This window comes from Paenibacillus nitricinens, assembly GCF_052056485.1.
In the GTDB taxonomy this organism is placed as follows: Bacteria; Bacillota; Bacilli; order Paenibacillales; family Paenibacillaceae; genus Paenibacillus_AQ; species Paenibacillus_AQ nitricinens.
On sequence record NZ_CP183948.1, the window covers coordinates 6,343,242 to 6,400,912 of the forward strand.

51 protein-coding genes and 1 riboswitch (2 of these 52 cut by a window edge) are annotated in these 57,671 nt (G+C 45.4%); of the genes, 4 read left to right on the forward strand and 47 right to left on the reverse strand.

The window, feature by feature from the left end:
* The 42 genes from ACN6KS_RS28290 to fni form a co-directional block, all read right to left on the reverse strand.
* On the reverse strand, positions 1-1,480 hold the 5' portion of the coding sequence (locus tag ACN6KS_RS28290) for an S-layer homology domain-containing protein (RefSeq protein ID WP_440960951.1). It extends 2,483 nt beyond the left edge of the window; 1,480 of the gene's 3,963 nt are visible here — the first part of the coding sequence; its start codon is at positions 1,478-1,480; the stop codon falls past the left edge of the window.
* 159 nt (positions 1,481-1,639) lie between these two features.
* Positions 1,640-2,767 (reverse strand): glycosyltransferase family 4 protein, encoded by a 1,128-nt coding sequence (locus ACN6KS_RS28295; RefSeq protein ID WP_042131352.1) that lies wholly within the window; start codon positions 2,765-2,767, stop codon positions 1,640-1,642.
* A 116-nt stretch (positions 2,768-2,883) separates the two neighbouring features.
* Positions 2,884-3,639, reverse strand: a complete 756-nt coding sequence (locus ACN6KS_RS28300) for a WecB/TagA/CpsF family glycosyltransferase (protein ID WP_440960952.1) — start codon at positions 3,637-3,639, stop codon at positions 2,884-2,886.
* Between the two features lie 6 nt (positions 3,640-3,645).
* Entirely contained in the window at positions 3,646-4,785 is a 1,140-nt protein-coding gene (csaB, locus tag ACN6KS_RS28305; RefSeq protein WP_341136133.1) for a polysaccharide pyruvyl transferase CsaB, read from the reverse strand.
* Entirely contained in the window at positions 4,761-6,797 is a 2,037-nt protein-coding gene (locus ACN6KS_RS28310; protein WP_440960953.1) for a DUF5693 family protein, read from the reverse strand. Before ACN6KS_RS28310 ends, csaB begins: the two co-directional genes overlap by 25 nt.
* A 133-nt stretch (positions 6,798-6,930) precedes the next feature.
* Positions 6,931-8,652 (reverse strand): phospho-sugar mutase, encoded by a 1,722-nt coding sequence (locus ACN6KS_RS28315; protein ID WP_440960954.1) that lies wholly within the window; start codon positions 8,650-8,652, stop codon positions 6,931-6,933.
* A 46-nt stretch (positions 8,653-8,698) separates the two neighbouring features.
* Positions 8,699-9,121, reverse strand: a complete 423-nt coding sequence (gene fabZ / locus ACN6KS_RS28320) for a 3-hydroxyacyl-ACP dehydratase FabZ (RefSeq protein ID WP_042192447.1) — start codon at positions 9,119-9,121, stop codon at positions 8,699-8,701.
* Positions 9,122-9,378: 257 nt separating this feature from the next.
* Positions 9,379-9,615, reverse strand: a complete 237-nt coding sequence (locus ACN6KS_RS28325; protein WP_094871153.1) for a DNA-directed RNA polymerase subunit beta — start codon at positions 9,613-9,615, stop codon at positions 9,379-9,381.
* 10 nt (positions 9,616-9,625) lie between these two features.
* Positions 9,626-10,447: a flagellar hook-basal body protein gene (locus ACN6KS_RS28330; RefSeq protein WP_094871151.1), complete on the reverse strand. Its 822-nt coding sequence runs from the start codon at positions 10,445-10,447 to the stop codon at positions 9,626-9,628.
* 52 nt (positions 10,448-10,499) lie between these two features.
* Positions 10,500-11,378, reverse strand: coding sequence for a flagellar hook-basal body protein (locus ACN6KS_RS28335; protein WP_440960955.1), 879 nt, complete (start codon positions 11,376-11,378; stop codon positions 10,500-10,502).
* A 47-nt stretch (positions 11,379-11,425) separates the two neighbouring features.
* The gene (locus ACN6KS_RS28340; RefSeq protein ID WP_094871147.1) at positions 11,426-12,424 is read right to left on the reverse strand and encodes a rod shape-determining protein; all 999 of its coding nucleotides are present in this window, start codon (positions 12,422-12,424) and stop codon (positions 11,426-11,428) included.
* A 128-nt stretch (positions 12,425-12,552) separates the two neighbouring features.
* On the reverse strand, positions 12,553-12,840 hold the full coding sequence (spoIIID, locus tag ACN6KS_RS28345; protein WP_019915029.1) for a sporulation transcriptional regulator SpoIIID: 288 nt from the start codon (positions 12,838-12,840) through the stop codon (positions 12,553-12,555).
* Positions 12,841-13,113: 273 nt separating this feature from the next.
* Complete coding sequence (locus ACN6KS_RS28350) at positions 13,114-13,854, reverse strand: M23 family metallopeptidase (protein WP_094871146.1); 741 nt, start codon at positions 13,852-13,854, stop codon at positions 13,114-13,116.
* Positions 13,855-13,915: 61 nt separating this feature from the next.
* The gene (gene spoIID / locus ACN6KS_RS28355; RefSeq protein WP_440960956.1) at positions 13,916-15,067 is read right to left on the reverse strand and encodes a stage II sporulation protein D; all 1,152 of its coding nucleotides are present in this window, start codon (positions 15,065-15,067) and stop codon (positions 13,916-13,918) included.
* A gap of 235 nt (positions 15,068-15,302) precedes the next feature.
* The gene (murA, locus tag ACN6KS_RS28360) at positions 15,303-16,679 is read right to left on the reverse strand and encodes a UDP-N-acetylglucosamine 1-carboxyvinyltransferase (protein WP_094871177.1); all 1,377 of its coding nucleotides are present in this window, start codon (positions 16,677-16,679) and stop codon (positions 15,303-15,305) included.
* Between the two features lie 200 nt (positions 16,680-16,879).
* Positions 16,880-17,137 (reverse strand): DUF1146 family protein, encoded by a 258-nt coding sequence (locus tag ACN6KS_RS28365; protein WP_076285651.1) that lies wholly within the window; start codon positions 17,135-17,137, stop codon positions 16,880-16,882.
* Between the two features lie 196 nt (positions 17,138-17,333).
* On the reverse strand, positions 17,334-17,750 hold the full coding sequence (locus ACN6KS_RS28370; RefSeq protein WP_042131365.1) for a F0F1 ATP synthase subunit epsilon: 417 nt from the start codon (positions 17,748-17,750) through the stop codon (positions 17,334-17,336).
* Between the two features lie 103 nt (positions 17,751-17,853).
* On the reverse strand, positions 17,854-19,254 hold the full coding sequence (gene atpD, locus ACN6KS_RS28375; RefSeq protein WP_042192466.1) for a F0F1 ATP synthase subunit beta: 1,401 nt from the start codon (positions 19,252-19,254) through the stop codon (positions 17,854-17,856).
* Between the two features lie 135 nt (positions 19,255-19,389).
* Positions 19,390-20,259 carry an ATP synthase F1 subunit gamma gene (gene atpG / locus ACN6KS_RS28380; RefSeq protein ID WP_094871140.1) on the reverse strand — a complete coding sequence of 290 codons (870 nt, stop codon included), beginning with the start codon at positions 20,257-20,259 and terminating at the stop codon, positions 19,390-19,392.
* A gap of 153 nt (positions 20,260-20,412) precedes the next feature.
* Positions 20,413-21,924 (reverse strand): F0F1 ATP synthase subunit alpha, encoded by a 1,512-nt coding sequence (gene atpA, locus ACN6KS_RS28385; RefSeq protein WP_042131369.1) that lies wholly within the window; start codon positions 21,922-21,924, stop codon positions 20,413-20,415.
* An 11-nt stretch (positions 21,925-21,935) separates the two neighbouring features.
* Complete coding sequence (locus ACN6KS_RS28390; RefSeq protein ID WP_094871138.1) at positions 21,936-22,487, reverse strand: F0F1 ATP synthase subunit delta; 552 nt, start codon at positions 22,485-22,487, stop codon at positions 21,936-21,938.
* A complete protein-coding gene (gene atpF, locus ACN6KS_RS28395) occupies positions 22,484-22,972 on the reverse strand; it encodes a F0F1 ATP synthase subunit B (RefSeq protein ID WP_094871136.1) in 489 nt (162 codons plus the stop codon). The genes ACN6KS_RS28390 and atpF overlap by 4 nt, the downstream gene beginning before the upstream one ends.
* Before the next feature lie 97 nt (positions 22,973-23,069).
* Entirely contained in the window at positions 23,070-23,282 is a 213-nt protein-coding gene (atpE, locus tag ACN6KS_RS28400) for a F0F1 ATP synthase subunit C (RefSeq protein WP_039877624.1), read from the reverse strand.
* 104 nt (positions 23,283-23,386) lie between these two features.
* Entirely contained in the window at positions 23,387-24,154 is a 768-nt protein-coding gene (atpB, locus tag ACN6KS_RS28405; RefSeq protein ID WP_042131372.1) for a F0F1 ATP synthase subunit A, read from the reverse strand.
* A gap of 29 nt (positions 24,155-24,183) precedes the next feature.
* Positions 24,184-24,561 carry an ATP synthase subunit I gene (locus ACN6KS_RS28410; protein ID WP_094871134.1) on the reverse strand — a complete coding sequence of 126 codons (378 nt, stop codon included), beginning with the start codon at positions 24,559-24,561 and terminating at the stop codon, positions 24,184-24,186.
* Positions 24,554-24,787 (reverse strand): AtpZ/AtpI family protein, encoded by a 234-nt coding sequence (locus ACN6KS_RS28415; RefSeq protein WP_042192476.1) that lies wholly within the window; start codon positions 24,785-24,787, stop codon positions 24,554-24,556. The genes ACN6KS_RS28410 and ACN6KS_RS28415 overlap by 8 nt, the downstream gene beginning before the upstream one ends.
* A gap of 178 nt (positions 24,788-24,965) precedes the next feature.
* Positions 24,966-26,126 (reverse strand): non-hydrolyzing UDP-N-acetylglucosamine 2-epimerase, encoded by a 1,161-nt coding sequence (wecB, locus tag ACN6KS_RS28420; protein WP_094871132.1) that lies wholly within the window; start codon positions 26,124-26,126, stop codon positions 24,966-24,968.
* 59 nt (positions 26,127-26,185) lie between these two features.
* Positions 26,186-26,815, reverse strand: a complete 630-nt coding sequence (gene upp / locus ACN6KS_RS28425) for a uracil phosphoribosyltransferase (protein WP_094871130.1) — start codon at positions 26,813-26,815, stop codon at positions 26,186-26,188.
* Between the two features lie 423 nt (positions 26,816-27,238).
* Positions 27,239-28,486 (reverse strand): serine hydroxymethyltransferase, encoded by a 1,248-nt coding sequence (glyA, locus tag ACN6KS_RS28430; protein WP_094877959.1) that lies wholly within the window; start codon positions 28,484-28,486, stop codon positions 27,239-27,241.
* Between the two features lie 114 nt (positions 28,487-28,600).
* Positions 28,601-29,185, reverse strand: coding sequence for a TIGR01440 family protein (locus tag ACN6KS_RS28435; RefSeq protein ID WP_094877958.1), 585 nt, complete (start codon positions 29,183-29,185; stop codon positions 28,601-28,603).
* A gap of 74 nt (positions 29,186-29,259) precedes the next feature.
* Positions 29,260-29,342, reverse strand: a riboswitch (ZMP/ZTP riboswitch).
* Positions 29,343-29,390: 48 nt separating this feature from the next.
* Positions 29,391-29,978 (reverse strand): low molecular weight protein arginine phosphatase, encoded by a 588-nt coding sequence (locus ACN6KS_RS28440; protein WP_094871124.1) that lies wholly within the window; start codon positions 29,976-29,978, stop codon positions 29,391-29,393.
* 47 nt (positions 29,979-30,025) lie between these two features.
* On the reverse strand, positions 30,026-30,598 hold the full coding sequence (locus ACN6KS_RS28445; RefSeq protein WP_440960957.1) for a manganese efflux pump MntP: 573 nt from the start codon (positions 30,596-30,598) through the stop codon (positions 30,026-30,028).
* A 127-nt stretch (positions 30,599-30,725) separates the two neighbouring features.
* Entirely contained in the window at positions 30,726-31,967 is a 1,242-nt protein-coding gene (locus ACN6KS_RS28450) for an L-threonylcarbamoyladenylate synthase (RefSeq protein ID WP_440962457.1), read from the reverse strand.
* Between the two features lie 215 nt (positions 31,968-32,182).
* Positions 32,183-32,938 (reverse strand): stage II sporulation protein R, encoded by a 756-nt coding sequence (gene spoIIR, locus ACN6KS_RS28455; RefSeq protein ID WP_256989867.1) that lies wholly within the window; start codon positions 32,936-32,938, stop codon positions 32,183-32,185.
* Positions 32,939-33,021: 83 nt separating this feature from the next.
* Entirely contained in the window at positions 33,022-34,206 is a 1,185-nt protein-coding gene (locus tag ACN6KS_RS28460; RefSeq protein ID WP_094877957.1) for an FtsW/RodA/SpoVE family cell cycle protein, read from the reverse strand.
* Between the two features lie 199 nt (positions 34,207-34,405).
* Positions 34,406-35,590: an FtsW/RodA/SpoVE family cell cycle protein gene (locus ACN6KS_RS28465; protein ID WP_042192492.1), complete on the reverse strand. Its 1,185-nt coding sequence runs from the start codon at positions 35,588-35,590 to the stop codon at positions 34,406-34,408.
* Between the two features lie 140 nt (positions 35,591-35,730).
* The gene (gene prmC / locus ACN6KS_RS28470) at positions 35,731-36,729 is read right to left on the reverse strand and encodes a peptide chain release factor N(5)-glutamine methyltransferase (RefSeq protein WP_440960958.1); all 999 of its coding nucleotides are present in this window, start codon (positions 36,727-36,729) and stop codon (positions 35,731-35,733) included.
* The gene (prfA, locus tag ACN6KS_RS28475) at positions 36,722-37,795 is read right to left on the reverse strand and encodes a peptide chain release factor 1 (RefSeq protein ID WP_094871115.1); all 1,074 of its coding nucleotides are present in this window, start codon (positions 37,793-37,795) and stop codon (positions 36,722-36,724) included. The genes prmC and prfA overlap by 8 nt, the downstream gene beginning before the upstream one ends.
* Before the next feature lie 233 nt (positions 37,796-38,028).
* Complete coding sequence (gene ychF / locus ACN6KS_RS28480; RefSeq protein WP_042131387.1) at positions 38,029-39,129, reverse strand: redox-regulated ATPase YchF; 1,101 nt, start codon at positions 39,127-39,129, stop codon at positions 38,029-38,031.
* A gap of 143 nt (positions 39,130-39,272) precedes the next feature.
* Positions 39,273-40,625, reverse strand: coding sequence for a S41 family peptidase (locus ACN6KS_RS28485; protein ID WP_440960959.1), 1,353 nt, complete (start codon positions 40,623-40,625; stop codon positions 39,273-39,275).
* Positions 40,626-40,793: 168 nt separating this feature from the next.
* On the reverse strand, positions 40,794-41,264 hold the full coding sequence (locus ACN6KS_RS28490) for a GNAT family N-acetyltransferase (protein ID WP_256989866.1): 471 nt from the start codon (positions 41,262-41,264) through the stop codon (positions 40,794-40,796).
* Positions 41,265-41,306: 42 nt separating this feature from the next.
* Entirely contained in the window at positions 41,307-42,446 is a 1,140-nt protein-coding gene (gene fni / locus ACN6KS_RS28495) for a type 2 isopentenyl-diphosphate Delta-isomerase (RefSeq protein ID WP_440960960.1), read from the reverse strand.
* A gap of 189 nt (positions 42,447-42,635) precedes the next feature.
* Between fni and ACN6KS_RS28500 the strand changes: the two genes are divergently transcribed.
* Entirely contained in the window at positions 42,636-44,165 is a 1,530-nt protein-coding gene (locus ACN6KS_RS28500) for a phospholipase D family protein (RefSeq protein WP_341135899.1), read from the forward strand.
* Between the two features lie 111 nt (positions 44,166-44,276).
* Here ACN6KS_RS28500 and cls read toward each other — a convergent pair whose 3' ends face one another.
* Positions 44,277-45,785, reverse strand: coding sequence for a cardiolipin synthase (cls, locus tag ACN6KS_RS28505; protein ID WP_094871105.1), 1,509 nt, complete (start codon positions 45,783-45,785; stop codon positions 44,277-44,279).
* 225 nt (positions 45,786-46,010) lie between these two features.
* Between cls and ACN6KS_RS28510 the strand changes: the two genes are divergently transcribed.
* Both ACN6KS_RS28510 and ACN6KS_RS28515 read left to right on the forward strand, forming a co-directional pair.
* The gene (locus ACN6KS_RS28510; protein WP_440960961.1) at positions 46,011-46,928 is read left to right on the forward strand and encodes a TetR/AcrR family transcriptional regulator; all 918 of its coding nucleotides are present in this window, start codon (positions 46,011-46,013) and stop codon (positions 46,926-46,928) included.
* Positions 46,929-47,042: 114 nt separating this feature from the next.
* On the forward strand, positions 47,043-50,180 hold the full coding sequence (locus ACN6KS_RS28515) for an efflux RND transporter permease subunit (RefSeq protein WP_094871101.1): 3,138 nt from the start codon (positions 47,043-47,045) through the stop codon (positions 50,178-50,180).
* A 177-nt stretch (positions 50,181-50,357) separates the two neighbouring features.
* Here ACN6KS_RS28515 and ACN6KS_RS28520 read toward each other — a convergent pair whose 3' ends face one another.
* Positions 50,358-51,050, reverse strand: coding sequence for a TorD/DmsD family molecular chaperone (locus ACN6KS_RS28520; RefSeq protein WP_094871099.1), 693 nt, complete (start codon positions 51,048-51,050; stop codon positions 50,358-50,360).
* Positions 51,051-51,465: 415 nt separating this feature from the next.
* On the opposite strand from ACN6KS_RS28520, the gene moaA reads away from it, so the two are divergent.
* Positions 51,466-52,467, forward strand: a complete 1,002-nt coding sequence (gene moaA, locus ACN6KS_RS28525; protein ID WP_440960962.1) for a GTP 3',8-cyclase MoaA — start codon at positions 51,466-51,468, stop codon at positions 52,465-52,467.
* A gap of 91 nt (positions 52,468-52,558) precedes the next feature.
* Here the strand turns inward: moaA and ACN6KS_RS28530 are convergent, their stop codons facing one another.
* The 3 genes from ACN6KS_RS28530 to ACN6KS_RS28540 form a co-directional block, all read right to left on the reverse strand.
* A complete protein-coding gene (locus ACN6KS_RS28530; protein ID WP_440960963.1) occupies positions 52,559-55,978 on the reverse strand; it encodes an S-layer homology domain-containing protein in 3,420 nt (1,139 codons plus the stop codon).
* 105 nt (positions 55,979-56,083) lie between these two features.
* The gene (locus ACN6KS_RS28535) at positions 56,084-57,136 is read right to left on the reverse strand and encodes a HAMP domain-containing sensor histidine kinase (RefSeq protein ID WP_341135902.1); all 1,053 of its coding nucleotides are present in this window, start codon (positions 57,134-57,136) and stop codon (positions 56,084-56,086) included.
* Positions 57,123-57,671 carry the 3' portion of a response regulator transcription factor gene (locus tag ACN6KS_RS28540; RefSeq protein WP_094874785.1) on the reverse strand. Its footprint extends 138 nt past the window's final position, so the window shows 549 of its 687 coding nt (coding positions 139-687); its start codon lies off the right edge, out of view — the gene reads right to left on this strand; its stop codon occupies positions 57,123-57,125. Before ACN6KS_RS28540 ends, ACN6KS_RS28535 begins: the two co-directional genes overlap by 14 nt.

Consider the following 57,671-nt stretch of genomic DNA (forward strand, 5'->3'; position numbering starts at 1 on the left):
TTGCATTTAATCCATTGACGTTAGGCTGCTCAGTCAAGACTAGCGAAGCGCCCAAAGGCAGATAAGAGCCCTGCAATATCGCTCCTGCTTTTGGAGCAACATTAGTTTTCACCAGAATGAAGAAATCCGGCTTTTCAACCTGAGAACCATTTAACGCCAGTTTGGATACTGATGAAATCTCTACTTTTCCCGAAGGATTTTCTGTATATCCTGAAAGATAAAACATATCTGTAATCACAGTCTCATCTTTCAAATATTTATAACTTTCCTTGGTTGAAGTTTCGTAAGATCCATATTTAATGGACAATACCACATTGCCAGAACCGGTAGTAAGGTTAAACGGCGTTGTGGTCTCGAATGAAACCAATCGATATTGAGGCGTTACACCATCTGGACCAGGAATTACAATTTCTTTTTGACCAGCACTAGTATCTGGCGTATAAACACCATCAGTAGAAACCGTGTATGATTTTAATACTTTAACTGTAACGACCTGATCATTTATTTTGACTGTATGATCATCTTCGAAGGATTTATCACTTGCACTATAAGGTAAAAGTACTTGTCCTATGATATTTGCTGTAGTATCTGAAGCTGTTAATGTAGGAACATTCCCCAGAATGTTATGAGCTTTAAAGTTTGTTCCATCACCATGATAAATCTGTAAGTCAGTAAATGGTCGATTAGTATCAAAGTAATAGACCGAACGCTTAATCGTAATCGAATCTGCTGCGTTCTGTACTACGATTTCTAAGGTATTCTCCCCTGATTTCAGTGTTAATGCTGGAGTGAAGAATGTACCATCCTCAAGCAGTGAGGTTTGTAGTGAAGATCCTCCATTCAAGGAAACCCCAACTCTGGTAGCATTGGTAACATTACCTTGTAGCGTGATCTGCTGGTTAGGAACAACAACCTTAGTTCCCTCGTTCAGATTAATAGCAGAAGGTCCGCCACCAAGTATTTGCAGAGAAGAGATATAAGGAACCTTATCATAAAGAACATAAAATGATTCTGAGCGCTCTAAAGTACCTTGCATCCCAGAAAAAGTAATCTTATTGTATCCTGTAAACAATGTGAGCCCACTAGCAATAAAACGGTTAGTAGGATTTGTTGTATCAGTGGTTACTGCGCCCGTAGTCGAATGGGTAGCATCTGTAACCCATTTACTACCACTTTGAGTCAATTGCTGTACAGTGACCTTCATTGTAGAAGTTGTCACCTGTGCATACGTACCGGTAATCGAAAAATTCGGATTGCTTGTCTTATAAACGGTTTGTCTTGAAATATTATATTTGGCATTCGGATCGTTATCCGGAACAATCTCCTGTTTCAGCTCAATTGTATTTCGCAGCGTGAGATCATCCGGACTGAAGTATGTCGTGGTAGCCGCTGCCGCTATCGGCGTGTATTTACCTGGGAACATAGAAACGATCAAAGCCGCCAGCATCAGCCAAACGAACGGTCTCTTAAAGCGTTGCATGTGTTATATCTCTCCTTTGAGTATAAGTTCTCGTAAACCTTCACTTTGTTCTTTATCGGTCATAAGTAGCGATATTTTTAGGGAAAATAACAAAAAACTCATCCGAAATCGGATGAGTTTTGTTAAGTTTAGAAAATTTTAGAATAATTGCTTAGTCGCTTAAGACTTAGAGCCTCTTTCCGGATCAGCCTTCATGCGCATTCTTAAAAAGAAATCAATCAGTGGACGTTTAGTCTTACCAATCAAACCTGTGATTTCAGCACCGATCTGCAAGAAGAAGAGCATGATGCAGATAACCACGAATGTAACCCAGTTTGCTTCATAAAGAGCTGCGGATGATTGAATAACAGCTAAAATACCGAAAAATGCAGCAATACCATAAATAATGAGTACAGTCTGGCGGTGGCTAAAGCCAAGCTCGCGTAGACAGTGATGCAAGTGACCTTTATCTGGTGCAAAGATTGGTTTCTTCTGCAGCTTACGGCGCACGATCGCAAAGAACGTGTCCGACAAAGGTACACCGATAATAAGCAAAGGTGTAATAAACGAAACTACAGCGATCTGTTTAAATCCTAACAAAGCAAGTAATGCCAAGCAAAAGCCTAAGAACAGCGAACCCGTATCTCCCATGAAAATCTTAGCAGGATGGAAGTTAAAGAACAGGAACCCGATGATGCTACCCAGAAGCAACAGACACAGCATTGCTACCATGGTGTTTCCCATCACAAAAGCCATTGCCGCAATCGTAGCAATTGCAATTCCTGATACACCAGCCGCAAGCCCGTCCAGCCCGTCGATCAGATTAACGGCATTGGTAACACCGACAATCCAGAAAATCGTAAGCGGGATAGCAATCCAACTCTCCAGTGAGGAATACGTATTGTTAAATGGAATATTCACAAAATCTACAGTAATACCAAAGCCGAAAACAACGATACAGGCTGCGATAATTTGGCCCAGTAGCTTCACTTTTGCTGATAATTCGAATCGGTCATCAAGTGCCCCGATAAGTACAATCAGTCCGCCACCACATAGCAGCGCTTTGATGAAGTTGACCTCCCGCGGAGTGAACTCGTATGGAATAATCGGCAATACGGCAAGCAGGCCTAACACAAACGCTAGAAAAATAGCTAATCCGCCAAGGCGGGGCATAATTTTCGTGTGCACTTTACGAGCATTCGGCACATCTGTTGCACCAATCTTGATGGCGAATTTCTTCACCAAAGGTGTGAGGCCAAGTGCGAGTCCCATGCATACGATAAATCCAGCGATGTATATGATTAACATTTGATCAGTCGACCCCCATTTCTCTACCGCATTGAATTATACGCTGTTACAAAAACAAATTCCAATCCTTTATTTAGGCTATTTATCTCATTTTCTAGGTGAATATCGGCATTTTGCTAGACTTTTGTTACTTTATCTTTCTCACGCACCACTTTTAATGCGAATTTCGGCAGTGCAAGCATTCGTTTGTACCGTGTAGGTTCTTTTAGGAGACGGTACAACCATTCAATTCTCATTTTTTGGAACGCTATTGGCGCTCTTTTGCTCTTCCCAGAGATCACGTCAAAGCTGCCGCCGACCCCCATCATGATCGGAACGCCAAGTTTGGACTTATATTTAGCAATCCAAGGTTCCTGACTATCTGCACCTCTGGCCACAAATAATAAGTCAGGGTTAGTATTAACAATTTCAGCGATAACCTCTTCGTCCGCATCCGAACCAAAATAACCGTCATGATATCCTGCAATGATAACACCCGGATATTGCAATTGTAACCTTTCAGCGGTTTCCCGAATCACCTCAGGCGTAGAACCTAGAAGATATACCTTCCAGCTATATCTTTCACCCTGTCGCATCAATTCATGTAACAGATCATAACCTGCTACCCGTTCGGTTACCGGTTCATTACAATAATTAGAAGCCCAGACAACTCCTGTCCCATCGGGGACAACCAATTCAGCCGATTTCATAATACCCATATAAGCTGGATCTTCCAGTGCAGCCATAACCATAATTGGATTGGCCGTAATCACTTGATGCGGGATACGGGTCTGAACAGCCTCCGTCAAATAAGCAACTGTAGCTGCCATATCCACTTTCGAGACTCTAATCCCAAAAATAGGAACTGTAGGTACCGCGCTGTCTGCTTTCACTTTAGATCATCCTTTATGGTGAAAATATTCTACAATTTGCCGAGCTGGTGCCTCTGCTGCTTGAATCAACTTGGTGATGACCTCATCCCGTTCGGTTCTCCATTCCTTTGCGGTGTTCAAAAGATGGACAATCTCGTTAGCAACATGTTCAGCATCTAGTGTGTTTGTCGCTCCAACAGGATGGCACTGGATTCTCTTCAGAAAATGATCGATCTTCGGATCATAAGAAATACCTATCAGCGGAACACGTCTTCCAGCCGCATAAATCAAGCTATGAAGTCGCATTCCGATTAAAACATCACATTGTCCCACTTCCCGTAACATTTGCTGCGGGTGAATAGCATCCTCACAAATACTAACCTGCCCACCCTGCTCGGTTATACTTCCTTTCAGCTTCTCCATCACATAACGTGAAGCCTCATTATCCGAAGGAGTGTGAAAAGGGAGGAATCGCAAATGCAATGGAATCTCACGGTTGGCCTTAATCAGGCCTTGCGCAAGAGTATCCAGTTCTCTGCGATCTTGCTCCCAAAAACGTACTGATATCCCGATCACCGGAAGCGAGTCTGCTGATGCCGAAGATTGTACAGCAGCAGCAGGGTCTTCCTCCGGTAGAGACAAGCCCATAACCGGATCGGGAACAACTTCTACGTTCTTCTGTTCTAGTCCCATAGATAGAAGAAGCTCGCGGGATTGTTCATCCCGCACAGATATATAGGTACATTTACGAAACACTGATTTGATAAAAGGGTAAAAAAGTTTGCGATTCACTGGCCCAATGCCTTGAGCATAGATAAAGGTGGGTCTCCCCATCCATTGAGCAAGCTTGATAATCCCTAAATAGTACGGAATACTCTTGCTACCTGTTACATCCTGCAACAAGCTACCCCCGCCACTAATCAGACCCGCGCTCTCATAAATCGCTTGACGGACTTCAACAAGCTTCATCCGGTGCACGGATTTGACTCCATAGGTCGCAGTTGTCCACTCAGGATCAATGGATAGTACTATAGGCTCAATGGATATACCCAAAGCTTGAGACTGTTTCTGCAGTGCAATTAGAATAGACTGCAATACCGCCTCATCTCCACTGTTACGAAAACCATAGAAACCAGAGATAACTATCTTTTTAGGAGTGGCGACCATCGTTTCCAACACCCTTCTACAATCTGCCATACGATTACGGCAATTACACCAATGATCAGTCCGAGTCCAAGACCTAACAATCCACGAACTAGCGAGATCAGAACTGGTGAATGAATATGTGCAAAGGTATCCACCATGGAGAGCTGACCAATTACGGCAATAATCATGATAAACGCTGCACTCCGGTATCTAAAGGCTAAGAATGCACCCAGAATTAAGAGTGGATGAGCTAGTAAAAATTCTTTATTACGTGGCCGGACGCCGACTGTATTCTCAAGGAATGTACGGAAGGCCATCTCTAAAGGTGTTACGTTGCCCCCATTTCCGGTTCGGCTCAAATAATACATACCCACTACTCCAAGAACTGCAGCGGCAATAACCCAAGCTAGTGTAATAGGTGTCCGCAGCAGCTTGCCCGTCTTGTTGAACACAAATTCCCCACGATACAAAAGTACATATAGTGCCACAAGGCCGATAGGTGCCATATGAAGCAGACTAACACCACGGAACTGGTCCAGCACTAGACTATAAGTTATGTTGTTGAGCAGTGCGATCACAAATGGCACGGCGCTCAAAGAAATTAATGAAGTCTTCAGATAAAGCACCAGACTATGTGTGAACCGACGTTGCGGGCTCATAGCCTTATAGGTAAGGTTATTGCTCCGTAGAGGAGGCCCCATTTCATTGACCTTACGAATGGCCAGTACAACAGCAAGAGTCGGCGCACTTATCGCTGCTGCTAGTGCCAGCCCCTGCTCAAACATTTCTGGTTTCAAGACCAGCAGTCCTGCACTTCCCAGTAATCCAAGTACCCATGCAGGAATCGTAAGCCATGGAATAAAGTAAGAAATCAGCAGCGCTACTAAAGAGACTGCACCAACTACCGCAACTAGCTTGAAGTAACGTTGATAAGACGAATCTACAACCTCAAATGCCGTAGCTTGTCCTAGTTTAAAGCCATTATCTTTGATCTGTTCAACGGCGCCTCCAGGTTCACTCAGACTGGTGACAAGGTTGTCTAGCGTATCTGTAATCTGTGCCTTTGCTGTATTCCGTGAAGGAATTGTATTTAAATAAATCATGCGAATATTGCGATCTTTTGTTGCCAAAGCGAAACGATCTGAGATCACTTTTGGATCTAAGGCAGAGTCCCCTTCGCTAAGGGAATACAACCGTGTTACGTTATAGTCCAGCAAATAAGCAAGCTTGTTAAAGCCCTTCTGCTGCTTCTTAATATTCTCAATCGCTGCAATCCCGATTCCACGTTCTTTAAGGAGATTTGCAAAGTCAGTGATACTAGCCGTATCGGCATCATCATTAAACCCTTTAACGGACTCTCCCTCGAATAGGATTCGCTTCACACCCAATTCTTCATAACGATCTAACAGCTTCTTAACGGTCGCTTTATTATAAGTCAGAGAATCCACCAGACGCGGCACAATGGTAAATCCTTTGTCATGCAACATCTCCAGTGTAAATGGATCTGGCTGAAGTGGCTTCAGTGTAGCATCTTCTATTGGAGTCTCAATAATAAGACCTTGTTGTCCGCGGAAACTCCATTCCTTCGAAGTAATCCCAAGATTACCGAATGCCTCTTTAATGACAGGCGCCAGGGCCTGGTAGTAATCAGGATTAGTAAAAAGAATATAAGTATAGTTCTCATTCACCGGAATAATTGTATCCGTAAGATTAGCGATATCAGCCGCTCCCCACATCATGAGACGACGTGCCTTACGATAATCTTCCAGCGTGCTTTCGTAAATCGCCATACTCTGAACACCAGCATCTTTTAGACGATCTAACTGTTCGGAAATATAATCCTGCGGATTTGCACGATAGCTTGCTACTTCAACTAAATCCCGGTAATCAAATACAAATTCCACTGTCTTGGAAGACTTCTCCGTCTGCAGACGGTCATAGACAACTGGCAAGGCAGCTAAAACGCCAACCACAACTATGATCCACAGCCACTTCCGGGAAGAAATATTCCAACGTTGCCATTTTTGCTGCACCAAAAGTACCTCCTCTTTCACTTCAAAACTCTTTTTACAAAAGTAGAAACGGATCGTCATCCTTTAGAGACGGTACCCGTTTCTACGTTAAAAATATAATTTCAAAATATAGAATGCGATCTATATTCTTATTTTATTGTTCCCCGTCAACGCGGGCCATAACCAGCTTGGATAGTGTAGCTACCTTGTCTTTAGCATTCTGCAAGGATTCACCCACAACCGCAAAATAAACTTTAATCTTTGGCTCGGTACCTGAAGGACGCAGGCAGAACCACGAACCGTCAGCCAGCAAATACTTTAGAACATTTTCCTTCGGCAGACCATTCAAGCCTAGCGAATAATCCAGCACCTCTGTAATGGCAGATCCCGCAATTTCTTGTGGTGCATTTGTACGCCAATCATTCATGATGCCTTGAATTTGCGCAACGCCATCCTTACCTTTCAATGTACGAGACTCCAGGCTTTCCAAGAAGTATCCGAACTGCTCATACAATTCCTGAAGGACGTCATATAATGTTTTGCCTTGAGCTTTGTAATAAGCACCTGCTTCAGCGATCAACATAGCCGCAAGAACGGCGTCCTTATCACGGGCATAGTTACCTGCAAGATAACCATAGCTTTCTTCATAACCGAAAAGATATGTGTAATCTCCGGATTGTTCGAATTGAGTCATTTTTTCACCAATATATTTGAAGCCTGTTAGCGTATTAAATACAGTTGCACCATAATGAGAGGCTACAGCAGCCCCCATCTCGCTCGTCACGATAGTCTTCACAACTGCACCATTGCTAGGCAACTTACCTTGTTCCTGTAAACGGCTCAAATAATAATGAATCATCAAAGCTCCAGATTGGTTGCCCGACAAAACAACAAATTTACCTTCATTGTCACGAACCACTGCCCCCATACGGTCTGCATCGGGATCTGTGCCAATTAAGAGGTCTGCATTCAACTCTTCGCCCAGCTTCATAGCCAGTGTAAAGGCTTCGCGTTCTTCCGGGTTCGGTGATTTCACAGTGGAAAATTCGGAATCTGGTTGTTCTTGCTCAGGCACAACATGCACCTGTGTGAAACCAATTTTCTCAAGCACTTGGCGGACTGGCAGGTTACCAGTACCATGTAGCGGGGTGTATACGATTTTGAAGTCTTTTCCAAGCGTAGAGGCGATCTCTTCACTTGCAAGACTAACCGCAGCGACCGTATCGGTAAACGCTTCGTCATCCTTCTCACCCAGCCAGTGCAGCAGGCCTTGACGCTCTGCTTCTTCTTGGGAAATCCGTTTCACACCATCAAAAGTGTCAACCCCTAATATGTAAGAAATGACCTTTTCGGCTTCGTCAGGGACAAGCTGTCCACCTTCAGAATTATAAACCTTATACCCGTTATATTCAGGCGGATTATGACTTGCAGTAATGACAATACCGCCCGTTGCCTTCAAATGCCGCACGCTGAACGATAATTGTGGTGTTGAGCGCAGAGAAGTGAATAAATGAGCCTCAATGCCATTAGCAGCCAATACAAGAGCAGCCTCAAGTGTGAATTCAGGCGAGAAACGACGGGAGTCATGAGCGATAACAACAGAAGGTCTTCCCTCTCCAGTATGCGTCTCCAGAATATATTTAGCGAAACCTTGCGTAGCTCTACCTACCGTATAACGGTTGATACGATTACTACCCGCACCAATTACACCACGTAGACCACCTGTACCGAATTCTAGATCTCTATAAAATCGTTCCTCTAGCTCCTGTGGCTCGTTCTCCAGCGCGCGCAGCTCCGCCTTCGTAGATTCATCAACGGAGGCGTTCTCCAGCCAGCGTGATAAGGTTTCTGCCGCTTTCGGGCTTAATTGAGTCATTTAGAATCTCTCCTTCTCCATGTATAATAAATAATTCAAAGTAATATTAGCTCAGAGCAAACATAATTTCCCCAGAGGCAACAACTTTCCCCTCAACCGACGCAGTAGCTTGTCCTTTTCCAATACTGCCCTTAAGGCGAGTAATCTCTACTTCAAGAGTGAGGGTGTCTCCCGGTACGACTTGACCACGGAAACGGAATCCATCAAGCCCGGCTAAAAAGCCAATCCGACCGCGATTCGCTTCCACCCCCAGAATAGCAACTGCACCCACTTGTGCAAGAGCTTCTGTAATCAGTACGCCCGGCATTACCGGATAACCCGGAAAATGACCTGCGAAGAAAGGCTCGTTGATCGTTACATTTTTAATGCCGACTGCTCGTTTACCCATTTCGATCTCAGTGATTTTGTCCACCAGCAGAAATGGAGGCCGATGGGGGATGATTTCTTGAATTTGATTGATATCCAGCATTATAAATAAAACTCCTTTCGGATGTTACTTCATATTATTCTTCGCCGAAATGCATAAATTTAGGCAGCTTCGGTAAAAACTATATTATCCTTCACCACCTGCAGAAGTGGAGGTTGAGATAAGGGGCTTTCTCCACCAGATGCGATAGCATGGCGGAGAGGGCCCTTTTTGCTGCCCGCGGCCCCCCACCATTATACATTTATCCGTATAAAAAAGAAAACTCCCTTAAGCAAGAAGGGAGTCGTTATCCTTTTAAATTATGGAGCAAAAACCAAATCATAGACATGTCTCCATGTGCTCCATTGTAGAACATCGCTAAACTCTTTTTTGCCAAGGACAACGTAACCGACGACCAGCCCGCCTCCAAGTGCAACTACGAGAAGCAAAGGAATAAGAATCCACTGGATAAGTGTCCATTTTGATAATCCTCGCCGCTTCGGCTCTTTCTTGTCTTCTGGTTTGTCTTCCGACTTCACCTTTTTCTGACGTTCCATTCCTTCACCTCTACCCGCGCATGTTATTGGCCAGACCTAGCATCTGATCACTGGAAGAAAGCGCCCGAGCTGCGAGTTGATACGTACGTTGAATCTGCATCATTTCTGTCATTTCTGTGGTCATATCGACATTTGACTGCTCCAGCCACCCTGAGCGTACTCCAATTCCAGACGCCTCACCCGCCGCTCTTTGTACAAAAGCCTGCTGTGCTGTAACTCCATCGGCAAGCATATAGAAATTCCCGTCCACTGCCTTTAAAGCATTCTGTGTCTTAGGTTCTACAATCATTATAGTACCTGCTACCCGAACAGGTCCATTCTCTGACTGTTTCGTTAATACACGACCGGATTCATCAATAGCTGCATTCACGCCCACAGGGACCGTTAAAGGATTACCTGTTGTATTCAGTACCGGATTCCCCGTATTATCTACAAGAACCATCTTCGTTGCATCGGTAGTGTCAGGCGTAAAGTGAAAGTCACCTTGTCTTGTATAAGCTGTAGTTCCATTGACCTGAACGCCAAACAGCCCATTACCCTGAAGTGCCAAATCGGTTGGATTACCCGTTTCTTTAAGAGGGCCTTCTTCCCAATTAGTCGTAATCGAAGGCACATATGTCCCAAATCCAATATTAAAGCCTAAGGGTGTAGCGCGACCCGGCTGATCATAGTCATCCGATTGCTGCTGCACACGAGTAAGCACATCCTCAAAGGAGCCCTTCTTGCTCTTATAACCATTTGTATCCATATTGGCTAGGTTATCCGCTATAATATCAAGCCGCTGCTGAAGGCTGGACATGGAGACTGCTGCACTAATCGTTGAGTTATTCATAGATCAAACCTCCTATAAGCTTTACCTGTAAAGCTCATTTCATAAGCAGTGCCTATACCCTGCCAATTTCAGTTACAGCCTTCTGCAAGCTGCTATCATAGTATTGAACGATCTTTTGGTTCGCTTCATAAGCCCTATATGCGGCATTCAAATCTACAGTTACCTGAGTAGGGTCAACATTGGAGCCCTCTAAATATCCTTGACGCACCTGTAAGTTATCAGTTGCATTGGAGTAACGAATGTCCGCTGCCGCTATATCATCAGCATGAAACACACCCTTACCATCACGCACAAGCTCCTGCGGCTTTGTAACTACACTCACACCAATTTTGGTCCCTGTCGGAAGTCCTGTTTCTGGATTTAATACATTGCCCTGCCCGTCCACTTTAAGGGTGTCCTGATTTCCTGTCAAGACGAGAGGTTTGCCAGTGGAATCAAGAACCTTGAAGCCTCCACTGCTCAACACTTCTCCCGTAGCTGCATTTACTGAGAAGCTTCCATTTCGGGTAAATAGGTTATTGCCATCAGTATCCTGCACAGTAAAGAAAGCCTGCGGACGGTAAATAACCTCACCCTCAGGACTTACATATTTCCCTGAACCATCAAAAGCTATATTCTGACCCGTCACAGGGTCGGCGACTTGCAAATCCGTAGATAAAGCAAAATCCATAGATTTGCCGCTCTCCCTTAAATCACCCTGTAAATATTGGGAAATCGACTGTTCTGCAAAAACCCCTGTATTAAGGCGCCCAACCGGTGTAATGGTGCCATTACTCATAGCTGAGATCAAGACATCCGGAAAAGCATGATTAACACTATCAACCTGCTTATATCCCGTTGTATTTAAGTTAGCGATGTTCTGTGTTGCCGTATCGTGTCTACGTTGCTGCGCAACCATACCTGCGGCGGCCGTATATAATCCTCTTATCATGAAGGTAGTCTCCTTCCGAATCTAATGCTACCATTTATATCGGCTGCTTAGAACTTTTTCTTTACGACCTTGTCCAAATTGTCCAGCATAATTCCTGTTCCTTTTACCACACAGTGCATAGGGTCTTCCGCTACCCAGACAGGTACATGTAATTCTTCTGAGAGTAGCTCGTCCAATCCGTTAAGCAAAGCACCTCCACCAGTGAGAACCACACCCCGGTCAATGATGTCCGCAGACAATTCTGGTGGTGTACGCTCCAGTACCGATTTAGCTGCAGCCACAATGGATGAAACCGGATCCCATAATGCTTCCTTTACCTCTCCCGCCGTAATAGTGAGCGTCTGGGGAAGTCCGCTTACCATGTCCCGGCCACGAATGTCCATTTCGGATTTCATCAAACCAGGTCGAACCGTACCAATAGTAACCTTAATATCCTCTGCTGTCCGTTCACCGATCAACAATTTATACTTTTGTTTAATATATCTTAAAATGGCATCATCGAACTTGTCTCCAGCGACTTTAATCGAAGAAGCGGTAACGACGTCGCCCATTGAAAGTACGGCTACATCCGTCGTTCCGCCACCGATATCGACGACCATGTTTCCACTTGGCTGATAAATGTCCATTCCCGCTCCAATCGCAGCGGCCTTTGGCTCCTCTTCCATAAATACTTCCTTAGCCCCGCTACGTTCTGCCGCTTCCCGAATGGACTTTTGTTCCACAGATGTAATATTTGTAGGGGCGCATATCAGAATGCGAGGCCGTGAATACCAGGTACGACCGCCAACACGGTCAATAAAATACTTCAGCATCATTTCCGTGACTTCAAAATCTGCAATGACACCATCCCGTAAAGGACGGATCGTTGTTATATTTCCGGGTGTACGTCCAACCATGCGACGTGCCTGTTCTCCCACCGCAAGGACTCTCTTCGTATCACTTTCAAGTGTGACCACGGAAGGTTCATCCAGAACGACTCCCCTTCCCTTAACATGTATGAGCACATTGGCCGTGCCGAGGTCGATTCCGATATCCTTGCTAAACATAATGAAAGAGCCCCCAAAGTGTTATTTTAATTGAAAAACAGCAGTTAGTACTAAATTTAAAAATAACATACTTTAGGGGAACTACACAATGTTTTAAAGCTTAATATTTCCTTAAATTTCCGAAAATCTCATGGCTTTGATGCTACAGCAACCTCACGTTTTTTCCCCGTCGTTTTTTTATATTTAATTTTTGTGGCTTCTCCCCCCCGAAGATGTCGGATGGATTTGTGATATTCAAGAATGTGCTTCACCTGATCGGCCAGATCAGGGTTGATCTCTGGCAGACGCTCCGTCAAGTCTTTGTGCACCGTGCTCTTTGAAACGCCAAATTCCTTGGCTATGGTCCGGACCGTATGCCTGGTTTCCACGATGCAGCGTCCGATTTTGATCGTACGTTCCTTGATGTAATCGTGCACGCTCCCGCCTCCCAACTGTGGATAGTTTGGTACATTATATGAGGGGCGGGCTTATATATTCGCGCTTTCAAGACATGACAAGCCTCCGAGGGCTCATTTTATTTAATGGACAACCCAAGAAGCCTTGTTATTCGCATGACGGAACGTCGTTAGTCCTTTAAAGACATAAACCGTTTCTCATAGAAAAATAAGGCTCTTTATAAGCATACTGCTTACGAAGAGCCTTATTTACACACAAAAACAGGGGGCGAAGGCCCCCTGTTATAAATTTTCTTATCGTCCTGGCAGTAACTCTGATGGATTAACTACTTTGCCATCCTTGTACACTTCAAAGTGTACATGATTGCCAAGATCCTTCTCGATTTCACTACGACCTGCGGTTGCAAGCGTATCTCCTTGCTTCACAACATCGCCTTGTTTCACTTTTGTGTCACCAAGACTTTGGTACACGGTCTTCATGTTACCTTGATGGGTAATCTCAATGACCTTACCTAACACTGCAACATCTTCCACTCTAGTAACTTCACCGCTAAGCGCTGCTTTAACGTCGAACGTATTGTTGTCTTCACGGGCAAGATCGATACCGACATTAGGAATAAATTTGTCGTTATACTGCACCATTGCGGCAACGTGATTGTCCTCTGTACCATTTTCATCATAATACGGTTTGACTACTTCTACTTCACCTGGATTGGCTACTGGCCAAACCAGGCTTTCCGCTGAAGCAAGAACTTCAAGGGCATCTGGATTACTGTTTGCAGTACCAGCTTCATTGGTCGAAGCTCCTACTTGCTGTGATGTGGCGGCGGTGTCCTGTTTAAGCGGTTTTTGGCCGGCATCCTGATAGACCCACACCAAAGTTAGTATAATTGCCGCTGCCGCCGTGTAGACTGCTGGGAACACCCAACGTTTAGATAACATCTTGCTCCATGAAGAAGGTTTAGCACCTAAATCTCCCTGCGATTTTTTGAGAGATTCATCATGGTTTGTTTTGTTTTTGTCTTGTTCATTCATATGGTTATCACCTCAGTAACCAGTGTTACCGGGCTTCTATCTTTTATACGTATCTTTCAAGTTATTTTTTCAGAAGAGTTGAGATTTGCGTAAAAGAGATACCACTGTAATAGTGTTTGAGAATTTGAGTAGCCGTTCCGCCTTCCTTCGCCATCCCATTTGCTCCCCACTGGCTCATTCCCACACCATGCCCATTTCCGAAAGTAGTTATATAGATTTTGTTCCCTTTTCGCCCCCAACTAAATTGGCTGGAACGTAACCCTAGCTTCTCTCGCACTTCTCTTCCAGTAAAAACAGTACCTCCAATAGAGATTTGCTTAACCCTATGTCCAGTGGTGAGAGACAAGACTTCTACCGGCAATTCAGAGGAAGTAGAGATATTCTTTGTCATGCCTGATTGAGTAGTACCTTTTGATGCAGGGATTACTCTGTCGTTTAATCCAAGTCTAGTAAGTATTTCCGAGATGGTGAATGTAGATGTCACCGCATAGTTCGGGGTAATCTCTTTCTCCCAAGGACTAGTTACACTGCGCAGATAGGGGATCGCTGCATTCCAGTATTCTTCCGAGTTCTCGGTATATCCTCCACTGGAGGCGAAAAAGGAGGCCGTAATCGGCTGCCCTTTATAGGTCATAATGACACCGCGCGTCTCAAGAACCGCGCGCTGAAGCTTTGCGAGGTCGGCGCTTCTTCCGCCGAGCTTCCACTTCCGTTCCAGCGTATCCTTAGATACGTAAGCCTGATGGCTTACCGTATCTGTTACATCCGCCCCCGGAACGGGGACGCCGCTTCTGTCGCCAGCCAGCAGGCGGCGAAGGATAAAGGTGCGGGCCGCTACGGCCTGCGCTTTGAGCGCTTCAAGCTCAAAGCTGGCCGGCATCTCGGCCGCAAGCACGCCGCTGACGTATTCCTCCAGCGGCAACGTCTCTATTTGTCCGCTACGCGACAAATAGACAGAGACCTTCGGCTGCGGCGCTTCCTGCGCAGCTGCCTCCGGCCCCGCTGGTGCGGCTGGCGAGGCCGTTATCACCGGCAAGGCCGGAGGCGCCGGTTGTCCCCGGTGCAGCGGGACAACCACCAGTGGAATCAGCAGCGCCGCCAGAATAGGCGCTGCGAGCCAGGCGACGGGACCGAGGCGCCTGAGCCGGGAAGCAAGGGGACTCGAGTGCCAGCGCGTTGACTTGTTACGTCGCAAGTAGCGGAAATCTTTCATCTCTATGGCTCCTTCCGTGAGTCACTGTTGATTCTTATAGATATGAATTTACAGCAACTACTAGAACAATATTTGAGAGAAAGAGAGTCCCCTTCTCGTATCTATCACTATGCCCCGCGTTAAAAAATTACAAACAAAAAAAATCCCCATTAGATGAGGATTCAAATTTACTTTCTAATAATATAAAAAAGAACAGGCCGCATCACTGCAGCCTGTTCTCATCTAATGACTGATATTATACCCAAGTTGCTTGAACCTGAAAGCGAGGTTTAACCTCTTCGCTTTTGCTTGATTCGCTCTTGGCTACTTCTGGTTTAAGAGTTTCATCTTTCACTGTTTGCACGGCTGTGTCTTCCATGGAGATGCGCCAAATTTCCGCACCTAGTCCGGACAGCTTCTCAGCCAAATGTACGTATCCGCGGTCAATATGATGAGTTCCGCTTACCTCAGTAGTGCCTTCAGCAACAAGACCTGCCAAAATAAGCGCAGCTCCCGCACGTAAATCCGTAGCACAAACTTTAGCTCCGACCAATTGCGCATTACCTGTAACGATTGCTGAGCGACCTTCAATCTTAATCTCAGCATTCATGTTGTGGAATTCATCCACATGCATGAACCGGTTCTCGAATACAGTCTCTGTAACGACACTAGTGCCTTCAGAGCGCAGCAATAATGCCATCATTTGTGACTGCATATCCGTTGGAAAGCCTGGATACGGCAAAGTCTTCAAATCAACAGCTTTAAGTGGCTTGTCACTAATGACACGAACTCCATTTTCATCAGGAATAATGGTCACACCCATCTCTTCCATCTTAGCAATAACAGGTCCCAAGTGATCCGCGATTGCGCCTTCCACATATACGTCCCCACCTGTAATTGCTGCGGCAGCCATATAGGTACCAGCTTCAATACGGTCAGGAATCACATGATGTTTAACACCATGCAGACGTTCTACGCCTTCAATACGGATAACACCTGTACCCGCACCGCGAACGATTCCGCCCATACCATTCAAATAATTGGCCAGGTCGACAATTTCAGGCTCCTTAGCCGCATTCTCAATCACGGTCACGCCTTCGGCGAGTGCCGCTGCCATCATTATATTTTCGGTCGCACCCACGCTAGCTACATCCAAATACACTTTGGCTCCGCGCAGGCGACCGTTACTTTTCGCTTCAATGTAGCCCTGGCCGAGACTAATCTCCGCACCAAGCGCTTCAAATCCTTTCAAATGCTGATCAATCGGTCGTGTGCCAATGGCGCAGCCGCCAGGCAAAGAAATTCTTGTATGACCAAGCCGTGATAACAGAGGGCCCATGACTAGAAAAGATGCCCGCATTTTCCGTACCCATTCATAAGGTGCTTCACAGGAAGTGATGTTTGTAGCATCCACCTGGATAATATCGTTTTGATATGTAACCCCTGCACCCAGAGATTCCAACATTTTTGATATCGTCATTACATCATCAAGCGGAGGTGCGTCCACAATGACGCTTACTCCTTCTTCTGCCAATAGAGAGGCGGCTATGATCGGTAATACGGAATTTTTTGCGCCGCTAACTTTCACGCTCCCGGTCAATCTGTTGCCACCGCGGACGATAAATTTGCTCATTTTCGGTTTCCCTCCGCGTCCATTATTTCTTAAATTATTTTTTAGATTAAAAGTAATTGCAAAAAAATTCGCATACTCCATCGATATGCCCATTCAGCCGGGCATGTTCCTTAAAGTTCAGTGTTGACATAATAAAACCTTATTATTCGACACTTTTTGACCATTGCGACCTATGACACTTATAACCAAACTACATATTCCTAAAACATATAGCGGATCATCCCACTCCAGCTAAGGTAATCCAGAAAGAATCCTGCAACAAAACGACCAAGTACAATAGCCAGAAGCAAGTGCAGCAGCCTTCCTTGAGGACTCTTGGGATATCTTATGACCAAATCCAGCTTAAGGTTCTGCAATGCCCACCAAGATAATACAACACTGAGCAAAGAAACAATCATTGAGATCATGCTGCTGGTCCCAGCGGCACTAGACCATCCATTGGACAATATATCCCCCATGTTAACCCTCCGTGTTCGTATTACTCGGAAATCGACTCTTATATCATACTTGCGTAGGGCAAAAGAATCCAGTACTTTTACAAATTTTTAAACAATTCAATGCCATTATCCAAAAAAATGAAGAAATCTTAACCTTTACTACATAGATTACTATAACAAAAAAAGCAGTCAAGCTTAGAGCTTGACCGCTTATATCCTACTGTTGTCCTTTACCAGTGGACACTTTAATCCGTGTAACAGCGCGTTGCAGCGCCAACTCCGCACGGCGGTGATCGATATCATCTTGTTTGCTACGAGTCTGGAGACGGCGCTGAGCGCGTTCTCTAGCAGCTTCGGCACGTTCAACATCAATATCCGTTGGCAGCTCGGCACTTTCGGCCAGCACTGTTACTTTATCCTTATGCACTTCAACGAAACCGCCATGAACGGCGATGGAGATCGTAACACCGTCCGATTTGACGGATAACGGAGCAACCTGAAGTGGAGTCACAAGCGGAATGTGTCCCGGCAAAATACCCAACTCGCCTTCGACTCCCCGTACTGTCAAGCTATTCACTTGTTTCGAATAGACGAGATGCTCCGGCGTGACAATTTCCAACAAAAAGGTGTTCACTTCCATTCCTCCTTAAAGCTTTACGAAGTAAAGCTCTCATCGAAAGCATACACTTAGCTTTACGAAGTAAAGCTCGCTTCGAAAGCATTCACTAAGCTCAGTGTTACATCGATTTCGCTTTTTCAACCGCTTCTTCGATTGTACCCACAAAAAGGAACGCTGCTTCTGGAAGATCATCATGCTTACCGTCCAGGATTTCCTTAAAGCTACGTACAGTTTCTTTGATTGGCACGTATTTACCCTTGAAGCCGGTAAACTGTTCAGCTACGTGGAAAGGCTGTGACAGGAACCGTTCAACTTTACGGGCACGGGCTACGATAACCTTATCATCCTCACTCAATTCATCCATACCCAAGATGGCGATGATGTCTTGAAGTTCGGTATAACGTTGCAGCAATTGTTTAACACCTTGTGCCACATTGTAATGCTCTTCACCAACAATTTCCGGAGCTAGCAGACGCGAGCTGGAAGCCAGTGGATCAACTGCTGGGAAAATCCCCTTCTCGGAAATCTTACGCTCAAGGTTAGTTGTTGCATCCAAGTGAGCAAACGCCGTTGCCGGAGCAGGGTCAGTGTAGTCATCCGCTGGTACGTAAATTGCTTGAATGGAAGTAACGGAGCCTTTTTTGGTAGAAGTGATACGCTCTTGCAACTGACCCATTTCAGTAGCCAGGGTTGGTTGATAACCTACTGCGGACGGCATACGTCCGAGAAGAGCGGATACTTCGGAACCCGCTTGGGTAAAGCGGAATATATTATCGATAAAGAGCAGCGTATCGCGGCCTTCTACATCACGGAAATATTCCGCCATAGTAAGACCAGTCAAAGCTACGCGCAGACGCGCGCCTGGGGGCTCATTCATTTGTCCGAACACCATTGCTGTTTTCTTAATAACGCCGGAGTCCGTCATTTCGTGATAAAGGTCATTACCTTCACGAGTACGTTCACCCACACCTGCGAATACGGAAATACCACCGTGTTCTTGGGCAATGTTATTAATCAATTCTTGAATTGTTACGGTTTTACCTACACCGGCACCGCCGAACAGACCAACTTTACCGCCCTTAGCATAAGGTGCAAGTAAGTCGATAACTTTAATACCCGTTTCCAGAATTTCGGCTTGTGTTGACAATTCATCAAATGTCGGAGCCAAACGGTGAATCGGGTTCTTAATTTCAGCAACAACTTCACCAGCGTTATCAATTGGATTTCCAAGTACGTTAAATACCCGGCCTAATGTCGCTTCCCCTACAGGTACCGAAATAGGTCCACCTTGGTCAATCGCATCCAGTCCACGAACCAGACCATCTGTAGAAGACATCGCGATACAACGTACCAAATTGTCTCCCAAGTGGTTGGAAACCTCAAGCGTTAGGTTAATCTGGCGACCATTGTCCAAGACGGTTTCAATTTTGATAGCGTTGAAAATCTCGGGCAACTGGCCGCGTTCAAATTCAATATCGACAACCGGACCCATAATGCTTACAACGCGTCCTTTGTTCATCTTCATTTCCCTCCTCGAAAGCTATTACATCAAGAAGAAACAACGTTGTCACCTTAAATGATGACAACCGTTTCTCGTAGAAATATAAGTGTTTTGTATAGTGTAGAACCTACACTTTCTTATATTTTAAGATTTTTAAGACTGAGCGTTCGCTCCGGCCACGATCTCGGTAATTTCCTGCGTAATTGCCGCCTGACGGGCACGGTTGTACGTAAGGGTAAGTTCTCCGATCATTTTCGACGCGTTCTTTGTTGCACTGCCCATCGCTGTCATTTTCGCACCCAGCTCACTGGCCTTGCCATCCAGAATTGCGCTATAAATCAAAGTTTCGGCGTATTTCGGAAGTAGCACTTCGAGCACGCCTTCTGGTGAAGGTTCATATTCGTAATTTGCAGACGCTTCATGATGCTCATGATTTCCTACGCCTTCCATAGGCAACAGTCGATCAACGGTTGGGATCTGGGTAATCGCATTGACGAATTGGTTGTAACAAACGTACAACTCGTCATACGTACCATCTACAAACTGTTGTACTGCCGAATTAGCGATAGACTTAATATCAGCAAACTTCGGCGCATCCGATAGCTCAGTAACTTCCTGTACAATCGGATATTCACGGCGGCGTAAGAAGTCACGGCCTTTACGACCGATAACGAACAAGGCGTATTCATCTTTGGATTTATGTCGCTCCGCGATGAGCATCGTCACCTTACGTAAAATATTAGCATTGTACCCTCCCGCAAGCCCTCTATCAGAGGTCACGATAAGATAACCAGTTTTTTTCACAGGGCGACTGACCAGCATGGGATGCTGAACGCCTTCTGTACCAGCAGCAATGCTCGATACAACCTCTTTCAGCTTCTCAGCATAAGGACGGGCGGCAATAGCCTTCTCCTGAGCTTTTCTCAGCTTGGAGGCGGCTACCATTTCCATCGCTTTTGTGATCTGTCTTGTGTTTTGAACACTCTTAATTTGACGTTTAATATCACGCATGCTTCTTGCCATGATTTCACCACCTTAAAGCTTTGACGAAGTCAAAGCTAACTTCGTAAGCATCTTCTTGGCTTTGACGAATTCAAAGCCAACTTTATAAGTAATAGCCTGAGCTTCGGCAGAGCCAAAGCTCACTTCGTAAGATTCGTTTAGGTACGATCTATATTAGCTAGTAGCAAAGCCTCTTTTAAATTTATCAATTGCTGCTTTAAGAGCGGCTTCGTTATCTGCTGTCAAATCCTTGGTATCTCTGATGGATTGAGCAACTTCAGCAGCACTGCTATCCATGTAAGCAAGGAATTCCTTTTCAAAACGCTTTACGTCTTTAACAGGAATATCATCCAAGTATCCTTTTACAGCTGTGTACAAGCTAAGCACTTGATGCTCAACAGATAGCGGCTGATTTACACCTTGTTTCAGAACTTCCATCATACGTGCTCCGCGATTCAGACGAGCAAGCGTAGATTTATCAAGATCTGAGCCGAACTGTGAGAAAGCTTGAAGTTCACGATATTGGGCAAGATCCAAACGGAGCGAGCCAGCTACCTTCTTCATCGCTTTAATCTGAGCGGAGCCCCCTACACGGGAAACGGAGATACCGACGTTGATCGCCGGACGCTGACCAGAGTAGAACAGATCGGATTCAAGGAAGATTTGACCATCTGTGATCGAGATTACGTTCGTAGGAATGTAAGCCGATACGTCAGATGCTTGTGTTTCGATGAACGGAAGTGCGGTTAATGAACCACCACCAAGCTCATCACTAAGCTTAGCCGCACGTTCCAAAAGACGGGAGTGCAAGTAGAACACGTCACCAGGGAACGCTTCACGACCCGGTGGACGACGAAGCAGCAAGGACAATTCGCGATAAGCCGAAGCTTGTTTTGAAAGGTCATCATAAATAATCAGTACGTGTTCGCCCTTGTACATAAAGTACTCGCCCATTGCGCAACCTGCGTATGGAGCAATGTACAACAGTGGGGATGGCTCGGAAGCCGAAGCAGTTACAACGATTGTATATTCCAACGCGCCATGACGACGGAGAGTTTCTACAACCTGTGCTACTGTTGATTGTTTTTGTCCAATGGCAACATAAATACATTTCATTCCGTTGCCTTTTTGGTTGATAATCGCATCGATTGCGATTGCAGTCTTACCTGTTTGACGGTCACCAATGATAAGTTCGCGTTGTCCACGACCAATTGGTACCATCGCATCAATCGCTTTAAGGCCAGTTTGCATTGGCTCATGAACCGATTTACGGTCGATAACACCAGGAGCGTTATTCTCAACCGGACGGAATTCCGTCGTTTGGATTGGGCCTTTACCGTCAAGCGGCATACCGAGTGCGTTAACAACACGACCCAGAAGGGCCTCTCCCACTGGGACTTGCATGATTTGTCCGGTACGTTTTACTTGATCGCCTTCACGAATTTCCTTGTACTCACCTAGAATAACAACACCGACGTTGCTTTCTTCCAGATTGAGCGCCATGCCCACTACACCGTTGGAGAACTCTAGCAACTCGCCTGCCATTGCGTTTTCCAGACCGTAGACACGAGCGATACCGTCTCCGACTTGAATGACGGTGCCCACTTCGGCAACTTCGATATCGGCTTTATATTGCTCAATTTGACTTTTGATCAAAGTGCTGATCTCTTCAGGTCTGATGCCCAATATCCTCACCCCTATCTTCTATGCTTATCATTAAAGGATTTCTCGAGACGTTCCAATTTACTAGACAGACTGCCGTCATACAGCGTATCGCCGATATAAACTTTCAGTCCTCCCAGCAGGCTTGGATCCACCACATTCGTAACCCGGATTTTACGGTTTACGAGCTGGCCGAATTCTGCAGCTACAGCCGCTTGTTCTTCTTCACTTAAAGAATAAACGGAGTATACCTTAGCATCACCAATGCCAAGAGCGTCTCCTTCAATCTTGATATACGTATCCAGCAGTTCGGCAAAAATATCGGTTCTGCCTCGCTCTACTAACAGTTCTACAATGTTCATCACGATAGGAGAGATCTTATCTTGAAGTGCTGTGCGCAGCACTTTCAACTTGTCGGACTCCGAGATGCGCGGTGCAAGAATAAACCGCTTAACCTCTTGGTCAGAATGTAATACTTCGACCACTGCCTTGAGCTCTTCTTCTACTTCAAGGGTAATCCCCTTCTCTACCGCTGCACTGTACAATGCTTTAGCGTAGCGCTTGGCAACTACCGTATCGCGGCTCATGATCGGCCTCCTACCTCATTGAGGTATTGGTTCACAAGCTGCTCCTGCTCACTGCTAGCACTAACTTCTTTTTTAAGAAGTTTAGAAGCAATACGAACAGATGCCGTTCCAATTTCGCTGCGCAACTCTTCCACTGCTTTATTCTTCTCGTTCTCGATATCGCGCACGGCCTCTTCTTTGACACGTGCAGCTTCAACTTTGGCTTGAGCCAAAGCTTGTTCTACCTGTTGATTGCTAGTAATTTGCGATTGTTGAATAATCTGTTGAGCTTCCTGGCGTGCACTGTTCAGCGCTTGCTTCTGCTCTTCCACATACGCGACCGCTTGCTCTCTAGTCTTCGCAGCTTCATCCATTTGCTGCATTACCAGCTCACGGCGCTTCTCCATAACTGCGAACAGTTTGCTGAACGCATACTTACTGAGCAAGAAATATAGAATCCCAAAGGCTACAATTGAAAATACGATGTTTGTCCAAACAATATCCACTGAGGTCACTCCCTTCCGTTACCGCGTCATGCGGACGTATACAAAAGTAAGGCGCGGATGGCATCGGCCGTCCCCGCCAAACCGTAAATACGGTTTATTAAGAAAACATGATCAGGAATGCGATAACTGTTGCTGCGAGCGGAATAACTTCGACGATACCTACACCGATAAACATTGTTGTTTGAAGCGCGTTACGAGCTTCTGGTTGACGAGCGATAGACTCAACTGTTCTACTAACGATCATACCGTTACCAAGACCTGCGCCAAGTGCACCCAATCCAACCGCTATTGCTGCTGCTAAAAATTCCATTTGTAAATATCCTCCTTTAATTTCGGTTCATAATGTGTTTAATGATATAAGATATCTCCCGCGAAAGAAAATCAGACGATAGCCGTTCTCTTCGCAGCAGTTCATTAATGTGCTTCTTCTTCGTGAATCGTCATCTGTGCGATATAAACCATCGTCAGAATGGTAAAGATAAACGCCTGTAGTGCCCCGACGAAAATACTGAAGCCTTGCCATACAGCCAGGAACGGAATACTGAGAATGCCCAGTTTCAAAATGACTGTAATCAGTACTTCTCCGGCAAAAATGTTAGCAAATAGACGAATAGCCAGCGCTACTGGTTTTGCCAAGTTCTCGATAATGTTCAGTGGCAAAAAGATTGGAAACGGCTCAATATAGTGTTTGAAATAATGCTTGCCGTTGAGCTTGATGCCCAGGAAGTTCATCAGTATAAACACAATAATTGCCAATCCTGCAGTGATATTAATGTCAGCAGTCGGCGACTTGTACCATAAGATCTCAACATGATCACCATGCGCCAAGTTCTTGGTTGCTTCAATCACATGGCCAAACACGGTTACAGGTCCATGTGCTTCAGTTACAACTGAGAAAGGCAATCCAAGAAGGTTGGAAACAAAGATAAACAGAATCAATGTTAGCCCCAAAGATATGTAAGGTTTTCCTTTCTTCAGGTCCATGGCACTGCTTATGACACCTTCAACAAATTCTACAACCCATTCCATAAAATTCTGAAGCTTAGATGGATTCTCAACCGAAAGCTTACGAACCGAAAGCATCACCAGTACAAATACTACTGTACAACTGATCAGAAGCATCAATACGGCTGATATATCTATCGGTATTCCCCCGACAAAGATTTTCGGCATCTCATGCATAGTATCATCCCCCTTTCTCTTTAATCTGGTTAAAGTTTGTTCTTCACACTCAGATATATCCCCGCAGGAATGGCGAGAAGCTGAGGAATGAACACGCCCGAAACAGTTGCTACCAGGGAGAAATGCTCAATCTTGACCGCGAACATGGTGACCAAAATTGCGAAGCTAATCCGTGTAACAAAACCGAGGCTGAAGGCATTCCCTTCGTTGCTCGCAATCGACTGCGTTACCCGTCGAACCTTGACGGCCAGATAACGAAAGTTTACCAATCCCGCCACCAGACCCAGAGTCATGCCCAGTGTAATATCCCTGGTCTCATGATGAAGCGCCCAGCCCATTAAGAGTCCTGCCATAAGGACGAGCGTAACTCTAGTGACGGTATTGATCATGGGAGTCATATTATCCATTCTGCTCCCCCAAAAATTTTTTAATTAACAGGACGACGTTCACAATTCCCAGAATCATTCCGGTTATAGTGCCAATAGCGAGCCAATATTTCGGACCCTCCATTAAGTCTTTCAGCCACCTTGCCGCAAAAAAACCAATAACAATGTAAGCGGCGAGTATAGTGCCTGCACTTCCAATGATAAGCGCGGTCTGTAACAAGCTGTCCCTGCTATTTTGTTCTTTCATGGGCTACAATCCCAACTAATTTTACTGAATTTCTGGAGTCTTTGTCAATTCATTGAACATTGCCCAAAAACCCTTGAAAACATGAAAATAATCACAGCAAAATGTTCCAAAACCATATAAACCGTACAGTTTGACTGTATGTTGATTTTAATCAGATCAGATATTACTTTAAATGAAATTATTTATTTTTTGTGAACATTCTGTGAAACTCTTCAGGACGTTCCTTATTTACACCGAAATGGTGCAAAATCGCATTGACAATTCGTTGGGAGGCTTTGCCATCTCCGTACGGGTTGGCGGCCCGACTCATCGACTGATAGAGCTCATTATCAGTCAAAAGAGCATGTGTCCGTTCATACACCTTCTCCTCGTCCGTGCCCACAAGCTCTAACGTTCCAGCGTCTATCCCTTCAGGACGCTCCGTCGTATCACGAAGCACAAGTACAGGAACTCCGTATGAAGGAGCTTCCTCTTGTAAACCGCCGGAATCGGTCAATATCAAGTGGGTATGCGGATAAAAATTATGCAAATCCACGACATCCAGCGGATCAATCAGCTTAATTCTTGGATGTCCACCCAGAATTTCATGTGCAGGTTCCTTAACTGCCGGACTCGGATGCACAGGATAAACAATGGCTACATCTTCGAATTCATCAGCGATTCTTTTGACAGCTCGGAAGATATTACGATGCGGTTCACCTTGCGATTCTCTGCGGTGAGCAGTCATCAAAATAAGTCTTTTTCCTGAAGCAAAATCCAAAACAGGATGCCGGTAATCCGGCTGTACGGTATATTGAAACACATCAGTTACGGTGTTGCCTGTGATATAAATACTTGATTCTTTTTTGTTCTCGTGTTTCAAATTGCTAGCTGACCAATCGGTTGGAGCGAAATGCAGATCGGCCAAAACACCTGTTAGTTGGCGGTTCATTTCCTCAGGATAAGGAGACAGTTTGTTCCATGTCCGAAGACCTGCTTCTACGTGCCCAACCTGAATTTGCTGCAGGAAAGAGGCATAACTAGCTAGAAACGTCGTTAATGTATCCCCATGCACCAGCACGATATCAGGCTTAACCTCTCTCAGCACAGGCTCCAAACCTTCAAGCACACGAATAGTAATCTCGTTCAGTGTCTGACGGTCCTTCATCACATCCAAATCATAATCAGGAGTGATTTTAAACACTTCTAACACTTGATCAAGCAGTTCTCTATGCTGTGCTGTGACACAAACAATGGATTCGATGTGCTCAGGATGCTTCTCTAGTTCAAGAACTAGAGGAGCCATCTTGATCGCCTCGGGGCGCACTCCGAAAATAGTCATCACTTTAATTTTGGACATAACCCCTACCCTCTCATCAAAAAATTCAAAAATTTCGTATCCTAATCACGAATTACTATTTACTTAGTTCCGTACAAACGGTCCCCAGCGTCGCCAAGTCCCGGAACGATATATCCATGCTCATTTAAATGATCATCAAGCGCAGCTACGTAAATATCTACATCTGGATGAGCTTCTTGAACTGCAGCGACACCCTCTGGAGCTGCAATCAGGTTCATCATTTTAATTTGTGTACAACCACGCTTCTTCAACGAGGTAATAGCAGCAATCGCAGATCCCCCTGTAGCTAGCATTGGATCAATTACGATTAGCTCACGTTCCTGTACATCTGTAGGAAGCTTGATGTAATACTCGACCGGTTGAAGTGTTTCCGGATCACGGAACAAGCCAACATGTCCTACTTTAGCAGCAGGGAGAAGCTTTAGAACGCCTTCAAGCATCCCTAGACCCGCACGAAGAATAGGAATAAGCCCAAGCATTCTTCCCGAAATCACTTTACTTTCCGTTTCAGTGACCGGCGTTTGTACCGTAATGGTCTCTAGAGGAATATCACGTGTAATCTCATAAGCCATCAATGTGGCTACTTCGTCAACATGCTCTCTAAAATCCTTTGTGTTTGTTCTTACATCGCGAATAAATGTTAATTTGTGTTGAATTAAAGGATGATCGCAAATCACCAATTTTCCCATTTTAATGTCCCTCCGGTAATTGTAAGTCTTGTCTATAACCTCAGAAAGCGCTTTTGCTTCTCAGTGGCTAAATCCTGTCTATTATAGCATTCCCTTCGCTTCATTTCACCTAGAAAGGCACTTGTACTTACATTGAATACTTTCCTATTGTATATCCTTGACCTGAAAGGTAATGATTGGCTGAAATACGCAACCTTCCACTTATAAAACTTAGATTATGTTGTGCAAGTTTTAGTTTTTCATACTATTCACACTCTTTTCACTATTGTTTATGAAAATTCCATGAACTTTCATAAACAATTTCATCAGTTTTCCATCCATTCCCCTATATAATAATGTGAACAATAAACAACAAAAAACCTCCATCAAACCCTAAAATCAGGACTCGATGGAGGTGAACTCATTCATTAATACAAATAAGAACTAGTATTTCAGTTCTGGATAAAGCGGGTACTGGTCCGTCAAATCAGCAACTTGACGAGCTGCCTCAGCCAATTTCGCTTCATCCTTCGGATTCTTCAGAACATTAGCAATAATACGGCCAATAACCACCATTGCTTGCTCGTCCATACCACGGGAAGTAACTGCAGGTGTACCAATACGAATACCACTTGTTACGAAAGGACTTGTAGGATCAAATGGAATTGCGTTTTTATTCACAGTGATTCCAATGGAATCTAGTACTTTTTCCGCATCTTTTCCGGTAATGTTCAGGTTACGCGTATCCAGCAACATCAGGTGGTTATCTGTGCCTCCGGATACAATGTTAATCCCTTCGCTGATTAGCGTTTCCGCGAGAACATTGGCATTTTTCACTACATCCTCAGCATAAGTCTTAAAGGATGGAAGCAAAGCTTCGCCGAGCGCCACTGCTTTTGACGCAATCACATGCATCAATGGTCCGCCTTGGGAACCAGGGAATACGGCTTTATCGATAGCAGCGGCCCATGGCTGTCTGCACATAATCATACCGCCGCGAGGGCCGCGTAAAGTCTTATGTGTAGTAGTTGTAACGAAATGAGCATGAGGAACCGGGCTTGGGTGAAGGCCAGCAGCAACAAGACCTGCGATATGGGCCATATCTACCATAAACAAAGCACCGACATCATTGGCGATAGCACCAAGTTTTTCGAAATCAATAATACGCGGGTACGCACTCGCACCAGCAACAATCATTTTAGGACGATGTTTGAACGCTGCTTTGCGCACTTCGTCGTAATCAATAAGGAAAGTATCTTCTTGCACACCATAAGCAACAAAGTTATATAGCAAACCGGAAGCATTGACTGGACTACCATGTGTTAAATGTCCGCCATGTGCCAAGTTCATACCAAGAACCGTGTCACCCGGCTTGAGCGCCGCCAAATAAACAGCCATATTCGCTTGTGCTCCGGAATGCGGTTGTACGTTAACATGCTCCGCACCGAACAATTCTTTTGCACGATCGCGTGCCAGATTCTCAACGATATCAACATCTTCACAACCACCATAATAACGTTTGCCTGGATAGCCTTCAGCATATTTGTTCGTAAGCACCGAGCCCATAGCTTCCATTACGGCTTCGCTAACGATATTCTCTGAGGCAATAAGCTCAATGTTGGCACGCTGACGTTTCAGTTCCAATTCCATCGCTTCCAGTACTGCCGGGTCACTCTTACGTAATTGTTCCATGTTCTTATTTCCTCCCTAGTGTGTGTAGATATGTTGTATTTAAGTAGAAACGATTTACCTGCTAGACAGAAGCTAAGGTCAATGTTTCTGCAAAAAATATAAAAATAAAGTTCATTAATCGCAAACCTGTGAGCCGCTTTGTTCTGGGGCGCGATATACCGCACGTTCACCGCCAATAAGTGGAGGTCTGGTCCATGCCGCATTCACTCTGGCTGCTCCAATGTATCTTAGAGACGGACGAAAAGGAACAGCTACCCGTCTTAAATGCATTCCTATCAGCGTCTCACCAATGTCTAGACCAGCATGAGCATCAATCGTTTCCGCCAAAACAGGATCTTTCATAGCGTGATAGGCAGCCGCAGCCATCGAACCGCCTGCACCTGGTATAGGTACAGCTGAAACTTCATTTAACCCAAGTGACTCTAGCAAAGAGCGTTCCATTACAAGCGCACGATTCAGATGCTCGCAGCACTGATAAACGAGATGAAATCCTTTGTCCGCTGCGACCAAACGAGCCCCTTCAAGCAGCTGCTGTGCCACTTCAAGCGCACCACCGGTTCCAATCCGGACACCAGCAACCTCACTTGTACTAACTCCAAGGACAACAATTTTACCAGATCCGAGGTTACCAGCTTCCGCCAGCTCCCTTAACACAGTGACAGTAGCTTCAGTTAAAGATAACTCCACAACTTTGTCCATCACCCTACCTCCTCAAGCTTCAAACAAGCTTCATTTAAACAAAAAAGAGCAGTCCGCAGGTAGCTGCGGATTTGCTCTTTTGCCCAGGCGACCGGCCGTTTATTCCGATGCTCCATCGTGGTTTGATCCACATTTGTCGCCAGTTACATCGGAACCGATTAGTTGTAACTTCATCTTAAAGCAAAGCGGACTGAAAATCAACCATTTACAAATGGCGTAAGGATTCCAGTTTATCTAATAAACTAAACAACGAAGTGCGAATCTCTGCAGCAGTAAGCTCATAATCTTCACGCGTACCCCCGAATGGATCAGAAATATCAAAGCTTGGGATACGCTGGCGGATTTCAATCATTCGTTGTAGATCTGTTGCGCTCGGTTCACCACCTAGAGCTATGCTTAACTCAGCATCCGCGTATAGGCTGTCCAATTCTTTAATATCCTCAGTCACAGCTTCTTCATTATGCACATATTCCTTCAATGTATATGTTTTCGATACGGCATCCGGAAAATACTGCAGCAAATGCTGCTTATGTCCACTGGTCAAGGTAAGCACAAGATCGGCCCAAGCAACGGATTGCCCCGTTAATTGCGACGACTCTAAATGATCATGAATGCCTTCTTCCTGCAAAATAGCTGCAGCATGTCTCGATATAGAAGTACCAGAAATGGCAGATACACCTGCAGACCGCACTTCCAGGTCGATTCCACGTTCCTTCGCGAGCTTTCGTAAAAGCCCCTCAGCCATAGGACTACGGCATGTATTACCGGTGCAGACGAATAAAATATGCAGCATGCTTTTGCACCCCCATGAAATTAAAATATGGTAATGCCGTTATTGTATCAAAAGATGAATAACAAGCCAAACCCTAATAAAATAGCCCCGCCCAGCGCTTCTCCATATTCCCCGAGTCCACGACTGACATGCCGCCCAAGAAGTAAGCCGACAATGGACATTAGACCTCCACAGACACCAAAAGCCAGTATGGTCAGAAGCACACCATTCACAAACATCCCTAAGGATACCCCAACAGAAAATGAGTCTACACTAACACTGAGTGAAAGAAGCAGCATTCCCCATAAGGTTCGGTGATTCATAGCTCGCGTACCTACCACTTCCGGACGAAAGGAGTTATACACCATATGTCCGCCTAACAGCACAAGCAGCCCTCCGGCGGCATAAGTCGTTACTTGACCTAGCAAATGTCCGACATAACTTCCCGTTAATAAACCCAGAAGAGGCATCAGCATATGAAAAAAAGCAATGAGCACACTCATTTGTAGAATGTGCAACAGACGAATCCCTTTCATCCCAATGCCTACACCGAGGGAAAATGCATCCATCCCTAATGCAATCGCCATTATAGCAATCGTAACCGTCTGCCCCCAACCGGCATATACATCTCCTACGCCCATGCTTAACCCCCCAAGTCCGAAATATCTTGTACAACAACGATATGCGGACAAGGGGGTAATCATGACTTCATAGGAGATTCCAAATTTGAAGAACCGGTGTTAAAGCTGTAAAGAAGGGGCGCCGTGGCTATCCGGCGTCAATGACAGAACCACCGGCTGCCTTCATAAGCCGGTTCATAATGGCAGCGCCGAGGCCTGTATACGGACAAGCCTCGGCCAAGATGTATGTCGCTCCCGCTTCATCGAAGCGCCTCAGCGCGGCATACAGGGAGCGTGCCCCTTCCTCCGGCGAGGATAACGAGCCGAGGGAAAGGACACAGGCGGCAGGGGCGGCGGGATAAAGGGACTTATGCTCCTCGAAGAGGAGCAAGCCCGTTACCTCGCCGCTCAGCTGCGCCGCCTGAAGTAGACTCGCGGCTTCATCCGCAACACGTTGCGGAGAAGATCCGCTCACCACACCGAGCCAGCCGCGCGGCGCATAGTGCGTGTACTTCATGCCCGGCGCGCGTGGCGCCGAGCTGTCGGAAACAGCTTCTGCACCGTGGTACACCCCCGGTTCATTGGCCACTGGAGCTTCCGCTGCTGCGGAAGTTCCGGATTCTTTAACCACAGCTGGCTCAGCAGCAACGGCTTCTGCCCCCACTACAGCAGCTAACTGCTCCGTAGTAATCCCACCAGGGCGCAGCACGGCAACCTTTCCATCAGGCTGCACCTGAACCACAGTTGACTCCAGTCCGACTCCAGCGGCGCCGCCATCAAGTACACCGTCAATGTATCCGGCCAAGTCTTCCATCACATGTGAAGCTAAAGTCGGACTCGGACGACCTGAACGGTTAGCACTAGGTGCCGCAACGGGACAGCCCGCTGCACTGATCAGCGCCAAAGCTACCGGATGGTCAGGCATACGCACACCTACCGTGTCCAGCCCTGCCGTCACACAGGGTGACAAAACACCCTCACGAACAGGAAGCACGACTGTCAGTGGTCCAGGCCAATAAGCATCCATCAATACCGCAGCCGTAGGATGCACTTCTGTAACCAGCTCGTCCAAAGCTCCTGAATCGGCAATATGAACGATTAGAGGATTATCAGACGGTCGCCCTTTTGCCGCAAAAACAGCCTCAACTGCCGCAGTATTCCGTGCATCCGCACCAAGTCCATAGACCGTTTCGGTCGGAAAAGCGACCGTTCCACCTTCACGAAGCATGGTTGCCGCCTCCACGATGGCTAACTTATTCTCCTCATTAGGCTGAAGTACAACGGAATCCGAAGCTGCATCTTCCAACAAATCCAGTTCCCAATATACAGTCTTATTCCTATTCCCACTCCGCCGTTGAACGGCGAATAAAGGGTCATGTGGTTCATTCATTCTCATCACAGGCTTTCTACAGGATATATATTGAACAATTGAACAATAGCTTTTCTTGCAATCTTAGGATAAATACTCTGGATATTCATTAACTCTGATCTTACCAAAAAGCGGCCCCAATGAAGGCGCCGCAGTCGATCTGCTTATGAAATAGTAACATATCTAGGTTCAAAACTATAGACCATTTCCACAAAACCAAAGGGCTAGCATCAGCATTACGACCATAATCCGCTAATCCAGTTCCAAAGGTTTTGCAGCAGTTCCCAAACGAAGAACCGTACCTCTGGCTCTGCGGAATCTGCTGCCGCAGCATCCTTTGCCGAAGAATCTGCTTGTACAGCTGTCCCTACTGCTGGTTGTGCCTTAGCTCCACTCTCTGCCCCGGCAGCCGAAACCGTCTTCACCGCTTTGTTAGCAGCAGGTGCTGCCGCATCTCCGGAACCCGCATCGATAAAGCATAGTGGCGGAAACAGTACACACCACCAATTTTGTCCCTTGCCTTCACCCAGTGTAACCCGCACAGCCTCGTACTCTCCGGCAGGGTAGACCGTACCACCGTATAATTTAGTCGGAAAAGGAACTACACCGAGCTCCACGTTATAGGAATACTGAATGCCTCTTTTCTCCAGCTCCGATCCAACCAATGCATTTAGCTCTGGTAGATGAGTTCTAATTAAAGCGCGTGCCTGCTCTAAGCTCTGCGGGTCCTCAAGTGCAGTTACCCACTGGTTCATTTGCTCCACGATTGTATCGCGGATCTGCCGCTTCACTAACTGATCCTGCGTTCCATCCGAATTCGCCAAAATACGCAGCCGGATAGAATCCTGTGGAATCGTTACTTCGGCTACTGCTGCATCGGTTTTTTGACCTTCCCAGGCCATGATAACGATCATGAAAAAACAAATTAAAATGGCAGTATACTTAAAAGTTACACGTAAGGAATCTCTTTTATCCATATGATTATCGTTCATTTGTAGCAGCCCCTCTCCTCTTAACACTCATGCTAGTAGTATGTCCAGAGATGAGAGACTACAAACCTATGAACCTATTAAATCTATAACTTCATGGGAATCGCGTTAGGCAATTGCAAATCATCCTCAACATCCCGTCCATATAGATGCACACTCATCACAATCCCCATGCAGGCCATATTGATTAAAAGTGATGTGCCTCCATAACTGATGAACGGAAGTGTAATTCCAGTAAGCGGCATTAGGCCGATAAAAGCTCCAATATTCTCTAAGATTTGATATAGCAGCATAGCTGTAATTCCAATAATTAAAAACGGACCGCTGCGCTCCCTACTCTCTAGAGCAATCAGTATCATCCGATGGAGCAAAATAAAGAAGAGCAGAAGCAGCAGCGCTGAACCTACGAATCCAAACTCCTCCGCAACCTGTACGAATATGGCATCCGAATACGTATATGGAACACGGTTACTCTGCACAGAGCTTCCTTGCATGTACCCCTCGCCGTTCATCCCTCCGGAGGCAATAGCCACTTTAGCATTTTTCGTGTGATAGCTTGCATCATCTGACGCCAAATCAGGTACGAGCCAAGGATCAAAACGATCCACTAAATGCTTCCTGCCAAGGGTCTCCTCAAAGAAATATACCGCTTCATCATGATAGTGAATATAGCTCAGAATTCCTGCAAGACCCAATCCGCCAACGATTAGTAATCCGATGAGTGCATGTGAAATTTTGATATTCCCGATCCATAGAAGACCGATTAATATTACGATGTAGCTTAGCGCATTTCCCAGATCATTCTGTACAATAACTATCGTAAAGGGGAGCAATGTAAGAAGCGCCAGTGGGACGACTCCCTTCCAGAAGGTTAGCGTGGCTCCTTGTTTACGGACCAGTATGGACGCGAGTAAAAGAATCAATATCAACTTAAAAAGCTCCGCAGGTTGAAAGCTAAGTCCACCTATCTCTAGCCCTAATTGCGCACCGTTCTTTACCTTTCCAAAAAAACTAACCGACACTAGCAGACCAATACCGAAGATATAAATATAAAGAGCATATTTAACAAATATCCTATAGTCCACGAAGGTAAGCACAAAAAACGCTACAAACCCTACAATGTAGTATTTAAGCATTTGTAGATGGAACCCATCTAGCTTCTGAACTAATCTACCATTAGTCACGCTGTATATCGAAAGAATACTAATGACCATGAGCATAACTAGAACAATAAGAATCACGCTATCGATCTTCTTGAGCTTTTCAAGCATACGCAAACTCCTTACTCTATTAAGGTTCCAACCATCCTCACCTGAGGAAAGTCTCTCCTTTCTATTGTAGAGCATTCAAGGCCGCAATTCCAAATTTATGTAATACATCCGATATCAGAGATTCACTTTCCAAAATAAAAAACCGCCAGTTCCCATCCTTAAAAGATGAGTTTCTGACGGTTATATTGTGATTTAGTGATTAAACCTGTTTGGCGGCTGCATAAGGAGTAGGCTTAGGTAAATCTTCCTCTACATCTTGCCCATGCAGACGCACACTCATTACCAGTCCAATGCTGGCCATGTTGATAAGCAGAGAGGTACCTCCGAAGCTGATGAAAGGCAACGTGATACCTGTCAAAGGCATCAGACCAATAAACGCGCCAATATTCTCAAAAATCTGATACAGCATCATCGCGACAATGCCGACGATCAGAAATGGACCTGCTCGATCTCTGGCTTCCAGCGCAATCAGGATCATTCGATGAATCAGGATAAAATATAGTAGCAGCACAAAGGCAGATCCTACGAATCCAAATTCCTCGGCAATCTGTACAAAGATGGAGTCTGAATACGTATAAGGCACGCGATCCGTCTGTACAGAGCTACCATTCATGTAGCCCTCGCCACTCATCCCACCTGAGGCAATCGCAAGCTTCGCGTTCTTGGTATGATAAAGAGCTTTCGCTGTCGCTTTATCCGGAACAAGCCATGGGTCGAAACGTTCAATCCAGTGCGACCGGCCAATATCATTAAGGAACGTTTTAATTTCGTCATGATAATGAATATAACTCATAATTCCCGCAATCGCAGAGCTTGCTACAATCACCAGCGCGATTAATGCGTGAGTGTACTTAATATTTCCAATCCACAACAGACCTGCAAGAATCACAATGTAAGACAAGGCATTCCCAAGGTCATTCTGTGTAAGCACAATAAGAAACGGAAATAAGGTTAAGAGGCCGAGCGGCACAACATCCCGCCAAAACAAGAGTTTACTTTTATTCTTACGCACAAGCATTGCTGCCAGAAATAAAATCAATATTAGTTTGAATAGCTCGGCAGGCTGAAGGCTCAGTCCTCCAGGGAGGGACAACCAGCCTTGGGCATTATTCTTGGTCTCGCCCAAAAAGCTAACGAGGACCAGGATACCTATCCCAAACAAATAAATATATAGCGCGTATTTCACTAAAATTCTGTAATCTAAAAAGGTCATTCCAATAAAAGCAATAAAGCCAATTGCATAATACATCATCATACGGATATGATGTCCGTCCAGCTTTTCTCTTCCATGAGTCACACTATATATGGCGAAGATGCTGACAGTCATGAGTAATAACAGAACGACTACGATAGCACCATCAATTTTTTTAATCTTCTGAAGCACGTTCTGCCTCCCTACTCTAAATCTGGGCTTTCTTTTATGGTTCACCAAGAAGTCCGGTTAAATTCTATTGTAAAGGAAGTCGGGTTGAAAATACAATTTTACTCCCCGATCAACAGGAGTCCCTTGCACAGCAGGCAGTATTATCGTGCTATACCTAGCACATGACGTGGAATTCCAGCCAGATCATTAATGGTGATGATCTCTTTCCAATGGCCCGCCGCTTCAAGTAGCGCGGCCACTTGCTCGGCTTGCCCGAAGCCGAGTTCAAAGCCAATCAGGCGCGGCGGTGCCGGGAGCAGCGCCAGTTGCTCCATCATGCGGCGGTACGGGTCCAGCCCGTCCGCTCCGCCATCCAGCGCAGTGCGCGGCTCATGGTCGCGCACCTCACGCTGCAGCCCGGCGATATCCTCGCCGGGAATGTACGGCGGGTTGGAGACGAGAATTTCCGTCTCCATCCCCGCGAACGGCTCGAGCAGATCGCCGAGCCGAAAGTCCACAGCTGTGCCGGAGCGCATCGCATTGCGCTTCGCCACAGCTAGGGCCGCCGGCGAAATGTCGCCGGCGCAGACCCGCCACGCCGGCGCTTCCGCCGCCAGCGTGACGGAGATCGCTCCGCTGCCGGCGCCGATATCGACGGCGGTCAGCGGCCGTACGGCGCGTCCACTTTCCGCGCCGCCCGCACGATCTTGCGCTGCTGCTAACGAAGCAGCGCCTTCTTCCTGCGCCAGTTCACTCGGCGCAACCGTACCGTCCGGCCAGAGCTCCGCGCCGTACCGCAAAATCGCCTCGACGAGCAGCTCCGTCTCCGGCCGTGGAATAAGCACATCCGGCGTCACTTCAAAGGGACGCCCGTAGAATTCTTGCTCGCCGATGATATATTGCACCGGCTCACCCTTACTCCGGCGGGTAACTCCCGCCTCCCATTTTTCCTTGACCGCAGCCGGAAAAGAATCCGCCAGCGCCATATAATACGCTGCCCCGGACAAGCCAAGCACATGCTCAAGCAGTAATTGCGCACTACGCTGCGGTTCATTACAACCGCTCTGGCTCAAAAAAGAAGAAGCCTCCGCAAAGGCTTCCCGGATGCTTTTCACTTCCGACATGACAAATACGCCATCGTTCAAAGCATTATTATCCATTGTCCATACTATCCATCAAATCAGCTTGTTCAGCAATTGAAAGAGCCGAAATAATTTCAGTGATTTCTCCGTTCATAACCTGCTCCAAACGATGCAGTGTCAAGCCAATACGATGATCTGTAACCCGGCTCTGCGGGAAGTTATACGTCCGAATACGCTCACTACGATCACCCGTACCTACTTTGCTCTTCCGTTCACCAGCATACTTCGCTTCTTCTTCCTGCCGTTTCATATCAGAAATACGGGCACGAAGCACTTGTAACGCTTTATCCTTATTGGAGTTCTGTGACTTACCATCCTGACAGGTAGCAACGATGCCTGTAGGTACATGGGTTACACGTACTGCAGATTTGGTTGTATTTACAGACTGTCCGCCTGCACCACTTGAACAGAAGGTATCCACACGAATATCTTTATCATGGATTTCAATCTCAAATGCCTCAGCTTCCGGCATCACCGATACGGTAGAAGTAGAGGTATGAATACGTCCACCGGATTCAGTCGCTGGGATACGTTGTACGCGATGCGCACCACTTTCATATTTCAGCTTACTGTATGCACCGCGGCCGTTAATAAGGAAGATTACCTCTTTAAATCCGCCAAGGTCACTCGCGTTGACATCCATTAACTCCACGCGCCAGCCTTGTGAATCTGCAAACCGGGTGTACATCCGGTAAAGATCGGAAGCAAACAATGCTGCTTCATCTCCGCCCGCTGCACCACGAATTTCGACGATTACGTTCTTATCATCATTTGGGTCTTTAGGCAGCAGTAATACTCGGATTTGCTCTTCCAGCTCTACCTGACGTTTGGAAAGGTCGTCAATTTCCGTCTTGACCATTTCCTTCATCTCATCATCAAGCTTTTCGCCTTGCATTTGCTTAGCAGCTTCAAGCTCTTCCATTACATTCTTATATTCAGTATACGCCTCAAATGCAGGCTGTAGGTCTGATTGTTCTTTGGAATAATCCCTCAGTTTCTTACTGTCGTTTGCAACATCCGGATCACAAAGCAGTTCACTGAGCTTCTCATAGCGGTCCGCCAGGGATTGCAATCGGTCCAACAAGGGAATTCACCTCTCCTAGTTCAATTTCAAATTCGCAAATAAAGACATTAAAACACATGTCATAAAATTAGATATACGACTTTATATTATACCAAAGATATTGTGAAATGGCTACAGTTCGGTACGCGAAAACATCTTAATAAATGACTTATATTTTAAAAAAGACCACCCCAGCAGTAGATACCCTCTACCGACTGAGATGACCCTCTTATTCTTAGTACACTTTAGTCCTCTTAAACGTTGAAACGGAAATGCATAACGTCGCCGTCTTGCACCAAATATTCCTTACCTTCAAGGCGCAATTGACCACGTTCTTTCGCACCATTCATCGAACCCGCTGCCACAAGATCTGCGTAAGCCACTACCTCAGCACGGATAAATCCACGTTCAAAATCTGTGTGAATTACACCAGCAGCGCCGGGTGCTTTAGTTCCCTTACGAATGGTCCACGCACGAACTTCTTGAACGCCTGCCGTGAAATACGTATACAAGCCTAGCAGCTTGTAAGCTGCTTTGATCAAACGGTTCAAACCAGATTCTTCTAGCCCAAGTTCTTCTAGGAACATCGCTTTATCTTCGCCCTCAAGCTCGGCAATTTCAGCTTCTACCTTTGCGCTGATCGGAACAACTTCAGCACCTTCAGTTGCTGCAAATTCACGCACTTGCTGCACATAAGGATTGTCCTCTGCACTTGCAACTTCTTCTTCGCTTACATTCGCCGCATACAGCACTGGCTTCAATGTTAACAAATGAAGATCACGGATAATAAGCTTCTCGTCATCGGACAATTCTATACTACGTGCAGGTTTGTCTTCGTAGAGAACTTCTTTGACACGTTCAAGCAGTTCAACTTCTTGAGCGTATTTCTTGTCGCCGCCTTTGATGTTCTTACGGGAGCGCTCAATCCGCTTCTCAATGCTCTCAATGTCAGCAAGAATCAGTTCCAAATTAATGGTCTGAATGTCGCTGATCGGATTTACTTTTCCATCCACGTGGGTAACATTCTCATCTTCAAAGCAGCGAACGACATGAACGATAGCATCCACTTCACGAATATGAGCTAGGAACTTGTTGCCTAATCCCTCACCTTTACTTGCACCGCGCACAAGGCCAGCGATATCAACGAATTCAAAAGCAGTAGGTACAGTCTTGTTAGGTTGTACCAGCTCAGTCAGTTTATCAAGACGTTCGTCCGGAACTTCAACGACACCAACGTTAGGATCAATCGTGCAAAAAGGGTAGTTTGCGGATTCTGCTCCCGCTTGCGTTATTGCATTAAACAATGTGGATTTTCCTACGTTAGGAAGACCGACGATTCCAGCTTTCAAAGCCATTTATATGACAACTCCTATTTTCAGCTAAATTGATCATCCGAATAAGTAATACGATCTAAACCATTATATATTAGAACATATTCTCCAGCAACACCGGATGTCTTACAGATGTGTCAATCCAGCCTTATCCAAGCGCGTCCATTTCAATGGGATTTGGCAAGTTGCAATACCTTTTGCACCGCCGGCTGATCCAATAGGGGCTTAGAAGTATCTGGATCAACTTCCACATCAGGGACCGTCTTCACTTCCTCGTTACAGCTTCCATCAGAGTTCAGACCCATCTCAAAGGAAAACCTGAACACAAAACCGCTATTAGGCAATGCAACGACAAGCGGATCTATCCCTAGTCCATCCCCACCTGTTCTGCCACCTACAACCGTTGCAAACCCGGTGCCTTTTGCAAATGCTGCAAAACCTTCCGATGCTGAATACACAGAGCTGTCTACCAGCAAATAGATTTTCCCTTTAAATCCAACATAATGATTAGGAGTTACTACATCAGCTATTTTTCTATAAGTTTTAAACATCTTTAAAGCTTCAGCTGGCAGATTGGGCAGTTGCTCGTCTTTGATGCCGGAAATAGGTTGTTGCCCCTTTGTGATCTGACGTGCCTGCATAAAGGTCTCAGCATATCTGCCTCTTGTATAAAGTAAGTATGTATTGTATTCGATAGGTTTATTAATCAGCAGAGGAGCAATATGAACTCTCCAGTAATTACTGTTTCCTCCGCCATTTCCACGGATATCTAGAATTAATGTTTTATAATCTTTTACTTCTACCAGAAAATCATGAATTTCTGAACTGTCCATCTCCATAAATCTGCCGTCAAAGCTTCGCAGGCCTAGATACGCTATTTGATCAGGCTCTAAAATGACCTTTTTTATATTTCCGGAAGTCTCTTCTGTTTGACTCCCTGCCGCACCACTATTCATATCGTTAACGATGTCATTAGAGTTTTGCTGCTCCGCTAAAGGTTTCTGGTTATAACGAGCCAATACATTAGGCTGCTGAAACACGTTGATCCAAGGCTCATAACCAAAACCTAACTGAACATAGATATTTAGATACCAAGGGTATTCTTCCTTAGAAATAAAATTCGTATGCCCATTATTTAACCTGCTAAGGACGAATCTCATTCGTCTCAAAAATTCATCATCCGTCTTTGTGGCTGCAATTTTATTACGGTACTCTTCTTTATTTGCAAGCCAATCCTCTCCGTTCAGACGCTTATTCACCTCTAGGAAAGGATAATTCTCCTCAATAATCTTCCACATGTAATCATAGTCTTCTAGTCTCTGCTTCACTGTCAATGGAGACACCGCTGCTTCAGGCAGTTTTTCCGCTACCTTTGAAGAGACTACCGGCGCATTCGGACTTGCCTGAACTTGCTCAGACTCCAATTGCTTTCTCCCTGGCAAATCTCCACTGTTACAACTAACCATTAACAGTATTGCAGTCGCAGATATAACCACCGACAATACAAACCTTGGTCTCACCTTAATCCCCCTTCTAATATTCCATATCACCGAATCCATTTTCAGGAATTTATTTAATAATCATATTTTTCTACTCCTCCTAATTCAAATATATTTATCACAATTATTTACATTGTATTTCTTAGAACAACAAAAAAAAGACCTCTTTCGAGGTCTCCACGGATAGTATTATAAATCTTTAGACATCGTAATGTCGGTTACGGTATATCCCATTTTTTTGTACAGTTCAAATGCACGATTGTTCTGACCGAAGACATGTAACCCGATTCTTGTGACGTTCATTTCACGAGCTTCTTCATCAAGTGCGATCATAGCCTGCTTGCCATAACCTTTACTCTGATACGGTTCGAAAATGTAGAAATCATATATAAACGCCTCTCGCCCACCGCGGCCTTCACTTACATTAAACCAGATATATCCCACTTGGATATCACTACTTATTTCTACTATGGAGTATAGATAAGCGCCATCTGTATTTAACCCTTTGGGCAGAGATTGTGTTATTGCTTCTTCCGATAGCTTCATCGCGATTTCAGGATCCCAAGCGCCTGCTTTAATCTTGTCTTCAGCGTAGTCACGGGTAGCTTGACCCAAGAAAAATTGAAAGGCGGACTCATCCATATGAACCAATTTAATCATCTTCTTTTTTCACTTCCTCGCTTCTATATTTACCACATTCATTTATTTACGTATTAAACGGGGAGTCCCACGTAAAGTTGCTAAATCGGGAGCTCCGATACCGAACATTGCTATCTTAAGCTCCAGCTCTACCTGAGCCAGTGCAGCTTCTAGCGCCTCTTCGGAATCTACTGCTGGCCCTAACAGATTGCGTCCAAAACCTGCTAAATTAGCACCGAGAGCTAATGCCTTCGCCGCATCCACGCCATGCTTCAAGCCGCCGCTGCCAATTAAAGCCCCTTTCGGGGAGACAGCACGCACTTCTGCAATGCATTCTGCGGTTGGAGTACCCCAGTCCGCGAAAGCTTCAGCCGCTGCGCGACGTATAGGGTCTCTACTCCGAAACTTCTCGACCTGACTCCATGATGTTCCACCCGCACCCGCTACATCAACAAAAGCTACCCCTGCATTATAAAGATGCGCTGCTGTATCACCGTCAATGCCCCAGCCGACTTCTTTTACACCTACAGGAACCTCAAGTGCACGGCATACGTTTGCTATCTGCGATAGTAAGGAGGCAAAGCCAGTATTCCCTTCCGGTTGAAAGACCTCTTGCAGACCATTGAGATGCAGGACAAGAAAATCTGCACCAGCAATATCCACAGCCCGGCGGCATTCCTCAATCCCGAAACCATAGGACAGCTGTACGGCGCCGATATTAGCGATAACCGGTATATCAGGTGCCTTGTCCCGTACATAAAAGGTTTCGGTTAGCTCAGAGCGCTCCACCGCCGCCCGCACAGAACCAACACCCAGCGCCCATCCACGACGCTGTGCTGCCTCTGCTAATCGGGCATTGATGGCTCCGGTAGCGGCACTTCCACCTGTCATTGAGCTGATCAGCAGCGGTGTACGCAGCTCACGTTCCAGAAAGATAGTCTGCAAGGATATATCATCAAAATTCAGCTCTGGAAGAGCATTATGCCGAAATCGGTATTGTTCAAACCCCGTAGTCACACCGACGCCACCGACTTCTTCATTTAGACAAAGGCGTACATGTTCTATTTTTCGTTCACCTGTCCTTGATGCAGGCAATAAAGACTTCTTGTCCGAAACCTCTACAATTGGTAGGCCATTGTCATGATCCGCGCCAGACTGCCTATTCGCATCATATGGCACGGCCTCTTCTGGCGTATGATTCATGCTCCGTTCCTCCTATTCCTAAACTGTACTTATTATAACATATCCCTACAGTTGAATTTACAATATGAGGTCAATGAAAATACAGAGACTGCTTCATTTCTCCTCACTAAGTGTTAATAGGTTGGTAACATGCCGGCGCATATTAACTTAAAGAAATGCGCACTGTAATACTTTCAGGAGGATTTACTAATGAAATCAGATCACGAACAATCCGTTCAGCCTCAAATCATTCAAGATCAAACCCATTCTCCTGATCCAAAGAAATGCACCTCTTCACGACGCCGCAAACGAGTGATATGGGCTTGCATCATTCTAATTCTCTGGTTAATCGGCGTCATGATATACCAGACACATAAACCTCTTCCCGCAGGGATTTCCTATGAAAGTCCTATATACAAAGTGAATAATGTATCCTTCTGGCATGACCTAACCTATCCAGACGGTACGGACACAGGTAAGCAGGAGAGTGAAATCCTCCCGAGAATGCTGCATATCATCGAGGAGTCAAGGGAGTTCTTAGTCATCGACCTGTTCCTGTTTAATGATTATACCCATAAAGATCAGTCATTCCCTCCAGTCAGTCGAATGCTGACAGATAGATTAATCTCACAAAAGCAAACCTATCCTGAAATGGAGATTGTCTTTATCACCGATGAGGTCAATACCAATTACAACTCAGCGTCAAACCATCTTCTGGAAGAAATGAAGGCCGTAGGGATCCGAGTCATCATGACCGATGTTAATGCGCTGCGAGATTCTACACCTGCCTATTCAGCCGTCTGGCGCACCTTCATTCAATGGTTCGGACAATCCGGTAAGGGCTTTATTCCCAATCTTATGGCCAGTGGCGGACCGGATATTACCGCTCGATCTTATCTGAAGCTGCTGAATGTGAAGGCGAACCATCGTAAAGTAATTGTCAGTGAGAACACTGCACTAATTTCCTCTGGAAATGTTCACGATGCCAGCGCCTACCACTCCAATATTGCTTTAGAGGTACAAGGTCCAATTATTGCTGATATTCTCCAGACCGAGCAAGCAGCAGCCAATCTTTCCGACGCAGGCCCTCTGCTGGTTCATAAGCCCAAATTCACCCAAGAAAAGAGCGTACCGTCAGCTGAACCCCTGGAGGTTCGCTATTTAACAGAAGGAAAGGTGTACAAGTATGCGCTGCAAGGCATCAGATCCGCCCAGAAGGGGGATACCGTATGGATGGGTATGTTCTATCTTGCTGATGATGCCATTCTGGATGCGTTGGTGGAGGCGACTTCACGCGGGGCTAAGGTAAACCTAATTCTGGATCCCAATCAGAACGCTTTCGGGCGTGATAAAATCGGGATCCCTAACCGTCCAGTTGCCATGGATCTGAACAAGCGCACGAATGGCGAAATCTCTATTCGCTGGTACAATACAACCAAGGAGCAATATCATCCGAAGTTGCTCTTTATCGCCAAACAAACCGGCAGTTCCATCCTTCTTGGCGGCTCTACTAACTTTACCAAACGTAATCTGGATGACTACAATCTGGAGAATGATCTGTGGATTTCTATGAAGCGTGATCAGCCGCTGTTCACAGAAATGGAAGCCTATTTCAATCGGCTATGGAATAACGAGGGGCATGTGTTCACTTTACCCTTTGAGGCCTATCAGAGCGATGTGACCTGGTTTAAGTACATCCTGTTCCGATTGCAGACCAACCTGGGCTTTACTACTTTTTAAGTGAGAAATATAAAACATAAAGTATAGGTACTAATCTTAGACTTTCTTATATTTCAAAAAAACCACCGTAGAGAAGGCTACACCCTCTACGGTGGTTTTTTTGTTATAAGGCTATAGCAGCGGAGACATTAGTCTGGCCGCAGATTCCAGCATACGTACCACCATGCGTTTATTCATAAAGGTCTCCTGCACAATCTGAGTGGTAGATAATAAATCCCGTTCAAAATCAGCAACGATTCGGGTAACACTCTCTGTTTGAAGCAATAGTGCGTTAACTTCAAAGTTAAGATGGAAGCTCCGCATGTCCATGTTTGCTGTACCAATAGTAGCTATTTCACCATCCACGATTAACAGCTTAGAGTGTATAAAGCCCTTCTCGTATTCATAAATCTTCACCCCAGCCTCCAGCAATGCCGGGAAATAAGAATGCGAAGCCAGAAACGGAATCCATTTATCCGGCTTAGCAGGGAATAATAATCGAACATCTAGACCAGATATAGCCGCTACACGTATCGCAGTCAGGATATCCTCGTCCGGAATGAAATAAGGGCTGGCAATCCAAACTGATTTCTCAGCTGAGGTGATCATGGAGAAAAATATATTTTTGAGTGCACGGCGTTCATTGTCCGGCCCACTCGCAATGATCTGTACAGCTCCGTCCCCTGTCATAAAGTGTAGCTGTGGTGTGAGATAATCCTGCTCCAATATTTTTTCACCTGTAGTATGCATCCAATCTTGCAAGAAGATGATTTGCATCGTCCGTACCGCTTCACCTCTAACTAACATATGGGTGTCACGCCAGAATCCATAAGTTTTACTACGGCTTAGATATTCATCCCCCACATTGAGTCCACCCATGAACCCGACATCACCGTCGATGACGACGATTTTTCGGTGATTCCGGTAATTGACCCGGCTAGAGAAAAAGGAGGTGGAATTACCGTACGAAGCCACCTGTACTCCAGCGTCAACTAACTCCTTCAAAAAGGCTCTGGAGAGTTGAAAGCTACCTACAGCATCATACATAAATCGGACAGACACTCCTGCACGCGCCTTCGCGATCAGAATCTGTTGAATACGCGTTCCAATGTGATCTGCACGGAAGATGTAATACTCCATATGTATATGGTGCTTCGCTTGTCTCAGCTCTAGCAGTAATGTCCCAAACGTCTCCTCACCATTGGTTAGGATACGTGTCTCTGAAGCAAAGGAAATAGGAGTACGTGCTAGAGTCTTGGATAATAATAGTAGTTTTTGACGCGAGGGGTCAAAGACCGACCAATCTTGATGCGTACGCAAAGCGTCATTCTCAATTCGCTCATAAGCCATAAGATCTCTTTGTGCTTTTTTATCATATTTACGACGTTTAAACACATTCTGACCAAATAGAAAATAGAAGACCAGTCCGAGCACCGGGATCAACGCAAGCAAAAGAATCCAAGACATCGTAGTGGAAGGATTACGGTTCTCCATAAAAATAGCCAAGCTAATCGAAATGACGGTCAGTGTGGAGAAAATACTAATAATCGTTCCTGCAGTACTCCCAAAAATACCAAAACCAAAATAATAAAATGCTATAAATGCCCCAATGATAATTATAGATTGAAGTCCTCTTCTCATATTGTACCTACCTTCTTATTCATACAAACAACACTGAAATGACACATTTATATATTACATGAAGAACCTATTTCTTCCTAGCTAATTACTATGTAAAAATCTATTTACAACAAAACCGTAACCCTTCTGTGGTGAAATTTGTAATGACAGGATGGATCGAATATAATTATTTTGACCGATTAGTCAATTATAGAACTGAGTAGTCAGAAAGGAGGTTATTCCCCAATGAGTGATAAAACGATGGACAAGCAGGAACAGATTATTAAGATCGCCATGCAATTATTCGCTGTGAAAGGCTCGTCCTCCACGTCTATGCAAGAGATCGCCGAATTATGCGGAATTTCGAAGGGAAGCTTGTATCTAGTATTCAAATCAAAAGAGGAGCTGGAACGCAGCATTTTTCTCTATTGTTACCGAATGATTCGTGATCCCTTATTACGTGAAGAACAAGAAACCCAAAGAACACCGCGTGAGAAGCTTAGGAATCAAATAGAAATTCTACTGAGTCATGTGTACGAATTACGTGAGTTCTTGCAGCGTCAGATCCAGGAGGTTGCCGGAAAAGGGTTTGATACTGAAGTACCGGAATGGCTGCGCAGAAACAATGCTTCCTTCTTGCGCTGGTTTCAGGTGAAGATGGAGACCCTTTATGGAAAAGAGATCGTTCCCTATACCGGAGATTTATGTATTGTAGGTCATGGACTAATCAAATCGTATATTGCGGTTATTTTTCGTCAGGACACCCATTTGTCGCTTGCTGTTATGGCTGATCATCTAATGAATCTATTGGATATTATTGTAGCTGGTCTTCTTACAAGTAAGCAGGCTCCACTCATCAACTCGACTATTTTAGCAAACTGGATGGAAGAGAATGAGGAGAGTAAGCGAAAAAACCCACTACAGATCATTAAGGACATGAAGACTCTGGTCAGTAAATTAGATAGTATTGTTCCCGAAGAGTCAGCCGATTTACTGGAATCACTCAACATTCTAGAAGGCGAGGTTCTCTTACCACACCCACGCAAAGCAATCATACAGGGGATGTTGTCCAACCTCCAATCCTGCTCAGAGCTCACTACACCATTGGAAGAATTGAGGAAGCTGGTTACCTCTTTTTCAAATCATTCATGCGTATTTCGTTAATTGCTCTATAAAGAGTTCGTGAGAGAGAAGAAAATGGATAGTGAGTATTATAAATTTTCAAAATGGCGCCCTATTTCGTAAAGATAAGGCCCGAGAGGAGCAGAAACAAAACTTATGAAAAGCTTAATTAATTTCTCGCTCAGAAATAAATTTGCCATTTGGCTTCTGACGATAATTATTGTATTTGCCGGTTTGTACAGCGGACTGACAATGAAGCAAGAAACCTTACCTAATATTAGTATACCCTATCTTAGCGTAACAACCATCTATCCGGGGGCTGCACCAGAAGGCGTTGTTAATGATGTCAGCAAACCGTTAGAGCAAAAACTGCGCAATGTGGATGGCGTAAAGACAATCACCTCCACTTCTCTGGAGAATGCCTCCAGTATTCAAATTGAGTTTGATTATGGAACGAATCTGGATAATGCTACAGCAGCAGTTCGCGAAGCGCTAAATGAGGTCTCATTGCCGGACAATGTGCAAAAGCCTTCCATTTCCCGGTTTAGCCTTAGCTCAATGCCTGTAGTCTCCCTTAGTTTATCGAATGGGGATTCAGAAGATCTCGAAGAACTAACCCGTATTGCCGAGAACGATATTCGCCCCGCCCTTGAAGATGTTGAGGGTGTTGCTTCTATTCAAATTTCTGGACAATACGTCAAAGAAGTTTCGCTTAAGTTCAATCAAGAGAAGCTCAAGGAATACGGACTGACAGAAGATACGGTTAAAGGGATTATTCAAGGCTCTTCCCTCCGCGTTCCACTAGGACTGTTCGAGATGGACAAAGCTCAAAAGGCAGTTGTCGTGGATGGCAACATCACCACCGTTGAGGATCTTAAAAATGTGACTATTCCAGTAATGCCAACTGGTGCTGCGAGTGCTGCTGGTGCTGGAGCTCCTGGAGCTGGCGCTGCCGGTGCAGGCGCTGCTGGCGGAGCTGCAAATATGGGCTTGCCGACCGTGAAGCTGGGAGAGCTTGCTACAATTGAGGTTGTTGGGAATTCTGAATCGATCTCCCGTACGAATGGTAAAGAATCGATCGGTATCCAGATTGTCAAAGCCAACGATGCCAACACTGTTGATGTCGTAAATGGTGTTAAGGACAAAACTGAAGAATTAAAAGCACAATATAAAGGCATTGACCTTACAGTTCTGCTTGACCAAGGTAAGCCGATTGAGGACTCCGTAAATACAATGTTGTCCAAAGCGGTATTTGGCGCCCTTTTCGCAGTCATTATCATTTTGGTCTTCCTGCGGAATATTCGTTCGACGATCATTTCTATCATCTCTATTCCTTTATCATTGCTGATCGCAGTGTTATGTCTGCGTCAAATGGACATTACGCTTAATATGATGACCCTTGGTGCGATGACCGTTGCCATCGGACGGGTAGTCGATGACTCGATTGTAGTCATAGAGAACATATACCGGCGACTCTCCTTATCTGGGGAGAAGCTAAAAGGCCGGGAATTAATCAGTGCAGCCACACGTGAAATGTTCGTACCAATCATGTCCTCAACAATTGTAACCATCGCAGTGTTCTTACCGCTTGCTTTAGTAAGTGGCATGGTTGGAGAGCTGTTCTTGCCTTTCGCCTTAACCATGGTCTTCGCCCTGCTCGCTTCATTGGTAGTTGCGATTACCCTAGTTCCTGCAATGGCGCACTCCCTGTTCCGGAACGGATTGAAAGGTAAGAAGACGCATAGTGAGAAACCAGACAGAATGTCTGCCGGTTACCAAAAGATTCTGAACTGGTGTCTTTCCCATAAACTCGTTACGTTCGGAGTAGCCGTTCTGCTCCTTGCGGGCAGCTTGTTCCTGATCAAGCCTATCGGCGTTAGCTTTATGCCTTCCCAAGAGGATAAAACGGTTATGCTAACCTACTCACCGAAGGCTGGGCAAAGAACTGAAGAAGTCCAAGAGCAAGGTCTGAAAGCAGAGAAATATATTTTAGCGCAACAGCATGTAGATAAAATGCAATATTCCATCGGCGGCGGCGGCCCTATGGGTATGGGCGGATCGAGCAATTCGGGACTTTTCTTCATCGTTTATGATAGCAAAACTCCTGATTTCGAATCCGTGAAAGAGAAGTTGATCGAGGGCTTAACCGCAGAAGTCCCAGATGGTGTGTGGGGCGATATGTCTGCGATGATGAGCGGAGGTATGGGTGGAAGCTCACTAACCGTGAATGTATTCGGAGATGATTTAGATCAAATCAAGCCAGTCGCAGATGAGATCGCCAAAATCGTGCAGGCTGATACCACTAATTTCAAAGATGGAGAAACAAGTCTCAAAGAGGCTTACGATCAATATACGATTGTAGCGGACCAAGAAAAGCTTAGCTCCCTTGGACTTACAGCGGGACAAATTGCGATGAAGCTTGCTCCTGCAGGTACACGTCCAGTACTCACAGAAGTAGAAATGGACGGCAAGAACTACAAAGTCTATATCGAAACTGATAAAGAAACGTATAAGAGCATTAAAGAAATGGAAGAAGCTACATTGACTTCCCCACTAGGCATCTCCGTGCCAATCGGGCAAGTCGCTAAAATTGAAAATGGGTCTTCCCCAGACTCGATTACTCGGATGGACGGTAAAATGAAGGTGGATGTCACTGCCGAGATTATTTCAAGTGACGTCAACAGTGCTTCTAACCTCGTGAAGGAAAAAGTAGATGCTATGGACTTACCTGACGGCGTAACAGTTAGCTTCGGTGGTGTAACCGAGCAGATCAATGACACATTTGGTCAATTAGGTATCGCTATGGCGGCTGCTATTGCCATCGTTTACTTCGTGCTTGTGGTTACATTTGGCGGTGGATTAGCTCCATTTGCTATCCTGTTCTCACTTCCTTTCACCATTATCGGGGTACTAGTGGCTCTTCTAATCGCTGGAGAAACCTTAAACGTCTCCTCCCTCATGGGTGCGCTGATGTTGATTGGTATCGTAGTCACGAATGCCATTGTCCTCATCGACCGCGTTATTCATAAGGAAAAAGAAGGAATGACCACACGTCAAGCCTTGCTTGAAGCAGGCGGCACACGTTTACGTCCAATCCTGATGACTGCACTTGCAACGATTGGCGCATTGCTGCCACTGGTTACAGGACTTGAAAACAGTGCAGGGATCATCTCCAAAGGACTAGGCGTTACTGTTATCGGCGGTTTGATCAGTTCCACGCTACTGACACTTGTAGTAGTACCAGTCGTGTATGAGTTCCTGATGAAATTCCGCAGTAAAAAGGTAATTGACTAGAACACTTGATGCATATCAAGTAAACATGCTAAATGAAGAAGCTGTCTCCAAAGTAGTGAATACTACTTAGGGGACAGCTTCTTTTTTACTTGGACCTTCATTTAAATCGCTATTTACACTTCCACAGCAAGGAAAACCCGACCTAATTTATAGGCCGGGCTCTGTATTATAGTGTTCTTATAGCATTGCTGTTGCACTGCTCTCTAGTGAAGCTCTCCAGGAACGCAGCATTTGTAGATCAAGGGGCAGAAATTCTGCGAGCATATGGGAAAGCCCCAGATACAACGGACTATCTGTTGCTGCATTCAATTTGTCGCAGAACTGTGGGGTCCATTGCAGTAAATGTTCTTCCAAAAAGGCTTCCTGAATATCAAGCAGCTCCATAGCACTTCTAATGGAAAAGCTATTATACAACATACGCTCATGCATTACTGCCATAAATTCCAGCTCAATAGCAATATGATCATCAGCTTCACCATTACATTTGTTAAAAACAATTCCTGCGGAAGTATACACATCAGCAAGCACGTTGCAGAAATCTTCAGAACGACCCAGAATAGCAGCTTCACGTAATTTAAAAGAGCTTACTGTCTGTTCGTGCATAAGCCGTTTATACTCCAGGCACTCTTTCTCGCATATCTTCAGGAGCTGGTTCGGTTCCTGACTCAGATAACGCTTCAGTTCCCGCCCGCCTTCCGTCATTTCTGCAGCAACACTCATCTTGCGATTGCGGCTCCACTGAGCCACAAGGGAGAGTGATGGTTTTCTACCCAAAAAATCCACTAAAAGCTGATATATTAATCCCCGACTTTCCAACCAATGGCTAAATGCCTCCGGCACGGCGAGCGATGGAACAGTTTGCATAGTCATTTTGCAAATCCTCCTCATTGGGTTTCCCGGTCACACACCGTCACATTACGATGTGAAGTTCCCGGTATCCTTTCTGTTTTCGCAAAAGTGAAAGAATAAAGTAATCCGCACCTAGATTATATCGGATATTTAAAACGCTTTCCGTGAGCATTCTATGACTAATCACATCATTTGTCGTACTTTTGTCACATTTTCGCAAGACTATTTCGGCTTCATCATTCTATTTAGTTTGTCCATAATTATGCAATAAAATCATAACCTTCCTTATTTAATTAGGGGGTGCTTAACACGTCCACTACTTTGCTCATTGACGTACCCTCAAGTGATCTTTAAAATTCTAAACAAGTATAACAGCCCTCATCACCTCTTAAGGAGAAAAGCATTCACTATACCGACAATTGAAGGGAGCAACGCTATGGAGCCGCTGACGGACCCTTTTGGGCGTTTACACGATTACATCCGCATTTCGGTTACCGACCGCTGCAACCTGCGTTGCATTTATTGTATGCCAGCGGAAGGGATGGAATTCCAGCCACAGGACGAGATTCTGAGTTATGAGGAAATCACCGCAGTTGTAGATTCGCTAGCCCCTCTCGGGTTACGTAAAGTAAGGTTAACCGGTGGAGAACCTCTTGTACGCAAAGATCTCGAAAAGCTAGTGGCTATGATATCTGCCATTCCTGGGATCGACGATATTTCACTGACTACAAATGGATTAATGCTACCAGCTAAAGCAAAGTTGTTAAAACAAGCCGGACTAACACGTGTGAACATCAGCCTAGACTCATTACGGCAAGATCGCTTCGTTATGATTACACGCGGCGGTGAGGTCTCCAAGGTACTAAAGGGGATTGAGGCAGCACAAGCTGCTGGGCTGGCGCCGATCAAGCTTAACGTTGTACTAATGAAAGGGATTAATGATGACGAGATCAAGGATTTCATCTCCCTTACGCTGAACAGTCCACTAAATGTACGCTTTATTGAATATATGCCTATCGGAAGTGCTACTGATTCTTGGCGCCAATCCTATTTGCCGCTGGAGACCGTTATTGATGCCTGTACTGAAGCTGGATGGGAAACCGTGGAGGCAGAGATGCCCTCTGGCAATGGTCCCTCCCAGAATCGGCGGGTTATTGGAGCGCAAGGAACGTTCGGATTAATTCATCCCGTAAGCGATCACTTTTGCGATAACTGCAATCGTCTAAGACTAACTGCAGATGGCCATATCAAAGCTTGTCTGTATTGGGAAGACGAGTACAATGTCCGTCCCCTAATAAGCGATCCTGCAGCAGTGCAGGCCTTATTCCGCAAAGCTCTGGGTAACAAGCCGCATAACCACGAAATGGCATTAGCCTTGGAGAAAAAAGCACAAAGCCACACGCCGACGACTCGGCGTATGTCTCAAATCGGAGGTTAGTCTGTCTTATTAAAAACGCCGCTTTCCCCAAAACAATTGGGAAAAGCGGCGTTTCAATTAGAGATTAAAGGATGGCCTCGCCATCCATATTTTATAGATACAGGGCCTCGAGCAGCTTGTAAATGGTCGCTGCTGCTTCCGCTCTTGTAGCATGGTTCTCAGGTCGGAACGTATGATCCTCGAATCCACCCAAAATACCAGCTTTAACACCCGCTTTTACAGATGCCTGTGCCCATTGTGGAATGGAGGTAAGATCCGCGAAGTTCCCCTCTTTATCCGTTTGCTTATGGGCATTAGCGTTCAAAGCATTGGCGAGCATAACTGACATTTCAGCACGGGTAATTTTCTCCAAAGGCTCGAAGAACATTTTGCCATTTACCTCATATCCACGAAGGATTCCGGCATTTACCGCCGCTGCTACATCATTTGCAGCCCAAGATGGAATCGCACTTTGATCCGCGAATTTCATCGTGCTACCCATAGATTGCAAACCTAGCGCCCGTACAATCATAGACGCAAACTGTGTGCGGGTAACCTCCTCATTCGGACGGAAGGTATGATCCTCATACCCTTTCATAACACCCATTCCGATTAGACGGTCTGTAAATGTAGAAGACCAATGATTATTCAAATCAGTAATCGATGGAGCCTGATAATTAAATACAGCATATTTAGCGAACTGATTCACATTTGCAGTTATAATCCCAGCCGTTTGGCTTTGACCACCCACGTAAATCCATTTTTTAAGCTGTTCGTTATAATAGTAGATTGCCGCTTTATGACCTGATGTAATCTGAGCAGCATCGTAATTCAGAGACAATTCTACAGGTTTATTGAGCATGCCCGTCTTGCCGCTAGTAAGCTCAACGGCTACACTCACAGCCTGAAGATCGCCTTTAGCTGGTGTCTCACCAGTAGCAACAACCGAAAAGGAAATTTCGCTGTTACCAGACAACGCTCCAGCCGGAATCGTAAAGCTGCCCACGTCTTTAAGTGTGCCCGTTCCTCCCTGCTGTGCTTTTACCTCCAATTCCACACGCGGAGTTGTAGCGGGCTGCCCTGTAGGAGATGGCGTCGCGGTAGGAGCTGGAGTTGGAACTGGTCCGCTGCCCCCTCCGTTATTATTTCCCCCTCCACTGCCAGTGCCCGCGGTTACAACTACTGTGCGTACAACCTCAGTAGCCGCATTACCAGCCAAATCTGTGGCATTGTATTTCAGTTTATAGGTTCCTGGAGTCTGCACATCCACTGTTCCTGTCACCAGGATAGCCCCCGCAATCCCAACCTTGTCCGCAACCTCTGCGCCCGGGTCCTTGAAGCCATTCCCTTGGGTCAGATTCAGATGACTATCCCCCTTCAGGGTAATCACAGGTGCTGTACGATCGATATTCACAGCAATGGGCAGTGTTGTCGTATTTTCTAAAGAATCCGTTGCTTTAAATTGCAGTTGATGTTGGCCTTCTTCCGAAATCTCAACCACTTTCCCACTTTCATAGGGTAGGAAATTGCCGTTTACATCGTTCGCCAATTGAATGGATACATCCGCACCAGGAATATATACGCTAGCATACACGCTTACAGAAACACTGTGATTCGTCCAGTCACCACTTAAATAAGATTGTCCGTTCTCAGTCTTTAATGTGCTATGAAGGGCCAATGGGGTGATACGATCATCTCCGCTCAGCGTTACTTCAAAAGCCTTCGTTTCCGTAGCTAATCCCCGCTGGATTGTAGCTGTTAATGTCAGCTTCGTATCCTTCTTAGGTTGGAAGGTGATTTTACCTGCATTCGTCATCAGGACCGGATTGGAGCTTTTCCACACAATACTTGTCCCGTGTTTGCCTTCTGTAGGCAACGTTTGATCAGAAGTTACTGCGCTTGTATCTCCTAGATCTAATTCAGTCATAGTATCATTAACTGCCTGCTGATCGGTGTACGACTCCACATCCACAAAAATCGGATTGGAATAAAACCACATATCACTATAATTACGGGCATTGATTTCTTCGAAACGAGTCAGGTTATCGACAGTATTATTTTTTGGATCAATCTGCGGTTCGCCGTTAACCGTTTCTCCTGCAACATCAGTTCCCAGGTTAGTTCCTCTTAACCGGAAGTAACGATCCTTGTCCACTGCCTCTACCTTATACTTAATAACATTGTAGCCTTCGGAATCGGTAGTCCAGTCCTCGCTTGTGAAACGTTTCAACACTTGTGTTGAATCGTTAGTCGCTTTGGTGTAATCAGGTGTGCCTGGATCAACCTTGCCATGGACTTCACCGGAGATTAAATCTACATGATCTACCTTAACAGCGTCGCCATTATTATTTTGCTGTGGACTTTTGAAACGGATCGTAAGCTCTAGGTCGTCCCCTTGTTTTACGTCCAGTTCGCCGCCCATTTCTTCCTCTTGTCCATCTCCAGACACGTTAAACTCTAATGCGTTGATGAGATCCCCAAAAACAGAGAAGGATTTCCCTGACCGCATGCCATCTACGACAGCGTTAATATCGGAGCCATCCACCCAGGTATAGTTCTTGGAATATTCACCAGGCCAGTAACCGCTGGAAAATTGATCATTTTTTGTTTTGAAATGAAAGTCTGAGTTAGCAAAATTCCAAAATCTGCGTCCCTCACCCAGCAGTGCGTCCCACATTCCTCCAAGCTGTGCAACTTTGACGTCTGTACCTCCGTAAGTCTCAGGCGTCTCTCCCCGATCACTCGCCATCTGATTGCCCAGCATACCTTCAAAGCCGAAGACAAGATTCGGATCGATATTGTTAAAATCACGGATATCCTCTATTTTAAGCTCCGAGCTTGTACCATTTTTTCTGGAGGGGTGATTGATCAGTACATAGCTATCTGGATAATGACTACTTAGCCATTTCATAGCTGTGCGAGTATCTTCTTTTGTAGAAAAAGATCTCTTATCTGCCACACTCCACTTAGCCACATCTGCAGGATCGAACATACTTACATCCCGATTAGTAAATAAATATTCAAATTGATTAATAGCCTTCAAAGCTTCTGCAGACCCTGGATGATCTGTAACAATCCCAACCGCAGCATGATCATATTGGGGCATATCCCACTCAAAGCCGGAAAAAATGATTTTACCAGCGTATTTGCCTTCTGCCTGTAACTTCTTAATTTTCTCATTCTGATAATCTATAATGCCTTGAGACATCGGAATGGAGCCGCCGGGCAGATTCACCCCTTCGTCATCCCGGTCAGATACCCGAAGGTGGTCAGCCAGTGCCATCCAGTCAAAACCATTTTGTTCAAATGCAGCATCGAGGACACTCTTCAGTGACTCCTGAGCATCATTCGATTCAAAAGTATGTGCGTGATATTCACCTGTCATCCACTTGCCTGAATGTTCAGAAGCTGTTGTCGTGAACTCAGGCGTTGATTGAGCAGAAGCACTGTATGCTGCCTGCGTTAGGTTAGGGCTCAACAATAATACGGCAAGCGAACTAGTTAAAAATACGCGAACTTTTCTCTTTTTCAAAATGATTTAACCCTCCGATGACTTTTTAATTTTCTATTATTCTTTATTTAGAATAGTAGAAGATTGTAAAGACATGTCGGAATTTGTTACATGTTTGTGTAAACCTTATTTTATTCGAACTGGCAGGCTTACCGTGAACGCCGTTCCTTCCCCAGGACGACTAGCTACAGTTACCCTTCCTTCATGCAGCTCAACGATTTTTTTAACCAATGATAGACCCAGTCCGCTGCCGCCACCGCTTGCAGTTCTAGCTTTGTCCGCCTTATAAAAACGCTCGAAGACCCGAGGCAAATCTTCCTCCGAGATACCAATCCCGCTATCTTGAATCTCTACCTCTACCCGTTCATCCACCATACGAAGCCTAATATGAATACAACCGCTCTGTGGAGTAAATTTGATGCTGTTATGCAGGAGATTGGTCCAAACCTGCCTCATCAAATCTTTAACCGCATTGATGTTTACTTCTTCCAATTCGGCCTCTACCTCTATATTTTTCTCCAGCCATTGGGGCTCGGAAGCCAGAATGGTATCACGAAGCTGCTTATCCAGACGGTAAACCTGATTTTCAAACGGGAAATTGCCCGATTCAAGCGCGGACAGCTTCAATAAATTATCACTGAGCCCAGATACACGGGTACTCTCAGCCACAATAATATTAAGATAATGCCTTCTACTCTCCACACTTACAGTCTCATCCTGAAGTGCAAGAGCAAACCCCCGAATCGAGGTTAGCGGAGACTGGATTTCATGCGATACATTGGAGATAAAATCCTGACGCATAGTCTCCATCTGGCTCAGCTCGCTGGCCATTACGTTGATACTCTCTACAATTTCACCGAATTCCCTGTAGTCCTTTTTATTATCCAGTACCACATCGAAATCACCCTTAGCAATACGCCCTAAACCTTCGATGATCGAGTTATAGAAAACACGTTCCCAGCCCCGAAAAAACTTTGAGGTTAATAATGCCATCAGGAACAAGATTACAATACCGACCATCACACTGATTAATTGAACAACATACTCCGAGGAGGGACGCCCAACCCTGCTATATATCCAGTTCATCAGGAAATAAGCTGCACTCCAGCTAATCCCAACGCCACCAAAATACACAAAAGTCATCCCAATCCGCTTAAGAATCTCCTTAAACTGATTCATACTCAGCCTCCAGCCGATACCCTAGTCCGCGGATCGTACGAATAACGAAACCATAGTTATCCTGATTGAACCGTTCACGCAAACGATTGATATGCACATCGAGCGTCCGCTCATTCCCTTCAAAATCATAACCCCAAATTTCTTCGATCAGCCTGTCTCTTGTTAATGTTTGCCCCGGATAGCTGCCCAGCTTAAACAACAGCTCAAATTCCTTAAGCGGCAAGGTGATTTCCCCATACTCTGAGGAGACCTCGTAGGTTTTACGATTCATACGCAAGCGGCCTACGGTCACACTTTGCGCGGCCGAAATCTGATATCGTTTAAGCAGCGCCTTTACTCTCGCAATAAGTACAACCGGCTCAAATGGCTTGACCAGATAATCATCACTACCCAGCTCAAAGCCTTTTACAATTTGTGAGGTTTCCCCTTTGGCTGTCAGCATTAAAATCGGGAAATCATAGTTGTGGCGCATCCGCCGGCATAACTCCCAGCCGTCCATGTTGGGCATCATTACATCAATAATAGCTAAATCTAT

Coding starts and splice junctions, on each gene's coding strand:
- ACN6KS_RS28295 (WP_042131352.1), bottom strand. CDS start 2,767: ATGTTAATCATATACATCGCTGGATTTATCGTATGCATGGGACTCGCA.
- csaB (WP_341136133.1), bottom strand. CDS start 4,785: ATGGTCGCCACTCCTAAAAAGATAGTTATCTCTGGTTTCTATGGTTTT.
- ACN6KS_RS28315 (WP_440960954.1), bottom strand. CDS start 8,652: ATGACTCAATTAAGCCCGAAAGCGGCAGAAACCTTATCACGCTGGCTG.
- fabZ (WP_042192447.1), bottom strand. CDS start 9,121: ATGCTGGATATCAATCAAATTCAAGAAATCATCCCCCATCGGCCTCCA.
- ACN6KS_RS28325 (WP_094871153.1), bottom strand. CDS start 9,615: ATGGAACGTCAGAAAAAGGTGAAGTCGGAAGACAAACCAGAAGACAAG.
- ACN6KS_RS28330 (WP_094871151.1), bottom strand. CDS start 10,447: ATGAATAACTCAACGATTAGTGCAGCAGTCTCCATGTCCAGCCTTCAG.
- ACN6KS_RS28335 (WP_440960955.1), bottom strand. CDS start 11,378: ATGATAAGAGGATTATATACGGCCGCCGCAGGTATGGTTGCGCAGCAA.
- ACN6KS_RS28340 (WP_094871147.1), bottom strand. CDS start 12,424: ATGTTTAGCAAGGATATCGGAATCGACCTCGGCACGGCCAATGTGCTC.
- ACN6KS_RS28350 (WP_094871146.1), bottom strand. CDS start 13,854: ATGAATGAACAAGACAAAAACAAAACAAACCATGATGAATCTCTCAAA.
- spoIID (WP_440960956.1), bottom strand. CDS start 15,067: ATGAAAGATTTCCGCTACTTGCGACGTAACAAGTCAACGCGCTGGCAC.
- murA (WP_094871177.1), bottom strand. CDS start 16,679: ATGAGCAAATTTATCGTCCGCGGTGGCAACAGATTGACCGGGAGCGTG.
- ACN6KS_RS28365 (WP_076285651.1), bottom strand. CDS start 17,137: ATGGGGGATATATTGTCCAATGGATGGTCTAGTGCCGCTGGGACCAGC.
- atpD (WP_042192466.1), bottom strand. CDS start 19,254: ATGAACAAAGGACGCGTTGTAAGCATTATGGGTCCGGTTGTCGATATT.
- atpG (WP_094871140.1), bottom strand. CDS start 20,259: ATGGCAAGAAGCATGCGTGATATTAAACGTCAAATTAAGAGTGTTCAA.
- ACN6KS_RS28390 (WP_094871138.1), bottom strand. CDS start 22,487: ATGAGCCGCGATACGGTAGTTGCCAAGCGCTACGCTAAAGCATTGTAC.
- atpE (WP_039877624.1), bottom strand. CDS start 23,282: ATGGAATTTTTAGCAGCAGCAATAGCGGTTGGATTGGGTGCACTTGGC.
- atpB (WP_042131372.1), bottom strand. CDS start 24,154: ATGCATGAGATGCCGAAAATCTTTGTCGGGGGAATACCGATAGATATA.
- ACN6KS_RS28410 (WP_094871134.1), bottom strand. CDS start 24,561: ATGGATAATATGACTCCCATGATCAATACCGTCACTAGAGTTACGCTC.
- ACN6KS_RS28415 (WP_042192476.1), bottom strand. CDS start 24,787: ATGAAAGAACAAAATAGCAGGGACAGCTTGTTACAGACCGCGCTTATC.
- wecB (WP_094871132.1), bottom strand. CDS start 26,126: ATGTCCAAAATTAAAGTGATGACTATTTTCGGAGTGCGCCCCGAGGCG.
- upp (WP_094871130.1), bottom strand. CDS start 26,815: ATGGGAAAATTGGTGATTTGCGATCATCCTTTAATTCAACACAAATTA.
- glyA (WP_094877959.1), bottom strand. CDS start 28,486: ATGGAACAATTACGTAAGAGTGACCCGGCAGTACTGGAAGCGATGGAA.
- ACN6KS_RS28435 (WP_094877958.1), bottom strand. CDS start 29,185: ATGGACAAAGTTGTGGAGTTATCTTTAACTGAAGCTACTGTCACTGTG.
- ACN6KS_RS28440 (WP_094871124.1), bottom strand. CDS start 29,978: ATGCTGCATATTTTATTCGTCTGCACCGGTAATACATGCCGTAGTCCT.
- ACN6KS_RS28445 (WP_440960957.1), bottom strand. CDS start 30,598: ATGGGCGTAGGAGATGTATATGCCGGTTGGGGGCAGACGGTTACGATT.
- ACN6KS_RS28450 (WP_440962457.1), bottom strand. CDS start 31,967: ATGAATGAACCACATGACCCTTTATTCGCCGTTCAACGGCGGAGTGGG.
- spoIIR (WP_256989867.1), bottom strand. CDS start 32,938: ATGAACGATAATCATATGGATAAAAGAGATTCCTTACGTGTAACTTTT.
- ACN6KS_RS28460 (WP_094877957.1), bottom strand. CDS start 34,206: ATGCTTGAAAAGCTCAAGAAGATCGATAGCGTGATTCTTATTGTTCTA.
- prmC (WP_440960958.1), bottom strand. CDS start 36,729: ATGGATAATAATGCTTTGAACGATGGCGTATTTGTCATGTCGGAAGTG.
- ychF (WP_042131387.1), bottom strand. CDS start 39,129: ATGGCTTTGAAAGCTGGAATCGTCGGTCTTCCTAACGTAGGAAAATCC.
- ACN6KS_RS28490 (WP_256989866.1), bottom strand. CDS start 41,264: ATGATTAAATTGGTTCATATGGATGAGTCCGCCTTTCAATTTTTCTTG.
- fni (WP_440960960.1), bottom strand. CDS start 42,446: ATGAATCATACGCCAGAAGAGGCCGTGCCATATGATGCGAATAGGCAG.
- ACN6KS_RS28500 (WP_341135899.1), top strand. CDS start 42,636: ATGAAATCAGATCACGAACAATCCGTTCAGCCTCAAATCATTCAAGAT.
- cls (WP_094871105.1), bottom strand. CDS start 45,785: ATGAGAAGAGGACTTCAATCTATAATTATCATTGGGGCATTTATAGCA.
- ACN6KS_RS28510 (WP_440960961.1), top strand. CDS start 46,011: ATGAGTGATAAAACGATGGACAAGCAGGAACAGATTATTAAGATCGCC.
- ACN6KS_RS28515 (WP_094871101.1), top strand. CDS start 47,043: ATGAAAAGCTTAATTAATTTCTCGCTCAGAAATAAATTTGCCATTTGG.
- ACN6KS_RS28520 (WP_094871099.1), bottom strand. CDS start 51,050: ATGACTATGCAAACTGTTCCATCGCTCGCCGTGCCGGAGGCATTTAGC.
- moaA (WP_440960962.1), top strand. CDS start 51,466: ATGGAGCCGCTGACGGACCCTTTTGGGCGTTTACACGATTACATCCGC.
- ACN6KS_RS28535 (WP_341135902.1), bottom strand. CDS start 57,136: ATGAATCAGTTTAAGGAGATTCTTAAGCGGATTGGGATGACTTTTGTG.